This window comes from Bacillus sp. BB081 (genome assembly GCF_008368895.1).
Lineage (GTDB): Bacteria > Bacillota > Bacilli > Bacillales > Bacillaceae_G > Bacillus_A > Bacillus_A wiedmannii.
In genome coordinates this window covers 57672-115342 of sequence record NZ_QOZX01000016.1, presented here as the reverse complement: position 1 = coordinate 115342, position 57671 = coordinate 57672, and the positions used below count along the sequence as shown (strand labels likewise).

Annotated in this window: 57 protein-coding genes and 2 pseudogenes (2 of these 59 cut by a window edge); 12 read left to right on the top strand and 47 right to left on the bottom strand. The window is 37.2% G+C overall.

Features of this window, described 5'->3' with window-relative positions:
- Both DN394_RS08500 and clpP read left to right on the top strand, forming a co-directional pair.
- Positions 1–388: the final stretch of a DUF421 domain-containing protein gene (locus DN394_RS08500; RefSeq protein WP_046955590.1), read on the top strand. 482 nt of this gene lie to the left of the window's left edge; the window shows 388 of its 870 coding nt (coding positions 483–870); its start codon lies beyond the left edge, outside the window; its stop codon occupies positions 386–388.
- 240 nt (positions 389–628) lie between these two features.
- Positions 629–1210, top strand: a complete 582-nt coding sequence (gene clpP, locus DN394_RS08495; RefSeq protein WP_001049163.1) for an ATP-dependent Clp endopeptidase proteolytic subunit ClpP — start codon at positions 629–631, stop codon at positions 1208–1210.
- A gap of 283 nt (positions 1211–1493) precedes the next feature.
- On the opposite strand, the gene DN394_RS08485 is transcribed toward clpP, so the two are convergent.
- The 24 genes and pseudogenes from DN394_RS08485 to DN394_RS08370 form a co-directional block, all read right to left on the bottom strand.
- A complete protein-coding gene (locus DN394_RS08485) occupies positions 1494–1742 on the bottom strand; it encodes an HPr family phosphocarrier protein (RefSeq protein WP_000250305.1) in 249 nt (82 codons plus the stop codon).
- Between the two features lie 23 nt (positions 1743–1765).
- The gene (whiA, locus tag DN394_RS08480; protein WP_000006567.1) at positions 1766–2716 is read right to left on the bottom strand and encodes a DNA-binding protein WhiA; all 951 of its coding nucleotides are present in this window, start codon (positions 2714–2716) and stop codon (positions 1766–1768) included.
- Between the two features lie 89 nt (positions 2717–2805).
- Positions 2806–3759 carry a gluconeogenesis factor YvcK family protein gene (locus tag DN394_RS08475; RefSeq protein WP_060488060.1) on the bottom strand — a complete coding sequence of 318 codons (954 nt, stop codon included), beginning with the start codon at positions 3757–3759 and terminating at the stop codon, positions 2806–2808.
- A 3-nt stretch (positions 3760–3762) separates the two neighbouring features.
- A complete protein-coding gene (rapZ, locus tag DN394_RS08470; RefSeq protein ID WP_000138461.1) occupies positions 3763–4644 on the bottom strand; it encodes an RNase adapter RapZ in 882 nt (293 codons plus the stop codon).
- A 20-nt stretch (positions 4645–4664) separates the two neighbouring features.
- Positions 4665–5123: an NUDIX hydrolase gene (locus DN394_RS08465; protein ID WP_001190080.1), complete on the bottom strand. Its 459-nt coding sequence runs from the start codon at positions 5121–5123 to the stop codon at positions 4665–4667.
- Positions 5124–5351: 228 nt separating this feature from the next.
- Positions 5352–6158, bottom strand: a complete 807-nt coding sequence (locus DN394_RS08460) for a DUF368 domain-containing protein (protein ID WP_000455195.1) — start codon at positions 6156–6158, stop codon at positions 5352–5354.
- Positions 6159–6319: 161 nt separating this feature from the next.
- On the bottom strand, positions 6320–7276 hold the full coding sequence (gene trxB / locus DN394_RS08455) for a thioredoxin-disulfide reductase (protein WP_149293736.1): 957 nt from the start codon (positions 7274–7276) through the stop codon (positions 6320–6322).
- A gap of 85 nt (positions 7277–7361) precedes the next feature.
- A complete protein-coding gene (locus tag DN394_RS08450; RefSeq protein ID WP_149293735.1) occupies positions 7362–8873 on the bottom strand; it encodes a tetratricopeptide repeat protein in 1512 nt (503 codons plus the stop codon).
- 145 nt (positions 8874–9018) lie between these two features.
- A complete protein-coding gene (locus tag DN394_RS08445) occupies positions 9019–9525 on the bottom strand; it encodes an acyltransferase (protein ID WP_046955587.1) in 507 nt (168 codons plus the stop codon).
- A 75-nt stretch (positions 9526–9600) separates the two neighbouring features.
- A complete protein-coding gene (gene ppaX, locus DN394_RS08440) occupies positions 9601–10251 on the bottom strand; it encodes a pyrophosphatase PpaX (RefSeq protein WP_060488057.1) in 651 nt (216 codons plus the stop codon).
- Between the two features lie 67 nt (positions 10252–10318).
- Entirely contained in the window at positions 10319–11131 is an 813-nt protein-coding gene (gene lgt / locus DN394_RS08435) for a prolipoprotein diacylglyceryl transferase (protein ID WP_060488056.1), read from the bottom strand.
- A 24-nt stretch (positions 11132–11155) separates the two neighbouring features.
- On the bottom strand, positions 11156–12085 hold the full coding sequence (hprK, locus tag DN394_RS08430) for an HPr(Ser) kinase/phosphatase (protein WP_029440973.1): 930 nt from the start codon (positions 12083–12085) through the stop codon (positions 11156–11158).
- 156 nt (positions 12086–12241) lie between these two features.
- Positions 12242–12622: a phage holin family protein gene (locus DN394_RS08425; protein ID WP_001267307.1), complete on the bottom strand. Its 381-nt coding sequence runs from the start codon at positions 12620–12622 to the stop codon at positions 12242–12244.
- Positions 12623–12737: 115 nt separating this feature from the next.
- Positions 12738–13187: a DUF4275 family protein gene (locus tag DN394_RS08420; RefSeq protein ID WP_098109906.1), complete on the bottom strand. Its 450-nt coding sequence runs from the start codon at positions 13185–13187 to the stop codon at positions 12738–12740.
- Positions 13188–13246: 59 nt separating this feature from the next.
- The gene (uvrA, locus tag DN394_RS08415; protein WP_046960145.1) at positions 13247–16117 is read right to left on the bottom strand and encodes an excinuclease ABC subunit UvrA; all 2871 of its coding nucleotides are present in this window, start codon (positions 16115–16117) and stop codon (positions 13247–13249) included.
- A gap of 11 nt (positions 16118–16128) precedes the next feature.
- Complete coding sequence (gene uvrB, locus DN394_RS08410; RefSeq protein ID WP_046955584.1) at positions 16129–18105, bottom strand: excinuclease ABC subunit B; 1977 nt, start codon at positions 18103–18105, stop codon at positions 16129–16131.
- Positions 18106–18256: 151 nt separating this feature from the next.
- A pseudogene (locus DN394_RS08405) lies at positions 18257–18684 on the bottom strand (DUF4362 domain-containing protein).
- Positions 18685–18730: 46 nt separating this feature from the next.
- Positions 18731–19351, bottom strand: coding sequence for a hypothetical protein (locus tag DN394_RS08400; RefSeq protein WP_098091916.1), 621 nt, complete (start codon positions 19349–19351; stop codon positions 18731–18733).
- Positions 19348–20109: a MerR family transcriptional regulator gene (locus DN394_RS08395; protein ID WP_046960071.1), complete on the bottom strand. Its 762-nt coding sequence runs from the start codon at positions 20107–20109 to the stop codon at positions 19348–19350. Before DN394_RS08395 ends, DN394_RS08400 begins: the two co-directional genes overlap by 4 nt.
- A 100-nt stretch (positions 20110–20209) precedes the next feature.
- Positions 20210–20437 (bottom strand): hypothetical protein, encoded by a 228-nt coding sequence (locus DN394_RS08390; protein ID WP_046955580.1) that lies wholly within the window; start codon positions 20435–20437, stop codon positions 20210–20212.
- Positions 20438–20453: 16 nt separating this feature from the next.
- Positions 20454–20846, bottom strand: a complete 393-nt coding sequence (locus tag DN394_RS08385) for an ATPase (protein WP_097915616.1) — start codon at positions 20844–20846, stop codon at positions 20454–20456.
- Positions 20843–21064, bottom strand: a complete 222-nt coding sequence (locus DN394_RS08380; RefSeq protein WP_149293734.1) for a hypothetical protein — start codon at positions 21062–21064, stop codon at positions 20843–20845. The genes DN394_RS08385 and DN394_RS08380 overlap by 4 nt, the downstream gene beginning before the upstream one ends.
- Before the next feature lie 15 nt (positions 21065–21079).
- Positions 21080–21277 (bottom strand): helix-turn-helix transcriptional regulator, encoded by a 198-nt coding sequence (locus DN394_RS08375; protein WP_000538359.1) that lies wholly within the window; start codon positions 21275–21277, stop codon positions 21080–21082.
- 234 nt (positions 21278–21511) lie between these two features.
- Positions 21512–22534 (bottom strand): YeiH family protein, encoded by a 1023-nt coding sequence (locus DN394_RS08370; protein ID WP_149293733.1) that lies wholly within the window; start codon positions 22532–22534, stop codon positions 21512–21514.
- A 151-nt stretch (positions 22535–22685) separates the two neighbouring features.
- Between DN394_RS08370 and DN394_RS08365 the strand changes: the two genes are divergently transcribed.
- The 4 genes and pseudogenes from DN394_RS08365 to DN394_RS29355 all read left to right on the top strand — a co-directional run.
- A complete protein-coding gene (locus DN394_RS08365; protein ID WP_048563444.1) occupies positions 22686–23579 on the top strand; it encodes a LysR family transcriptional regulator in 894 nt (297 codons plus the stop codon).
- Positions 23580–23630: 51 nt separating this feature from the next.
- On the top strand, positions 23631–23999 hold the full coding sequence (locus DN394_RS08360; RefSeq protein ID WP_098704943.1) for a MerR family transcriptional regulator: 369 nt from the start codon (positions 23631–23633) through the stop codon (positions 23997–23999).
- A gap of 4 nt (positions 24000–24003) precedes the next feature.
- Positions 24004–24543: a flavodoxin family protein gene (locus DN394_RS08355; RefSeq protein ID WP_098704944.1), complete on the top strand. Its 540-nt coding sequence runs from the start codon at positions 24004–24006 to the stop codon at positions 24541–24543.
- Positions 24544–24559: 16 nt separating this feature from the next.
- Positions 24560–24637, top strand: a pseudogene (locus DN394_RS29355) (macrolide transporter); the annotation flags it as partial.
- Positions 24638–24751: 114 nt separating this feature from the next.
- Here DN394_RS29355 and DN394_RS08345 read toward each other — a convergent pair.
- The 16 genes from DN394_RS08345 to DN394_RS08270 form a co-directional block, all read right to left on the bottom strand.
- The gene (locus tag DN394_RS08345) at positions 24752–25063 is read right to left on the bottom strand and encodes a heavy metal-binding domain-containing protein (RefSeq protein ID WP_000637523.1); all 312 of its coding nucleotides are present in this window, start codon (positions 25061–25063) and stop codon (positions 24752–24754) included.
- Between the two features lie 65 nt (positions 25064–25128).
- Positions 25129–26844 (bottom strand): ABC transporter ATP-binding protein, encoded by a 1716-nt coding sequence (locus DN394_RS08340; RefSeq protein WP_098128029.1) that lies wholly within the window; start codon positions 26842–26844, stop codon positions 25129–25131.
- A 229-nt stretch (positions 26845–27073) separates the two neighbouring features.
- Positions 27074–28276, bottom strand: a complete 1203-nt coding sequence (locus tag DN394_RS08335; protein WP_097915606.1) for a PDZ domain-containing protein — start codon at positions 28274–28276, stop codon at positions 27074–27076.
- A gap of 89 nt (positions 28277–28365) precedes the next feature.
- Entirely contained in the window at positions 28366–29802 is a 1437-nt protein-coding gene (locus DN394_RS08330; RefSeq protein WP_434087823.1) for a S41 family peptidase, read from the bottom strand.
- A gap of 118 nt (positions 29803–29920) precedes the next feature.
- The gene (gene ftsX, locus DN394_RS08325; RefSeq protein ID WP_000645020.1) at positions 29921–30814 is read right to left on the bottom strand and encodes a permease-like cell division protein FtsX; all 894 of its coding nucleotides are present in this window, start codon (positions 30812–30814) and stop codon (positions 29921–29923) included.
- A complete protein-coding gene (ftsE, locus tag DN394_RS08320; protein ID WP_000594325.1) occupies positions 30804–31490 on the bottom strand; it encodes a cell division ATP-binding protein FtsE in 687 nt (228 codons plus the stop codon). Before ftsE ends, ftsX begins: the two co-directional genes overlap by 11 nt.
- 317 nt (positions 31491–31807) lie before the next feature.
- Entirely contained in the window at positions 31808–32131 is a 324-nt protein-coding gene (cccB, locus tag DN394_RS08315; protein ID WP_000727965.1) for a cytochrome c551, read from the bottom strand.
- A gap of 438 nt (positions 32132–32569) precedes the next feature.
- A protein-coding gene (gene prfB, locus DN394_RS08310) for a peptide chain release factor 2 (protein ID WP_096001656.1) occupies positions 32570–33668 on the bottom strand; the annotation gives its coding sequence in 2 pieces (ribosomal slippage) (positions 32570–33595 and positions 33597–33668; 1098 coding nt in all).
- 144 nt (positions 33669–33812) lie between these two features.
- On the bottom strand, positions 33813–36320 hold the full coding sequence (gene secA, locus DN394_RS08305) for a preprotein translocase subunit SecA (RefSeq protein WP_098084771.1): 2508 nt from the start codon (positions 36318–36320) through the stop codon (positions 33813–33815).
- A gap of 274 nt (positions 36321–36594) precedes the next feature.
- Positions 36595–37137: a ribosome hibernation-promoting factor, HPF/YfiA family gene (hpf, locus tag DN394_RS08300; protein WP_000671193.1), complete on the bottom strand. Its 543-nt coding sequence runs from the start codon at positions 37135–37137 to the stop codon at positions 36595–36597.
- Between the two features lie 322 nt (positions 37138–37459).
- Positions 37460–37657, bottom strand: coding sequence for a cold shock protein CspC (gene cspC / locus DN394_RS08295; RefSeq protein WP_001990088.1), 198 nt, complete (start codon positions 37655–37657; stop codon positions 37460–37462).
- 126 nt (positions 37658–37783) lie between these two features.
- On the bottom strand, positions 37784–38488 hold the full coding sequence (locus DN394_RS08290) for a ComF family protein (protein WP_098704946.1): 705 nt from the start codon (positions 38486–38488) through the stop codon (positions 37784–37786).
- Positions 38488–39837: an ATP-dependent helicase ComFA gene (gene comFA, locus DN394_RS08285; protein ID WP_098909950.1), complete on the bottom strand. Its 1350-nt coding sequence runs from the start codon at positions 39835–39837 to the stop codon at positions 38488–38490. The genes DN394_RS08290 and comFA overlap by 1 nt, the downstream gene beginning before the upstream one ends.
- Before the next feature lie 127 nt (positions 39838–39964).
- Positions 39965–41287: a C40 family peptidase gene (locus tag DN394_RS08280; RefSeq protein ID WP_000734336.1), complete on the bottom strand. Its 1323-nt coding sequence runs from the start codon at positions 41285–41287 to the stop codon at positions 39965–39967.
- A gap of 252 nt (positions 41288–41539) precedes the next feature.
- Positions 41540–41854: a winged helix-turn-helix transcriptional regulator gene (locus tag DN394_RS08275; protein ID WP_000400858.1), complete on the bottom strand. Its 315-nt coding sequence runs from the start codon at positions 41852–41854 to the stop codon at positions 41540–41542.
- Positions 41855–42026: 172 nt separating this feature from the next.
- On the bottom strand, positions 42027–42869 hold the full coding sequence (locus DN394_RS08270; RefSeq protein ID WP_000844776.1) for a DegV family protein: 843 nt from the start codon (positions 42867–42869) through the stop codon (positions 42027–42029).
- 239 nt (positions 42870–43108) lie between these two features.
- On the opposite strand from DN394_RS08270, the gene DN394_RS08265 reads away from it, so the two are divergent.
- Both DN394_RS08265 and DN394_RS08260 read left to right on the top strand, forming a co-directional pair.
- Positions 43109–43744, top strand: a complete 636-nt coding sequence (locus DN394_RS08265) for a YigZ family protein (RefSeq protein WP_000926678.1) — start codon at positions 43109–43111, stop codon at positions 43742–43744.
- A 74-nt stretch (positions 43745–43818) separates the two neighbouring features.
- Positions 43819–44952: an LCP family protein gene (locus DN394_RS08260; RefSeq protein WP_149293731.1), complete on the top strand. Its 1134-nt coding sequence runs from the start codon at positions 43819–43821 to the stop codon at positions 44950–44952.
- Positions 44953–44992: 40 nt separating this feature from the next.
- On the opposite strand, the gene wecB is transcribed toward DN394_RS08260, so the two are convergent.
- Entirely contained in the window at positions 44993–46108 is a 1116-nt protein-coding gene (wecB, locus tag DN394_RS08255; protein WP_098704950.1) for a non-hydrolyzing UDP-N-acetylglucosamine 2-epimerase, read from the bottom strand.
- Positions 46109–46182: 74 nt separating this feature from the next.
- Entirely contained in the window at positions 46183–47553 is a 1371-nt protein-coding gene (locus DN394_RS08250; RefSeq protein ID WP_098149526.1) for a UDP-glucose dehydrogenase family protein, read from the bottom strand.
- Between the two features lie 585 nt (positions 47554–48138).
- Here DN394_RS08250 and DN394_RS08245 point away from each other — a divergent pair.
- The 3 genes from DN394_RS08245 to DN394_RS08235 all read left to right on the top strand — a co-directional run bounded on the left by DN394_RS08245 (position 48139) and on the right by DN394_RS08235 (position 52930).
- Complete coding sequence (locus DN394_RS08245; RefSeq protein ID WP_000378302.1) at positions 48139–49212, top strand: glycosyltransferase family 4 protein; 1074 nt, start codon at positions 48139–48141, stop codon at positions 49210–49212.
- Positions 49213–49412: 200 nt separating this feature from the next.
- A complete protein-coding gene (locus DN394_RS08240; protein WP_098149527.1) occupies positions 49413–50150 on the top strand; it encodes a polysaccharide deacetylase family protein in 738 nt (245 codons plus the stop codon).
- A gap of 104 nt (positions 50151–50254) precedes the next feature.
- Complete coding sequence (locus tag DN394_RS08235; RefSeq protein ID WP_149293730.1) at positions 50255–52930, top strand: sigma-54-dependent transcriptional regulator; 2676 nt, start codon at positions 50255–50257, stop codon at positions 52928–52930.
- A 140-nt stretch (positions 52931–53070) separates the two neighbouring features.
- Here the strand turns inward: DN394_RS08235 and exsM are convergent, their stop codons facing one another.
- Positions 53071–53484 carry an exosporium regulatory protein ExsM gene (gene exsM / locus DN394_RS08230; RefSeq protein WP_000207035.1) on the bottom strand — a complete coding sequence of 138 codons (414 nt, stop codon included), beginning with the start codon at positions 53482–53484 and terminating at the stop codon, positions 53071–53073.
- A 189-nt stretch (positions 53485–53673) separates the two neighbouring features.
- On the opposite strand from exsM, the gene DN394_RS08225 reads away from it, so the two are divergent.
- Entirely contained in the window at positions 53674–54855 is a 1182-nt protein-coding gene (locus DN394_RS08225; RefSeq protein ID WP_098704952.1) for a chromate transporter, read from the top strand.
- 40 nt (positions 54856–54895) lie between these two features.
- Here the strand turns inward: DN394_RS08225 and chbG are convergent, their stop codons facing one another.
- The 4 genes from chbG to celB form a co-directional block, all read right to left on the bottom strand.
- Positions 54896–55600 (bottom strand): chitin disaccharide deacetylase, encoded by a 705-nt coding sequence (gene chbG, locus DN394_RS08220; RefSeq protein ID WP_097915583.1) that lies wholly within the window; start codon positions 55598–55600, stop codon positions 54896–54898.
- A gap of 48 nt (positions 55601–55648) precedes the next feature.
- Positions 55649–56974, bottom strand: coding sequence for a 6-phospho-beta-glucosidase (gene celF / locus DN394_RS08215; RefSeq protein ID WP_046960089.1), 1326 nt, complete (start codon positions 56972–56974; stop codon positions 55649–55651).
- 3 nt (positions 56975–56977) lie between these two features.
- On the bottom strand, positions 56978–57301 hold the full coding sequence (locus tag DN394_RS08210) for a PTS lactose/cellobiose transporter subunit IIA (protein ID WP_000989050.1): 324 nt from the start codon (positions 57299–57301) through the stop codon (positions 56978–56980).
- A 183-nt stretch (positions 57302–57484) separates the two neighbouring features.
- Positions 57485–57671 carry the 3' portion of a PTS cellobiose transporter subunit IIC gene (celB, locus tag DN394_RS08205; protein WP_001168850.1) on the bottom strand. Its footprint extends 1121 nt past the window's final position, so 187 of the gene's 1308 nt are visible here — the last part of the coding sequence; the start codon falls outside the window, past its right edge; the stop codon is at positions 57485–57487.

Below are 57671 nucleotides of genomic sequence, written 5' to 3'. Positions count from 1 at the left end.
AGACGTTGGCTTAAAAGTACCGAATGAAAAAGAACCACAAACTGTTATTATGGATGGCAATGTCTTAGATGAACCTCTATCCTCTAGTGGACATAACCGCGCTTGGTTACATTCTGAACTAGAAAAGCTCGGTGTTGTTATTGAAAATGTCTTTCTCGGTCAAGTGGATTCATACGGACAACTTACTATCGACATTTATAATGACAAACTACAAATGCCTTCTCCTCAAAACAAGCCTTTATTATTAGCATCTTTAAAAAAATGTCATGCTGATCTTGAACTATTTTCCCTAGAAACAAAGTCGAAATCAGCAAGCGAAATGTATAGTAAAAACGCGAAACACATCGAAAAGATTTTAAATAAAGTAACCTATCTTTTAAAAGAATAGATATCACAAGAACGCTTCAGTAAAAAGGCGTTCTTTTCTTTTTACTACAGATTTCATGACGTTTAAATTTATGTAATTCGGTTATGATGTTGAAGATACATAAGCAGGGAATTTCAAAAACATAGCGAATAATTCATGGTACAACTACATATTTTTTTGATTTAAAGTGGTTTCGTTTGACCTTTATTGACCATAATTGTATTATAAGACTAAGAAAGCTTTAGAAGGAGGAAATAACAGATGAATTTAATTCCTACAGTAATTGAACAAACAAATCGTGGAGAACGCGCTTACGATATTTACTCTCGACTATTAAAAGACCGCATCATTATGCTTGGTAGTGCAATTGATGACAACGTAGCTAACTCAATCGTTTCCCAGCTTTTATTCTTGGAATCTCAAGATCCAGAAAAAGATATTCACATCTACATCAATAGCCCTGGTGGTTCTATCACAGCAGGTATGGCAATTTACGATACAATGCAATTTATTAAACCACAAGTATCAACAATCTGTATCGGTATGGCTGCATCTATGGGTGCATTCTTACTTGCAGCAGGTGAAAAAGGAAAACGTTATGCACTTCCAAACAGTGAAGTAATGATTCACCAACCACTTGGCGGAGCACAAGGTCAAGCGACTGAAATCGAAATCGCTGCAAAACGTATCCTATTCTTACGTGAAAAACTAAACCAAATTCTTGCTGACCGCACAGGTCAACCACTTGAAGTACTACAACGCGACACAGACCGCGACAACTTCATGACAGCTGAAAGAGCTCTAGAATACGGCTTAATCGATAAGATCTTTACAAATCGTTAATACTTAAAAGCGGAAGCGCCCTCTTACAGGGCGCTTTTTTTATAATTAAACCTCCGCACGTGCATACCCCACCTAGTATACCCCTAAATATATCAACGATTTTTCAAATATATCGACCGTAACTCCAATTATATCGGCGATTATTTTAATATATCGACGATTCGACACAACTTATCGACTTACCGACAATCCTCGACAAGCATGCACCGCCTACATACCCGACCCCCAACAACAAACTACAAACAACAAAACAAAAAAGCTATCGCACATGCGCGATAGCTTCTTATTGTATATATGCAGCTAATGCTTCTAAAGCTTCTTCTGCATCTGAACCTTCTGTTGTAATTGTTATCATGCTACCAGTTCCAATTGCTAAGCTCATAATCCCCATTATGCTCTTTGCATTCACTGTCTTTCCATCTTTCTCGATGAAGATATCCGCATGAAAGCGATTGGCCTCTTGTACAAACAACGCAGCCGGACGTGCTTGTAAACCGTTTTTTAATGAAACCTTAACTCGTTTTTGAACCACAGCTCCATTTCCCCTTTAACCTCTTATTTTTTTGCTACCGCTTCCCCCGCGCGTAATTTCTCTGCAATCTCATCGATTTTACGCAAACGATGATTAATACCCGATTTACTAATTTTCCCCCCGGATACCATCTCGCCTAACTCTTTCAATGTTACATCTTGATAATCTCTTCGTAATTGTGCAATTTCTCGCAGTTTATCTGGTAATATATCAAGACCAACTGTCTCATCAATATAACGGATATTTTCAATCTGCCTTAGCGCTGCACCAATTGTTTTATTTAAATTGGCTGTTTCGCAGTTCACTAAACGATTTACTGAATTACGCATATCGCGAACGATTCGAATGTCTTCAAATCTTAAAAGTGCATTATGAGCGCCTATAATATTTAAAAACTCCGTAATTTTTTCTGCTTCTTTCAAATACGTAATGTACCCTTTTCTTCTTTCCAACGTCTTACTATTTAAATCAAATCCGTTCATCAATTCACATATAGCATCATTATGTTCCTTATATAACGAAAAGACCTCTAAATGATAAGATGATGTTTCTGGGTTATTTACTGAACCACCTGCTAAAAATGCACCACGTAAATACGATCGTTTACAACATTTCTTCTCAATCAATTCTTGTGATATATTTCGGATAAACGAAAAGTCGTCTCGAACAATATGAAGATCAGCTAATATTTCGCGAGACTTCTCAACAAGCCGCACAATATATACATTATTTTTCTTCAATCGCATTTTTTTACGAACAAGTAATTCTACCGTCACGTCATATCCTTTTTTCAAAAGCGTATAAATCCTTCTTGCGATTGCCGCATTCTCCGTTTGAATATCGATAGATAGACGACGGTTTGAAAAAGAAAGCGATCCGTTCATTCGAAGTAACGCTGATAATTCTGCTTTCTCACAGCATTCCTTCACCTCAAGATTCGTTAGCTCTTTCTTTGTTTCTGATGCAAATGACACAGTCAACACCTCCTTATACGATTACTTTGGAACAAAAATCTTGTCCTATATGAAATGATGAGCGTTACCTCAAACGAGGCAACGCACATCTACAACAGTGAATATAAAATAGAAGCTAGTTTTAATGTATCGTGCCTTACAACACGATCCTCATACTTCGCTAATTGATCTTGAATGACATCAATATTGCTCTCTGTAAAACGCTCTTCATCTACTACAACTGGTGCCGACATTTCTTCCTCATACAACTGACGTAATTCACAAGGAATATCACGGTTATTTACAATTGCAGTATCGATAAATGGTTTACCTAAATGATCATGTAACGCCTGCACATGGTCAAACGCAGTATATCCCATCGTTTCACCAGCTTGCGTCATAACATTACACACATATACCTTCTTCGCTTTTGCAGCAAGAACAGCGTCCCCGATTTTGTTAACAACTAAATTCGGTAATATACTCGTATACAAACTTCCTGGACCAAAAACAAGTAAATCAGCTCGTTTAATCTCAGCCAACGTTTCATGTAACGGCTCTACATCTTCTGGAGTTAAAAAGACGCGGTTAATCTTCTTCCCGGAATAAGGAATCTTTGATTCACCTGTTACAATTTCTCCATCTTCTAGTTCCGCATGAAGTACCGCACTTTGGTTCGCTGCCGGTAACACACGTCCTCTGACATTTAACACTTTACTCGTTTCCGTAATCGCATGGAAGAAGTCTCCTGTAATCGAGGTCATACCCGCTAATAATAAATTTCCTAACGCATGACCTTTCAGCCCGTCTCCCGTTGTGAAACGATGCTGAAATAAAGCTTCCACCAGCGGCTCTACATCTGATAACGCAACAAGTACGTTACGAATGTCACCTGGGGGTGGAATTTCGAGCTCATCACGTAATCTACCTGAACTGCCACCATCATCAGCGATTGTAACAACTGCTGTAATATCAACTGGATATTGTTTTAATCCTCTTAATAAAACAGAGAGTCCAGTACCGCCTCCCATGATAACAATTTTAGGTTTTCTCTCTTTTTTCATCCCTTAATGGCCCTTTCTCTTCTCCACATCACGATGAGATACATGAACGCTATACTCTGGTTTCAAATGTTTCCCAAGGTATTCTGTAAGCGTAACAGAACGATGCTGTCCACCTGTACATCCAATTGCAATTACAAGTTGACTCTTGCCTTCTCTTTTATAATGAGGCAGCATGAAAGTAATAAGATCCGTCAATTTTTCTAAAAACTTATGTGTCTCATTAAATTTCAGCACATACGATGAAACTTCTTCATCTAGTCCTGTTAATGGCTTCATATGTGGAATGTAATATGGATTTGGTAAAAAACGAACATCAAATACTAAATCTGCATCAATTGGAATACCGTACTTAAATCCAAATGACATAACATTTACACGAAATGCTTGCTCAGTTTCAGTTGAAAACAGATGAACAATTTTTTCACGTAATTCCTTCGGTTTTAAATCCGATGTATCCAGCACAATATTCGCTCGTGCCTTCATATCAGTTAATAAGCCACGCTCCATCTCGATTCCCTTTAACGGCAAACCAGTTGGTGCAAGTGGATGCGAACGTCTCGTTTCTTTATAACGAGTTACAAGCGTGCCATCTTTCGCATCTAAGAATAAAATATGAGGAATAATCCATGTACGTTCTGATAAATCATCAAGTGCTCCCCATAAATGTTCGAAAAACTCTCGGCCACGTAAATCAACGCCAAGTGCTACTTTATTCATTTTCCCTTTTGAATCCGCCATAAGTTCAATAAACTTCGGCAATAACATCGGTGGTAAATTATCTACACAGAAATATCCTAAATCTTCAAAACTTTGTAAAGCTACTGTCTTTCCAGCTCCAGACATTCCTGTAATAATTACCATTTTTATATCATTATTCTCTGTCATCGTATCCTCTCCTTGACGGTTTAACTCGGATCTAATCGATATGAAAGCAACTCAAAATCTGGGGTATATACAAATGTACCGTAGATTATGCCATTTCCTTTAATTAAATAATCAATAATGTGATAATCTCCTGGTGCCATTGCTAAATCATCAATTTTGTCAAATGTATGCCAACCAATGATGCCTTCTTCGCTCTCTAGTTTGTTTTCTCCTGCAAAATCTGTCGCTAAAAAGGAGAACATCATCCATTCAGAAACAACTTTATCACCTTCTTGGATGACAAAGGTGAAGACCCCTTTTAACGCTGGGTTCTTTAAATAAATACCTGTTTCTTCACGATACTCGCGAACAACGGAATCTCTTACTGTCTCACCACGCTCCATTTTCCCGCCTGGTGCAACCCACCAATTTCGGCGAGGTTTTTGGAGTAAGAGTACTTCATTATCTCTAATTAACACACAGTTTGTCACTCTTTGCATGTTTCTTCACCTCAGCTACTTGCAGTAAATTTCTCACTGCATACTCATTTCATTATACTATCAAAAACAGTTTGCTACAACGAAGGAGCCAGTCCTCTTTCGCTAAGCACATGCTACTCAACAATTTTAAAAAAGCTTTTTAGAACAAGCAATGTAAATGCCTAGACTTTCAATGAATAGCATGAAAAATCCCCTTAACGATTTTTATCGCCAAGGGGATTAAAGTCCTTATTTCTTACCGAAATAAGTAACAATCGCAAATCCTAAAATAAAGGTAATAATTGAACTTATAATTGAAAATCCTCCAGTTGGAATACCAGGGAACACAATTACAATCGAGCCGATAACAAGTCCAATAATTGCCGCAAATGTCATACTTTTATAACGATCTAACAAGAAACTAATTCCTTTACTACTTACAACAAATCCCGCCATAACACCGGCACCGATAACTACGATTAAAGGTAAGTTCAGTGTAGTTAAAGCATTAATTGCTGTCGGATACACACCAATAATTAATAAAATAAATGATCCGCTAATTCCAGGAAGCAACATAGCCATACTAGCCATCCATCCTGCGAAAAATAAACCAATTGCATTTAAAATTGTTAACGTCGTAATTGGATCTGCTGCCTTATCCGGTTTAAAGAAAGCTGTGATCGCAACAAGAATTGCTGCAACTATTAATAAAACAATGTGCTTACCTTTAAACGACGACTTTGCATCAGCTTCCCTCATTAACATCGGTAATATACTAATAATTAAACCGAGGAAGAAAAATTGAGTCGGTTCATAATGATTTGCAAGTAAATATTTAATAACGTGACTTAACGTTAAAAACGCTGCTGCCACACCAGCTGCAAGGGGAATTAAAAACCCTAAATGTTTTTTCCATTCGCGACTAAAGAACCCACTAATTGCCGCAAGCAATTGTTCATAAATCCCTAACACAACAGCGATTGTACCGCCGCTCACACCAGGAATTAAATCACTAACGCCCATACAAAATCCACGATATATATTACGCCATTCCATACTGAATAAATTCCTCATTTCTTATAGTGATTTTTCCGTAAAGTCCAGTATATCAATAAGAAAGCTTATAATCCTAATATTTTTTGACAAAACTTTGACATTTTCAAAAAAAAGAAGAAAGCCCCTATCGGTAGCTTTCTTTTCAAAAGGCATATTACCCCTTATTTTTCTGATACTGTTTTTAGTTCTTCTAATAATTCTTCTACGTAATGTTGTGCACTTTGTGCTGCGATACTACCATCACCTGTTGCAGTTACAATTTGACGTAGCATTTTTTCACGAACATCTCCAGCGGCGAAAATACCAGGAACTTTCGTTTCCATACGCTCATTTGTTTCAAGGTAACCATTTTCATTTGTAATACCTAGTTCAACAAATGGTTTTGATAGTGGTAACATACCGATATATATGAACACGCCATCAGTTTTGACTTCTTTCTCTTCTCCACTGTTTACGTCTACAAGTGTTACGCTTCCCACTTTACCATTTGCATCGTTAATTTCTTTTATAGTGTGATTCCAAATGAAATTAACTTTCTCGTTTTGGAAAGCACGATCTTGTAAAATTTTCTGTGCACGAAGAGTGTCACGACGGTGAACGATTGTTACCTTTGATGCGAAGCGTGTTAAGAACACACCCTCTTCAACAGCAGAATCTCCACCACCAATAACTACAAGTTCTTTTCCTTTAAAGAAAGCCCCATCACATACTGCACAATATGATACACCACGGCCGCCAAGTTCTGTTTCGCCTGGCACACCAATTTTTTTATACTCTGCACCGCTTGCAACGATAATTGCACGTGCTTTATATTCTTTTTTACCAGCAATAATTGTTTTGTATTCTTTACCATCGATGACTGCTTTCACATCACCGTATGCATATTCAGCACCAAATTTCTTCGCATGCTCGAACATTTTATTTGATAAGTCTGGTCCTAAAATAGACTCATAACCTGGGTAGTTCTCTACATCTTCTGTGTTTGCCATTTGGCCACCTGGGATACCACGCTCAAGCATTAATGTGCTTAAATTCGCACGAGATGTATATACTGCAGCTGTCATACCAGCTGGTCCTGCACCAATAATAATGACATCATAAATTTTTTCTTCTGACACACTATTCACTCCTATTCATTCCTACACAATTAAGTTACCCTCATTATACTGTTAGCATCATTTTTTTCCCAATGATTTGCTTACCCTATGTGTGCGTACGTTTAACAGCCTGCACATACTTTCGAACAGTCGCTACAGATACATTATATATATCCCCAAGCTCCGACTGTGTCATCTTATTTCCTTGTTCGCTGCGTACAATATATTCAACCGCAGCTGACCAGCCGTATACATTTGTAAAAACTGCCCCAGATGTATATAAACGTATGAACGTACAAAACCAAAATTGTAAACACTCTTCGATTAATTCATCATCTTTTTTCGTATAATTATATAAAGCATCCGCAATTTGCGCGCACTGTTCAAATTGCTGTAAATCAACTGGAATGCTCTTATGGCTATTAAGTAAAAAGAAATACTTTGCAAGTTGCGATACGATTGGAACACCGTTCTTCGCCTGCGTTACATCAAAGAAGAATCCCACCTTCTCTGGCGTTGACAATTCATTCATTAAATATAAAGCTAGCATTTGTTCCTCTAACGTCGCACTTTGTTGAAATGATTTTCGTAATTCTTCAAATAATACGTTTTGTCCTTCATCTGCTAAATTCAGCGCATTCCACGGTTCTTTTCCCTTTTTATCAGGGTGCAATTCTACAACATGCTGCCACATTTTTTCAGCTACTTGCTGATCTTTCACCATATAAGCAGAATATGCAAACCAATAATAAAAACTAACGTCTCCCTCATATCCTTGACGCTTTAATACTTTGAACCATTTATATGCAGGCTCAAAATGACCAATTGTTGCAAGTGTCGTTCCAAGTTTCAAACGATGCTCGAACGAAATCGGATATACTGAAACTAACTGCTCCGCTAACGCTTCTACTTGTTTATGCTCTCCAATTGAATATAGGAAAATAAGCGTATTACAAAGCGCATGTATATTACCAGGATTTTTCTCTAAAATCATTTCCGTTAACTTCAGAGCTTTATCTACATTACCAGATTGAAAATGTGCAATGGCTAAATTATTATGACCCGACCAAAATTCCGGATAATCTTTTGTAACAATTTCCAATGTAGCAATTGCTTCTTCCAATTGTCCGTTACGAATATAACGATTCGCTTCTTCTTGCATAACAATTAGATCATCTTCATCCTCAATCTCTTCCTCACCCATCGCTTCTTCTTCCATAATTTCAAGTAATTCTAATGTATCTTCTACAAATTCCTTCTCTTCTGCAACTTCTAAATAGCGATCCGCATACTTTTTCGCCTGCTGAAATAGCCCCATATATGCATAATTATTTGCAATAAAATAATAGCATTGTTCAAGTTCTGGATTAGATCTAACAAGCTTAAAGAAGATTTGATTCGACTCTTGATATTCACCAGCCTCAGATAATACTGTTGCTAATTGGCATAAAATAAACGGCTCCTTCTCACTTTGTGCCGCTCTTCGAAAATATTTAATTGCATCTTGCAATTTTTGCCCTTTGTAAGCTCTCATCCCTTTTTTATAAAAGAAGTCCGCTAATTGATTAAAAGAGATAACTTGTCCGTTCTCCTTATATATTCCTTGATTTTTCCCCATATATCCTCCAGTTTTTTGTTTTCTTCGTTCACACATTCTTCTATCTATAAGTATAAACGATTCCGTAAAAAACAAAACAGTATATTATACTCAATTATTTCCTTTTTATTCATTAAAAAAGAAGAGAAATGTTACATTTTTAGCATCAACCTTCTCTAGCATCCATTTCTTCTTTCGTATAAATAACACGCATTGGATTTCCACCCACGAAAGCGCCGCTTGGTACATCTCTATGAACAAGTGTGCCAGCTGAAATAATCGCGCCATCCCCAATTTCCACACCTGGTAATATAGTTGTATTTGCTCCAATCATCACTTCATTTCCTATGACGATCTCTCCAAGTCGATATTCGCGAATTAAATATTCATGTGCTAAAAGCGTTGTATTATAGCCGATAATCGAATTTTCTCCCACAGTTATCTTTTCTGGGAACATAATGTCCGGCATTACCATAAGCGCAAATGATGTTTTCTCTCCGACTTTCATCCGTAAAAACGTGCGGTACAACCAATTCTTGACGGATAAAAATGGCGTATAACGCGCAATTTGGATAATAATAAAGTTCTTCATCACCTTCCAAAAAGACACTGTTTTATACACATTCCATAATGAATTTTCTCCTGAAACAGGATAGCGCGTTGTCCGTCGCACTTAGCTCGCCCCTCTACTAAAAAGTGAAACTGTAAGTTAGTAGAGAAACACACCCCTACTAACTTACTTGGACCTTTATGAACGGTTCATATTAGACAAAATCGGTAGTAAATCACTCATTTTATCTAACATAAAGTCCGGCTTGTAAGCCTCTAAATACGCTCTACCTTTCAACGTCCATGAAACCGCAGCTGTTTTCGTGCCCGCATTTTGTCCGCCGACAATATCATGATGATTATCCCCAACCATCAATGCTTCTTCCGGTTTTGCATCCAATAACTCAAGCGCTTTTTGAAGTGGCTCTGGATGTGGTTTCACATGCTCTACATCATCAATTGTCACGACAATATCAAAAAATCCATCAAGCTTTGACAACTTTAATCCCATCTCAACGGTTTGTCTCGCTTTCGTTGTAACAATACCAACTTTATAGCCTTGCTTCTTCAACTCTTGAACTGTTTCATATACAGTTTCATATTCTTCCACTAATTCATCGTGATGATCATGGTTAAATTGACGATAACATGTAATCATCTCTTCAACCTTGTTTTCATCAATCTTGCTGAAAGTATCATGTAAAGAAGGGCCAATAAATGGCAATACATCTTCACGCTTATATTGACTTGGATAATATGTATGTAACGTATGTAAAAAAGAAGAAATAATAAGTTCGTTTGTATTAATTAAAGTTCCATCTAAATCAAATAACACTGTATTTATTCTCATTGCCTTAGTCCCTTCTCTTTCCTGAATATGAAAGAAGCAGCATCTTATAATAAGATGCTACTTTTCTCTAATTTTCCGAATATCTTTTATCAGCTTGCCCCATTTTTCGTCTCACAATAATGAAAATAATAGAAATAACAACAATTCCAATTGACATTACTTGCGCGATACGAAGTGGTCCTAACATTAAACTATCTGTACGTAAGCCTTCTACGAAGAAGCGCCCTATTGAATACCAAATTAAATATGTGAAGAATAATTCCCCGCGTCGTAAATTCACTTTTCGTAATGCAAGTAATAAAATGACACCTGCAAAATTCCATAATGATTCATATAAAAACGTTGGGTGATAGTACACACCCTCAATATACATTTGATTAATAATGAAATCCGGTAAATGAAGTCCTTCTAAAAACTGTCTCGTTACTTCATCACCATGCGCCTCTTGGTTCATAAAGTTTCCCCATCGACCAATTGCTTGTCCTAGTAAAATACTTGGCGCAGCAATATCAGCCAACTTCCAGAATGAAACCCCGCGCCGTTTCGCAAAAAGAATCCCTGTAATAACAGCCCCGATTAAACCACCATGAATCGCCAAGCCACCTTGACGAATATTAATAATTTGACTCGGGTTTTGCGCGTAATATTCCCATTCAAAAATAACATAGTACATTCTCGCAAATAGAATAGCGATCGGTACTGCAATTAATACAAGGTCAACAAATGTATCTTTTGGAATACCTAGTCTTTCTCCCTCGCGAGTTGCTAGCCAAAGACCTAATAGCACGCCTGTACCGATAATAATCCCATACCAATATACAGGAAACGGCCCAAGTTGGATCGCTACACGGTCAAGCTGTGGTACAGAACCTAACAGCATATGTATGACCTCCCTCTCCAAAGTTTACTCCTGATTTCCTAACTCAATCGCACTCATTAATCGTTCAGAGAACTGTTGTGCTGCATTGACTCCCATACGTTTTAAACGGAAATTCATCGCTGCTACTTCAATAATAACAGCCAAGTTTCGACCAGGACGAACTGGAAGTGTAATCTTCGTAAGCTCTGTATCAATAATCTTCATCTTCTCTTCATCAAGACCTAAGCGATCGTAATTTTTCTTTTGATCCCAAATTTCAAGATTAATAACAAGTGTAATACGCTTATAATTTCGCACTGCCCCTGCACCGAATAACGTCATAACGTTAATGATACCTAGACCACGAATTTCTAATAAATGCTCAATTAAATCTGGTGAGCTTCCTACTAATGTGTCTTCATCTTCTTGGCGAATTTCTACACTATCATCCGCAACAAGGCGGTGGCCACGCTTCACAAGTTCAAGAGCTGTCTCACTTTTACCAACACCACTTTGACCTGTAATTAAAACACCAACACCGTAAATATCTACTAACACACCGTGAACAGCAGTTGTTGGCGCTAACTTACCTTCTAAATAATTTGTTAAACGACTTGATAATCTCGTTGTCGTTTGAGAAGAACGTAATAAAGGCATGCCTGATTCACGTGATGCTTGTAATAACTCATCTGGTACATCTTGATTACGAGTTATAATAATACATGGCGTCTCCTCGGTACAAAGCGCTTTCATTCTCTCTTGTTTTTGCTCTGACGTTAACGTGTCAAAGAACGTAAGCTCTGTCTTTCCAAGAAGCTGTACGCGATCAGCTGGATAATATGTAAAAAATCCTGCCATTTCAATTCCAGGTCGTGATAAATCACTTGTATCAATCGGACGATGAATTCCTTCTTCACCACTGATTAACTCTAATTGAAATTGTTCAATTAAATCTTTTGTCCTTACTTTCGGCATATGTATAAACCTCCACTCCGCTGCGGGTTCAGTCTCATTTGATGTAAAATTCCATTCTACCGGATATTGTACCATTTTTTTCTGGAAACAAGAAATACGGTTTCTAATAAATAGAAAAAAACATTTCATATACATCATGAAATGTTTTTCTTTTTGTCATTTTCTCTTTTTTTCATATAGTGGCTCCACAATTGCCTTTTCAATAATCATATTAAAAATTGAAATACAAATTGCCGCAACAATCGCTACACCGAACCCTGATATATTAAATGCATCTCCTAATAATGAATCTGCTATTTTTAACGTAATCGCATTAATAACAATTAAGAAGAACCCGAAAGTTACAAGAGTAATCGGTAGCGTAATTAAAATTAAAAACGGTTTTACGAACACATTTAAAACAGCCAAAATAATACTCGCAATAATTGCAGTTTGTATATTTGCTACGTAAAACGCGTCTGGTGCAATCCCTTTTAAAAGTCCCGATACAGCAATTAACACAACGCTATTTACAAGAAGTGATACAATCCATCTCATTTCGTTACACATCCTTTTAAACATATATATTTCATCATACGCTAATAGACAATAAACGCAAGTATGATACGAACACTTATATCAACTTATTCTCCCGTTCATGCTTGTATACCTCCTAACATTTTCTCGCAAAATAAGGGCCATACCATCCATGTTCATGCGTTTTCACAAAGGTCCAAGTGAAATCTTTATCTCCAATATAGATATCGCCTTTATACATATCGTCCCTCTCACACAATATATCCTCCATATGTAATAAACTCGTATCTTTTATTAGCAGTACATTATCACAATGTTGATAGAATATATAGCAATCCTTTTTCACTTCATTATGAAACGCATTCTCCGCTTCTTCACCCTCTAAACACTTCTTTTTCTCATAACTAAATATGTGCCAAAGAAACCCACATGCATACTTATCACCATACAGAAAGATGTCTTCCTTTTCCTCATCACTTACATGATTTGCAAAGTTATCCTCCCAGCGCTTCCGAAAATAAACACCCCAACTTTGAAACTCTCTTACCTTCATGTTTTTCTTTCTTAAAACATCTGTAAACTCCATCTTCTCCCCCTATGAACGAAAAACCGAGTGTCATTTCCACTCGGTTTCCATTAATAAACTTATTGCGATAACTCTACTTCTTTTATTTTTTCTTTCATTCTCGCTTTATCACGAACTAAAATATCTTTTAAATACTTGCCTGTATACGAGCGTTCTTCTTTCACTACTTGCTCTGGCGTTCCTGAAGCAACGATTTGCCCACCTTTATCTCCGCCCTCTGGTCCAAGGTCAACGATATAATCAGCTGTTTTAATTACATCTAAATTATGTTCAATAACAAGAACTGTCTCGCCACTTTCAACAAGGCGTTGCAGCACTTCTAGAAGACGCGCGATATCATGGGCATGCAAACCAGTCGTTGGCTCATCTAAAATATATAACGTACGCCCAGTAGAACGACGGTGTAATTCAGAAGCTAATTTCACGCGCTGTGCTTCTCCTCCAGATAACGTAGTAGCTGGCTGCCCTAATTTCATATAACCAAGCCCTACATCTACAAGCGTTTGAAGTTTACGCTTAATTTTTGGGATATTAGCGAAGAACTCTACTCCATCTTCAATTGTCATCCCTAACACTTCAGAAATGTTCTTATCTTTATACTTCACTTCTAACGTTTCGCGGTTATAACGTTTACCATGACAAACTTCACATGGAACGTATACGTCTGGTAAGAAGTGCATTTCGATTTTAATAATTCCATCACCACGGCACGCTTCACAACGTCCACCTTTTACATTAAAGCTGAAACGTCCTTTTTGATATCCACGCACTTTCGCTTCATTCGTTTGTGCAAACACATCACGAATATCATCGAATACACCTGTATACGTCGCTGGATTAGAACGTGGTGTACGCCCGATTGGCGATTGATCGATATCGATTACTTTATCTAAATGCTCAAGACCTTTAATTTCTTTATGAGTACCTGGCTTCGCTTTCGCTTTATATAACTTTTGCGCTAATGATTTATATAGTACTTCATTAATCATCGTACTTTTACCGGAACCAGATACACCCGTTATCGCTACAAACGTACCAAGCGGGAATGACATCTTTGCATTCTTTAAGTTATTCTCTTTTGCACCGACAATTTCCACTTTACGTCCGTCACCTTTACGTCTTTCAAGTGGAACCGGAATAAACTCTTTACCGCTTAAATACTTCCCTGTTAGCGAATTCTCATCTTGCATCACTTCAGCTGGCGTCCCCGCTGATACAACTTGGCCACCGTGAATACCGGCACCAGGTCCGATATCAAGTAAATAATCAGCAGCCATCATCGTATCTTCATCATGTTCAACGACAATTAACGTATTTCCTAAATCGCGCATTTCTTGCAATGTGCGAATAAGACGATCATTATCGCGCTGATGCAAACCGATTGAAGGCTCATCAAGAATGTAAAGTACGCCAGTAAGACGAGAACCGATTTGTGTCGCTAAACGAATACGCTGCGCCTCACCACCTGATAAAGTTCCTGCAGCACGACTTAACGTTAAATAATCTAAACCGACGTTCACTAAGAATCCAACGCGCTCCTGGATTTCTCTTAAAATTAAATGAGCAATTGTTCGTTGTTTCTCCGTTAGCTCCACATTCGAGAAGAATTCCTGTACTTCTTGAACAGAATACTTCGTTACATCAGCAATCGTTTTATCACCAACGAAAACAGCTAAACTCTCAGGCTTTAAGCGTCCACCTTTACACTTCGGACAAGCTTGCTCTGCCATATACTTTTCCATTTGCTCACGGACATAATCAGAACTCGTTTCACGATAACGACGTTCGATATTTGGAATAACACCTTCAAATAAAATCTCATTTTCCTTTACTTGACCAAATTCATTTACATAGCGGAAATAAACTTTCTCTTCACCGCTTCCGTACAACACTTTATCAAATAAATCTTTCGGTATATCTTTCACAGGCATATCCATATCAACGCCGTAATGATTACATACAGATTGTAAAAGCTGTGGGTAATATTGTGAGCTTGTCGGCTCCCAAGGCGCAATCGCATGTTCATTTAATGATAAATCCCAATTCGGAATGACAAGTTCTAAATCCACCTCTAACTTTGAACCAAGTCCATCACAAGAAGGACACGCCCCGAATGGACTATTGAACGAGAACATGCGCGGCTCTAATTCTCCGATTGAAAAGCCACAATGCGGACAAGCATGATGTTCACTAAATAGAAGTTCCTCTTCTCCCATTACATCAATTAACACTCGGCCCCCGCCAAGCTTTAATGCACTTTCAAGTGAATCCGCAAGACGGCTTGCAATCCCTTCTTTTACAACAATACGGTCAATTACAACTTCAATAGAATGCTTCTTATTTTTATCTAACGCAATATCTTCAGATACATCAAGCATTTCACCATCAACACGTACACGAACATATCCTTGCTTCTTAATGTCTTCAAGCACTTTCACATGTGCACCTTTACGCCCAGAAACGATAGGAGCTAACACTTGTAATTTCGTACGTTCAGGATATTCAAGTACACGGTCTACCATCTGCTCTACTGTTTGTGATGTAATTTCAATACCATGATTCGGACAAATTGGCGTACCAATTCGCGCAAATAATAAACGTAAATAATCATAAATTTCCGTTACCGTTCCAACTGTTGAACGTGGATTACGACTCGTCGTTTTTTGATCGATTGAAATCGCTGGTGACAATCCTTCAATCGTATCTACATCCGGCTTATCCATTTGTCCTAAAAACTGACGCGCATACGCAGATAACGATTCTACGTATCTGCGCTGCCCTTCTGCATAAATCGTATCAAACGCTAATGATGATTTCCCTGAACCAGACAATCCCGTCACAACAACAAGCTGATTTCTCGGAATGGTTACATCAATATTTTTTAAGTTATGTGCTCTAGCACCTTTTACGACAATAAAATCCTTGCTTATGCTCACTCTGTTCACCCTTCCGCTTTTAATTCTAATAGTAAATCTCTTAATTCAGCTGCACGCTCGAAATCTAACGCTTTTGCTGCTTCTTTCATCTCTGCTTCCATCTTCGCAATTGTCTTTTCACGCTCTTTTTTCGTCATCTTCTTGGCTGGTACTGCTTCATATGTTTCCGGCTCTTCAGCAGCTGTCGTTGCACGGATAACATCACGCACGCCTTTTTGAATCGTTTTCGGCGTAATACCATGCTCTTTATTGTAAGCTTCTTGTATAGTACGACGGCGCTGCGTTTCTTCAATCGCAATTCCCATCGATCTCGTTATACGATCTGCATACATAATAACGCGGCCGTTTTCATTACGTGCTGCACGACCGATTGTTTGAATTAATGAACGCTCTGAACGCAAGAATCCTTCCTTATCAGCATCTAAAATAGCTACAAGTGATACTTCTGGAATATCTAATCCTTCTCGTAATAAGTTAATACCGACAAGTACGTCAAACTTACCAAGGCGAAGGTCACGGATAATTTCAATACGTTCTAACGTTTTAATTTCAGAGTGGAGATAGTTCACTTTAATTCCTACATCTTTTAAGTAGTCTGTTAAATCCTCTGACATTTTCTTCGTTAAAGTCGTAATTAATACACGTTCATTTTTGGCAATGCGATCTTGAATTTCTCCTAATAAATCATCAATTTGCCCTTCAATTGGTCGTATATCAATTGGTGGATCTAAAAGCCCTGTTGGACGAATAATTTGTTCTATTACCTCCGGTGCCTGCTCTAACTCGTACGGCCCTGGCGTTGCCGAAACGTAAATAACTTGATTCGTTTTCCCTTCAAACTCATCAAACGTAAGCGGTCTATTATCTAAAGCTGATGGCAAACGGAATCCATGATCCACAAGTACTTGCTTACGTGCTTGGTCCCCGTTATACATCGCTCTTACTTGTGGTACTGATACGTGTGACTCATCCATAACAATTAAGAAATCTTCCGGGAAATAGTCTATTAACGTATATGGCGTTGCCCCCGCCGGACGAAGTGTTAAATGACGGGAATAATTTTCAATCCCTGAACAAAAGCCCATCTCACGCATCATTTCTAAATCATAACGTGTACGTTGCTCTATACGCTGCGCTTCTAACAACTTGCCATTATCATTTAATTCCTTTAAACGCTCTTCTAATTCTTTTTCGATATTTTCAATAGCGACCTTCATTTTTTCCTCACGTGTAACGAAGTGAGATGCTGGGAAGATTGCTACATGATCACGTTCTGCTAATACTTCACCTGTTAACGCATTTACTTCGCGAATACGATCGATTTCATCGCCGAAAAATTCAATTCGAATACAATGCTCATCAAGTGATGCTGGGAAGATTTCAACTACATCTCCGCGCACACGGAATGTACCACGCTTAAAATCAATGTCATTACGTCCATACTGTACATCAACAAGTTCACGAAGCAATTGATTGCGGTCCTTTTCCATACCAACTCTAAGTGAAACAACTAACTCGCGGTATTCTTCTGGAGAACCTAAACCATATATACACGAAACACTCGCAACAATAATCACATCATCCCGTTCAAATAGTGCAGATGTTGCTGAGTGACGCAATTTATCGATTTCATCATTAATCTGCGCATCTTTTTCAATAAACGTATCTGTTTGCGGCACATACGCTTCTGGCTGATAATAATCGTAATAACTAACAAAATATTCAACTGCATTATTCGGAAAAAAATCTTTCAGCTCACTATATAACTGTCCTGCTAACGTTTTATTATGAGCCATGACAAGTGTTGGCTTCTGCACCTCTTTAATGACATTTGAAATCGTAAATGTCTTACCCGTTCCTGTCGCTCCAAGCAACACTTGCTTTTTCTTTCCACTATTAATTCCCTCTACAAGCTTCTCTATAGCTACCGGCTGATCACCTTGCGGGGAATACGCTGAGATAATTTCAAATTGATGTTCCAAACAAAACCGACCTCCTCGTAAAAAATCTGTATTCCCATTTTACCACGAATGCTCATAAAAAAACCAAGAAAACGAACAGATATTCGGTAAAACTTTCGACAATATATACATAGAAAAAGGAAGGAGCCAAAACTTCCTTCCTCTACTAACTCTATTTTTTAGGTACATATAATAAATCATATCCATTGCGCCCATTTTCATTCACACAGTCTATTAACCTATAAGCCGTTTGTAATTCACGCTGCTCTTTAACAATCCTTTTACAGCTATCTTCATCTATATCTGTATGATTACCAGCAAATCGATCTTGCCTATTATCTAATATATGAATTATATCTGTCCCACTATACTCTAACGTTTGAAAAACCGGATCACCTTCATGTGTATAATGTACAATTCTTATTTTATCAACTTCCCCTTGTTCCACATTCAAAACGAACTTTTCAAATTTATCTAGATTGGAAATTCCTGCTCTCTTTACAATGACATCATTTTTTTATCAATTGTAATGTTAGGTTGTGAGCATGCTACTAAACTAAAGAGAAATAAGCATATAAAACCTGTTTTTCCTATTGTTATCCTCCCCTATACAAACTATTGGTATACTAGAAAAAGCTACTTTCCTCTACGAAAGTAGCTTCTCTTTTCCTTTCTCTTTCTTCGGAAAGATCACATATGAAAATGAAATAACTGTATCCACTAAAAGTATAATCGCCCAAACTTGACTAACGCGACTAGCTGGTTCATTTAAAACAATCCCCGTCTCTAACCAATTATGCCATTGTTCAAACGGGACAAAACCGTACAGAAAGAAAAAGAAAATATGCACAACAACGAATAAAACAAGATGCAATATCCAATTTTTTATTTCCTGCTTCGCATAGGCCATACCTGTTAATTCTATATGTTCTTCAATAATAGGCGCTGGTTCATTCCGCCATTTCGCAACTAGCTTTTGCGCAAATATATCAAGCTTCTTCAAATCCTTTTTCCCGTAGAAAACTGCATACAATAAAATAATTACAGTAATGATTTGAAAATTAGAGAACTTCCCTGTTTGATAATAGTCCACTACCCCTAAAGTTAAAATAAACACTTCATTTACGAGGAGTACAATCCCCATAATAAAACTTGCCTTTTTCAAACGGAATCCGTAACGAAGTAAAAAGAAACCGATAGCCGATAACCAAAATACAATTTCTGCCCCAATTAAAAAGTACCAACGATATTCTGCAAGTATACTCATTTATCCCTCTCCTTTTCATCATATATACGAAAAGCTTCATCCATATATAATAAAAGTTCTTCTTCAATTGGATACATGCTCATTTTCTGTGAATCTTCCTTCGATTTTCTAACTTCCCATAACTTATCTAAAAACGCTTCATCACCATTGGCCATTTCTAAACACTTCTGCATTAATCTCTTCGTTGCCCCTTGTACCTCATCACTCGCGGCTTCTTTGCCGTTTTTCATAAAAGTACGTAATTGCTTTAATAAATCTACCCATTCTAAAACATTCGGATCTTCTTCACTCATATTTGGCAAGTTATGAAGCAATTTTTGTTCTTCCTTTGAAAATACTTCATTTTGAAATATTTCACGTATACGAGACGACTGTTTCGAAAGCTGAATGAGTTCAAACATAACTTTCCAATCAAGTTCTCCCTCCACATCTACCGAATAAACAACAGCTTGTAAAACACGCTCCATTCGATTAAATTTCTTTTGTTCTTCCTGTACAAACCGAAGTTGTTTCTCAAGAGAACCCTTTAAGTTAAGCTCACCTTTTACTAACATATTCGCAGCCTCTTTCAATGAAAAGCCCATTTCCTTTAAAAATAAAATTTGCTGCAGCCGTATTACGTCAGCTTCACTATATAAACGATGTCCACCTTCAGTCTTCCCGCTCGGCTTTAATAAATCTATTTGATCATAATAACGTAATGTACGTACTGTTATCCCTGTCTCTTTCGTCAATTGTTGTATTGAAATCACTACCATCACCTCTTCCCCTTCATTATAAAAGATGACGTTACGTAACTTTCAAGACTTTTGTAAAAAAAATACAAAAAGCTATTTATACTCTTTGTATAAACAGCTTTTACGGAAATAATCCCTTTTGTATAGCGCGCCCACAAAATAAAATAAGTGCTCCAACGACAACACTCGTTGCTGTTTTATGATAATGAGCTGAAACTAATAAATAATATGATAAACCTACAGTACCGAGCATAATACAAATGCTTGGCACTGGATAACGAGAGAAGTTCTGCATTCCCCAAAACAAAGCAAAAATAGCCGTAGCGACACATAACACCGGTAATCCCATCCCAGTTCCCCTTTTTCTATCTATTCCTTGTTGCTAACACACTCGTCGATGCCATACTTATTAATAAACCAAAAATAGCAATATATAATAACTCATTTACATGTATTGCTTGCCTATCTAAATACTTATTTACACAAAGATACATAATGAACAAGAACACGAAGCTCGTAATACTAATCGTAAAATATGACTTCATCTTGTTCACAACTCGCTCATCAATCGACGGTACTCCCTCTTCTTTCAAACGCTTCTGTTCTCTATATTCCGCAATACTATATAAAATGATTAGTGCTACATTCGATATAAAAATAGTTCCCCACGAAATGCTTAAAATCATTAAACTCACATTTAAAACAAGACCCGCTAAAAACAAACTTCCTATGAACCGTATAACATCTTGCTTACTCATACATGATCGACCTCTTTTTGATTTCTATATTTCCACTTCGGCCAATAATTCACAAGAAAATACACCCACTGCCCTAGTACAAATAAAACAAACGGCATACCAACATTTCCATCAACAATTAAATTATATAAACTCCATATCGCTAAACTAATCGTAAAAAATACCCCTACATATTTAAACGCTTTATCCGACTGAAATCTCTCAAACTCATCTTGCATTTTTCATTCCTCCCCTTACTCTAGCGTAAATATTTCCTCCACCTTCACCCCAAAATATTTGGCGATTTTTAGGGATAACTCTAGACTCGGGTTATAATGATGGTTTTCAATCGCCACAATCGTCTGCCGCGTCACCTGCATCGCCTTTGCCATTTCAACTTGCGTTATATGATGTTGCTTTCTTAACTCTTTTATTTTATTTTTCACACCCATAGGCTCCACCTTCGAAAGTAAAGATATCTTTACTTTAATTATAAATATTTTCCAGTTATAAGTAAAGATATCTTTACAAATTTTAGAAAAACATTTCACTGATCACCTTCTCTAACAAAGTACAAGCATAATTCAATTTATATCAGCTATTTTTTTAATATATCGACACCCGTAGCACTATAAACATAAAAAAAGCTGTCCAAAAATATCTTTTGGAACCGCTTCTTCGTCCTACTACATAAATCCTAATACATATACAAGAACGTATCCAAGAATAGAAAGGAAAACCGAGCCGATCAGCCCCGCCACGAATGCCTTACTTCCTAACTTACGGAACGTTTTAAACTCTACATTTAAACCAAGACCCGCCATCGCCATTGCAATAAACATGTAAGCAATGACAACAATGTATCCGGCAACAACTTCTGGTATAACCCCGAGCGAATGCACTGCACTCATCGCTAAAAATCCGAAGATGAACCACGGAATTGGAAGGTCACGCCACGATTTTTTTTCCTCGCTGCCTTCACTCTTACCAAACCATAATCCAATTAAAATCGCTACTGGCACAAGCATTGCAACGCGCGTTAATTTCACGATAACTGCGATGTCTACAGCCGTACTTCCTCCTGGCGCCGCAGCTGCTATGACATGAGCGATTTCGTGCAGCGTCGCACCTGAGAATACACCGTAACCGTACGGTGAGAAGCCAAGCACTGGGTATAATAGCGTATAAATAAGTGTAAATATTGTACCTAAAATTGCAATAATCGCTGCCCCAACTGCCGTTTCTTCATCCTTCGCTTTCACTTGCGGTGCAATTGCCACGACCGCAGCCGCGCCGCAAATTGCTGTTCCACACGCTGTTAAAATTCCGAGTTTCTTTTCTACCTTAAATACTTTCGTTAACCCATATACAACGAAAATCGTAAATGTAATAACAACGGCAGCGATGACCAATACTTTCGGCCCTGCCTTCGCAATATCAACAAGATTTAACCGCATTCCAAGTAAGATAATCCCAAAGCGAAGCAACTTCTTACTCGCAAAGTTCGTCCCGGCAATCGCATCATGAGGAACTCCAATTGCCGCACGCCAAACCATCCCAATTAGAATAGCAATCACTAATTGTCCCATAATATTTAAAAATGGAAGCTCTGCTAAATATTTCGCAGCAATTGCGATTAATAATGTAATCCCAATTCCTTGTGAAAATCCAAAGCCCTTCTTCTTTTGTATAACAAGTGTTTGTTCCACTTTGAACCACTCCAATAATCGTATTGGAACATGCATGTTCTTTCTACTTACATTATAAGAGAGTTTCTATAATAAGTTTAATATCAATATTGAATCTCTATCATTAGAAATACTTATGATAAGATGATAGAAAAAGAAAGGAGCCTATTATATGAACGTAGACATTTTAAAAATCTTTGTTACTGTCGTTGAACAGAAACACTTCTCCCGTGCAGCAGAATTATTAAACCTTTCACAGCCTGGCGTAAGTATGCACATACGCAACTTAGAAAACGAATTTGGCACTACTCTTATTCAGCGCTCCCCAAAGCACGTTCAAGTGACGGAAGCTGGAAACATATTATATATACACGCAAAGCAAATGCTCTCTCTTTACGAAGAAGCCAAACAAGAAATTAACGAACTACATAACGTTGTAACAGGAACTCTTCGCATCGGTGCTAGTTTTACAATTGGCGAATACTTACTTCCAAAAATACTGGCTAACTATGCGAATGAAAATCCACACGTCGAAGTTCATACCTTTATCTCAAATACAGAAGACGTTTTACAAAGCCTTCGCTCTAATCAAATCGATATCGGCTTAGTGGAAGGGCAAGTCGTATACGCCGACGTTGACGTTGAAACGTTTATGCAAGATGAAATGAAGCTCGTCGTCCCGCCAAATCATCCACTGCTTCGCACAAATGAAATAAATGAAAGCACACTCCAAGATCAAGTATGGGTATTAAGAGAAAGTGGTTCTGGTACACGCGCTTATAGTGACCGCTTTATTCATCAACACCATTTGAAAATGAAACGATTCTTTACATTTAGTAGTATCCAAAGCGTAAAGGAAGCAGTTAGTGCCGGGCTTGGCATCGCTATCCTTTCTGATTGGACTGTACGAAAAGAGCTACTGGCAAAAGAGCTATTCCACGTCGAAGTTCCGAATGAACAACTCATCCGTCCATTCTCCATCGTGCGCGGCAAATACTTCATCCTGTCTAAAGCTATTCAAGTGTTTTTAAATCATGTAGACTCTTTTGCGAAAAAACAGCATTGACCTTCACATTAGTGTGAAGGTTTACAATACATGTAAAAGGAGTGAAACACATTGCGAATTGGAGAGTTATCAAAAGAAACCGGGGTTAGCGAAAGATCACTAAGACATTATGAAGAAAAGGGATTACTCCCTTCTAAGCGCCTCGCAAATGGCTACCGTAACTTTGATGAAAGTGCCATCGAAAAAGTGGAGCTTATTCAAATGTACTTACAAATTGGCTTAAATTTAGAAGAGACGGCAAGGATGCTGCGCTGCCTCGAAATAGAGCCGCACCTGTACGAAAATCCTTGCAGCAGTATCCTTACGCTCTATGAAGATAAACTCAATGAAGTAACGAAGCAAATCTCATTACTTTCCAGCATTCAAACGAATTTGCAAAAACACGTTTCACTCCTAAAACAACCAAAAGAAAAGGGATGATTACATGTTTGTTATACATGGCAGTTCAAGACAAAACGGAAATACAGAAGCTTTAACACATATGGTGATTGATGGAATTGAAACAGAACAAATTTACTTGCGTGATCATATCGTCCACCCAATCATAGATCAGCGCCATGATGCAGAAGGATTCCAACCTGTAAATGATGACTATGAGCAGTTAATCGAGCGTATGTTAGAGCACGACACAATTATCTTTGCTACACCGCTATACTGGTATGGAATGAGCGGTCATATGAAAAACTTCGTCGATCGCTGGTCACAAAGCTTACGCGATACATCCCTTCATTTCAAAGAAAAAATGAAAGGTAAAAAAATGTACGTTGTCATCGTTGGCGGAGACAATCCAAAGCTGAAAGCATTACCGCTTATTGCTCAGTTTCAATATATCTTTGATTTTGTTGGTTCATCATTTGAAGGATATGTTATTGGGGATGCGAATGGATTGGATGAAATCAAAAATGATGCTGAAGCACTAGCAAAGGCACAATTGTATAATAATGAATTCAAAAATAGCAAATAGAAATAATTTTGACAAAAACGATGACATCACATCTCTCGAACAAGAATACGAAACATTATTAGTTCAAATCCGAAAATGTAAAGAAGCGCTCTAACGTCTTCCCTATATATCGACAAGGCCTTCCGCATTTCCCAAGAAATATTGGAACTTCGACATAGAATAGCATCAATCAAAGTAAAAAAGCCGTGCATCGGCACGGCTTTTTACTTTAAATACGGACAGCAGTCCCGCTCACTGCAACCATTAGCATTCCTTCGCGAACTACTTCGTAATCCACATCGATACCAACAATTGCATTCGCATTTTTTTGTCTTGCGAAAGTTTTCATCTCTTCCATTGCGATGTCGCGTGCTTCTTTTAATTTACTTTCATAAGCCCCTGCACGACCGCCGACAACGTCACGAACAGAGGCGAAAAGGTCACGAACGATATTCGCGCCCATAATCGCTTCTCCATTGACGATATCGATATACTCAATAATTTCTTTTCCTTGAATTGTAGACGTTGTTGTTACAATCATGCTTCATAGCCTCCCATATAAGATTTTCACTTACTTATGGTGCACTAATTCAGCAGAAATTATATTTACGAACTGAACTGAGCTTCGTATAAACGGCTATATCCTCCGCCTTGCTCAATTAGTTCCTCATGCGAACCTTGTTCTGCAATACCATCTTTATTTACAACGACGATACGATCTGCATTTTTAATCGTTGCAAGTCTATGAGCGATAACTAATGTTGTACGGCCGACAGATAGTTCAGCAAGTGATTTTTGAATCGCTAGTTCCGTCTCTGTATCTAATGCGGAAGTCGCTTCATCTAATATTAAAATTGGCGGATTTTTCAAGAACATACGAGCAATCGCTAGACGCTGCTTCTGTCCACCAGAAAGTTTCACACCACGCTCACCGATAACGGTATCTAAACCGTCTGGTTGTGAGTAAATTAAGTCTTCTAACTGCGCGCGTTTTACTGCCTGCCAAATTTCAGCTTCTGACGCCTTTAAATTTCCGTAAGCGATATTTTCACGAATCGTTCCTGAGAATAAGAACACATCTTGCTGTACAATTCCAATTTGCTTACGAAGTGAAGATAACGTCATATCTTTCGTATCAATCCCATCAATTTGAATCGATCCTGACGATTGTTCATAAAAACGTGGTAATAGGCTACATAACGTCGTTTTCCCAGCTCCTGATGGTCCAACGAACGCAACCGTTTCACCTGCATGTATTTTCAAACTAATATCATTTAAAATCGGTTCTTTGTTTTCATATCCGAATGTAACGTTGCTATATTGAATATCACCATGTACATGTTTAACTTCCATCGCGTCTTTAGAGTCTACAATATCTGGCTCTGTTTCAAGAAGCTCTACATACCTCTTAAAACCAGCGATCCCTTTCGGATAACTTTCAATAACCGCATTAATTTTTTCAATTGGGCGGAAGAAAATATTCGTTAATAGAACGAATCCGATAAATCCACCGTACGTTAATTCGCCTTGCAGAACAAACCATGTACCGCATATTAAGACGAAGAGCGTTACGAGACGCATGAGCATATAACTAATTGACGAATTTAACGCCATAATTTTATACGCCATTAATTTCGTTGTACGGAAACGAGCGTTGTTAACAGCAAATTGCTCTTTCTCAAACTTTTCATTTCCGAATGCTTGTACAACGCGGATACCACCAACGTTATTCTCAATACATGCATTAAAATCAGCGACGTCTGAGAATAAACGTCTAAACGTACCTGTCATTTTTTTATTGAAGTAAAGTGCCAACCATAATAGGAATGGAATAACGAAGAAAGTTAATAGCGCTAACTTCCAGTTGATCATCATCATAAATGAGAATGCCCCAACTAAAGTCATTACAGCAATAAATAAATCTTCTGGCCCGTGGTGAGCAATTTCCCCAATTTCCATTAAATCGTTCGTAAGACGTGAAATTAAATGACCTGTTTTATTATTGTCAAAAAATCTGAATGATAGCTTTTGAATGTGATCAAATAATTTCTGCCTCATATCCGTTTCAATGTTAACACCAAGCATATGTCCCCAATATGTAACGACATATTGTAAGCCTGCATTTAAAATATACACTGCAAGTAAACCGAAACAAGCCCATAAAATAAGCGTCCAGTTTTGTCCTGGCAATAACTTATCAATAAATTGATTTACGATAAGCGGGAAGCCAAGTTCTAGTAACCCCGCGACAACTGCGCAAGAAAAGTCGAGTATAAATAAACCTTTATACGGTTTATAGTAAGAAAAAAATTTACGTAGCATATCTTACCTCCATTTTCCAAAATTAAAAAGACTCCCTAAATGATAACCATTATCAAATAATTATTCAAGTTATCCGTCTATGAAACTAAAAAGAATGTTTGCGATAGTTGTCGTTTTTTTGCCGGAAAGTCGATATATTTGAATAATCACCGATATAAATTCCATTTACTACTAATCCCGCCCCCACAACCAAAAAGGGTATCACCACAAGGTGATACCCTTTCTTCTATTACATCGCTTCCGAATCCCACTCATGCTCCTGCTGAACAAACACAATTCCTAATTCGTGATGTCCTCCGGCGTATAATGCCGTTTGAGCAAGACGAAGCTCTCCATTTGTATCTAATACTTCTAACTTACAAAATGCTCCTGTCGTCTTCGTTTGAAGCGCATCATAAAACTCCTCAGCGCTTCCTGGAATGACTCCATTTACTTTCGTAATTACTTCTCCAGGCAGTAAATTCAGCTCTGCCCCAATTGTATTCGGGATTGTATCTAATACAACAAGTCCATCATTACGTGCAGCGAAGTACGCTGGTCTTGTTTCATCCGCAATTTTTTCTTGCATGGAAATCGTGAAACGTCCAAGCATTGCAACTCCCATCGCAATAATGGCAAGTACGTGCCACCAATAACTTGCGACTCCTAAAACAAGCACAAGTCCTGCTAATCCGTACACACGTCTTCCTGTAAATAATAAAGCTTCCGTTGGCTCATAACTTCTAATCTTTCTCATAAATCCAATTAAAAATGGAACGAGGAATAGAGAATAAGTATCTGAACCGATTGAAACGACAGGCCACCATGAAATAAACTGCGTTACTGCATCACCTGGTACAAGAATAAAAATAGGCACAACCCATAAACGCTTTGATTCGTGTAAACCAATCTTTAGCCCACGCTTACCCTTCCTAATCTTCGGCGTAGAATATCCTACTGCATTTTTAGAAATCAACAAGCCCTCTACAACAAGCATGACGCCTAGTAGAATAGCAAGAGATACAATCGTACTCTCTTCCCCTTCTCCAAGCTGTAAGAAGGAAACTGGTAGCTTAGAAGATACTAGAACGCATACAATTGCGATACTAAATGTATAAGCTGCTGATAAATATCGATACATAGCAGTTAATCCAAATAATAACGTCCAAAGTAAGATGACCCATAAGCTCGCTTTAGAAACGACAAGGCCAAGTCCAATTGTAATAATAGATACGATTAATCCGTATCCAACTCCCGCAAATAGAGATGTTCGTAGTTCAAACCAAATATCATAAACTTTAAAGGAAAAATCCTTTCGTTCTCGTAACATACGTAAGTATCCAACGAAGATACTACTTATTAAAAATACATAGACAGCAGGGTGTAAGAAAAAACGTCCAACTGCCCGCATTATTTCAAAAATCCATGCCTCCACGAACCCATTCACCACCATTTATATCATTCTTTCTTTTTATATTATCATAACTGGACAAACGTTTGTTTAACACAAAAAAATACAGGCAGCAAACTGCCTGTATTTTTTTATTTCGCTATTAATTTTAATGCGGACTGTAATTGTAGATCATTTTCTCCAGAACGGATTTTTTCAATAATTTTAGTTTGAATCGCCTCAGCTGTCTTTTTATCCAGCTGCCCTGTCGCTTCCATCTCATTCGCATTTTGGAATGCTTTCAGCGCTGATTCTGTCTCTTTACTAAAGTATCCATCTTCACGCCCCGGTACATATCCTAAACTCTTAAGCATTTCTTGCGCGTGTTTTACTTGCACATCATTTGAATTGTATGAAAGTGTTTTTTCAATTTGAATTGGTGTCGCATGATAATAATCCGGTTGCTTCACTTCTATTGTTGGCGCGATTCCTTTTTTATGAATCCAGTTTCCATCCGGTGTTAACCATTTAAACATCGTTAATTTAATGTTGCTGCCATCTTTAAATGGAACGGCTTGCTGAACAGTACCTTTACCAAACGTTTTTTCACCAATTAAATCGTATCCTTCTCCCTCTTTTAGCGCACCCGCTAAAATCTCTGAAGCAGAAGCACTTCCGTTATCAATTAATACTGAAATTGGATATGGCTTTTTCTCTTTCAGTTCCGTAGAGAATTTCTTTTTCTCACCATTTCGTTGCTCTACTTGTAGCATCGGCTTTTTATCCGTCATAATTTCCCCTAGTATCTCTTCTACACTATTTAAGTAGCCACCAGGATTACCACGCACATCAATAACTAAGCCTTTTATATTTTTCTTCTCTAACTCTTTTAACTGATCCTTAAATTCTTTCGCCGTATTTTCAGCAAAAGAAGTGATTTGCATATAACCGATATCTTTTCCACTCTCTTGTTTCACAGAACTAAACACTGTGAAGATTGGAATTTTTTCACGCTTAATTTTAAATACAATCGGATCAGCTACTCCTGCACGCTTAATTTCAATCGCGACAGTCGTTCCTTTTTTACCACGAATCTTTAATACTGCTTCTTCACGTGATAAATCTTTCACACTATTTCCATCTACAGATAAAATTTGGTCATTCGGTTTAATTCCAATCTTTTCTGCCGGTGAGCCTTTAATTGGAGATACGATAATAAGCTTACCGTCCGTTTTGTTCACCTCAGCCCCGATCCCCTCTAGCTCAGGATCAAGTGATTCACTAAACTGTTTAGCCGTTTCTTTATCCATATACGTGGAATAAGGGTCCTTCAGCGTAGACAACATGCCTTGTATTGCACCTTCGACTAACTTGTCATCCTTCACGTCTTCCACATAACGTGAATCAATTAGTGCATACGCCTCATTAATTTTTGCCAAATTCCCTTGCGCGGTGCTAGCGTTTCCACTCGAAATTGTTTGCGTTACTTCTGCTGGGTTAACCCCAAATAAAGACATACCTGCAAACATTCCGCCAGCACCAATTAAAAATGCAACAACCATTCCAATAATTGCAACTCTACGTTTCAATGCGGAATTCCCCTTTCCAAAACACACAGGTGGTGTAGCAAAAGGCATCACACAGTGTGTGATGCCTTTACCTATTTCTACTATATGATAAGCTTGTACGAATTATGTTTGCAACTTTTTATACTTTTAAGAAGCGACGAATTGACATTACACTTCCCCACATACCGATTAAAGCCCCGATTAACACTAGTAAACCAGCTAATTGGAATACGAAAGGACTGTATGGTAGAAGTTCGAAAATTGTTCCGCCAAGTTTTTCGTTAAACACACTTTGTAGTGAATTATACGTAACTAGAATTAAGCCAATTGGAATAATTGATCCTAATACTCCTAGGAATAATCCCTCTAATAAGAACGGCCAACGAATAAACCAGTTTGTCGCACCTACCAGTTTCATAATTTCGATTTCTGTACTACGAGCATAAATTGTAATTTTAATTGTATTAGAGATTAAGAACATTGCTGTGAATAAAAGACCTGCAATTAACGCAATCCCGATATTACGTCCTGTTTTTACAGTATCAAATAATTTTTCAACTTGACCTTTACCGTATTGAACATTACTTACAAACTGCATTTTCTCAATCTTTTTCGCGATTGTCGCTGTATCTGTTGGTTCTTTTGCTTTTACAATGAATACGTTTTTAAGTGGGTTATCTTGTTCAAATAACTCAAACGTTTTTCCGCTATCACCTAAGCTTTTAATTAAGCGTTTTAGCTCTTCTTCTTTAGAAGAATATTTAATAGATTCTACTTTCGCAATCTTACTCATATCATCTTCTAATTTCTTTTGATCAGCTTCTTTTGCTGCTGGATCAATGTGTACACGAATTTCTACATCTTGCTCTACTTTCGTCGCAAAATGGTTCATATTCATAATCGCTGTTAAAAAGACACCTACAAGTAATAATGTAACTGTTACTGCACTAACAGAAGCAAATGTCATCCATCCGTTACGTGATAGATTCTTTACACCTTCTCGCAAATGTCGACTAAGGGTCTTAGCCTTCATATCCGTATCCTCCCTCAATCTCATCTCGAACAATTTTTCCGCCTTCAATCGCGATTACACGATGACGAATTGTATTTACGATATCTGAGTTATGTGTCGCCATAACAATCGTTGTACCACGCTCGTTAATACGCGTAAAAATCTTCATAATATCAAGAGCTGTTTCAATATCTAAGTTACCTGTTGGCTCATCGGCAATTACAACCTTTGGTCTATTAACAATTGCTCTCGCAATCGCAACACGTTGCTGCTCTCCGCCCGAAAGTTCACTTGGTAGTGCGTCTGCACGATCCTCAAGACCTACAAGACCTAAAACTTCTGTTACACGCTCACGAATGGCTTCTTTTTCTTCTTCAATTACTTCTAAGGCAAACGCAACATTCTCATATACCGTTAACTTAGGTAGTAATTTAAAATCTTGGAAAATTACGCCTAATTGACGACGGAAATATGGAACATCTCTTTCTGCTAATGTTTCAATAACAAGTCCATTTACATTAATTGATCCTGTAGATGGCTTCTCTTCACGATACATCATTTTAATAAATGTAGATTTCCCGGCTCCACTCGGTCCAACTACGTATACAAACTCACCTTGTTTAATGTTAACTGTGAGACCAGCAATGGCTTTCATACCATTCGGGTACTCCTTATAAACATTCGTCATTTTTATCATTATTTATCACCCAATACTTAATGATTTTTTTCGAAATACTTTTCTGTACATCTGAAAATAAAAGATAACCTTTTATTCTCGCTTAACCACTCTTGTTGAAGGTAGTCTACTTACAATCTTTTTATAAGCAATACTACTATGTAATATATTTCAGCAAAATTCTACAAACCTCATTGTAACATCAAACGGTTTCCAGTTCGGATACATTTTTGTTACAGTTATGTTACACCTCGAAAAAAGGAAACGAGTCGTCATAGTTCTTACCCAAAATCATTTTGGGATAAGATTATATAACCAACCCGTCCAGTTTACCTTTTTTATTTATGTTCAGCTAACCACTCAGCTACTTTTTTCGCATCCTCACCTTGAATGATTCCTGGTGACATGGAACCGCGACCTTTTTCAATAATCTTTTCAATCTCTGCTGCATCATATTTCTGTCCCACTTTTCGTAAATCCGGTCCAGTTGCTCCCGATAAATCTTTCGCGTGACAGCCTATACAACTTTTTTGGTAAATTTGCTCTGCGCTATCTGTGCTTGCAGATTGTTTCGAAGGCTTACTCTCTTCTTTATTTCCACATGCTCCTAAAGCAAAAACGACTGATGTTCCTAACGCAATAGCCAACAATTTCTTTTTCACTTCTATCGCTCCCCATTGTTGATATTCTTTTCATTCCTAACACACTCATTTTCATTATAAGCATTATCTTTATATAGAAAAACTAAGGTATATTTCATATTTTTCCAAAATACAGTAAAAACCCTGATAATATAAAGCTTTCATAAGTTGTTTCAATTCTGTGAACAACATAAAAACTTCTATAAAGAATTCTTGTTGAACAGAAAATCAGAAAAGTTCTGTTCAAGTCTTACTCTATTACCACTCTGTTTTACTATTCTCTACTTTTTACAATACAATATACAACATTGTATGCTACATATAATCTCATCAAAAAGAGAAGTTGTCGTTTCCAACTTCTCTTCCTCTTTACTTCATCTATAGAAATAAAATCAAATTCTTTATATCCTCGATTATCCTCAGCATACGCCGACAACTTTGTTGGCTTTTTTTCGCTTATTAGATGCGAGAACGTAAGTAAGCATCAATAAATGGATCAATTTCTCCATCCATAACCGCTTGTACGTTACCAACCTCTGTATTTGTACGGTGGTCTTTCACAAGAGAATACGGGTGGAATACGTAAGAACGAATTTGGCTACCCCATCCGATTTCTTTTTGTTCACCGCGAATTTCATCTAACTCCGCTTGTTGCTCTTCTAATTTCTTTTGGTATAATTTCGCTTTTAACATTTTCATCGCGTGCTCACGGTTTTTAATTTGTGAACGCTCCGACTGACATGTTACAACTGTGTTTGTTGGTGTATGTGTAATACGAACTGCTGAGTCTGTCGTATTAATATGCTGTCCACCTGCACCACTTGCACGGTACGTATCAACTTTTAAGTCTTCTGAACGTATTTCGATTTCAACTTCATCATTGAACTCAGGTACGACTTCACAAGATACGAACGATGTATGACGACGGCCTGAAGAATCAAATGGCGAAATACGTACAAGACGATGTACACCTTTCTCTGCCTTTAAATAACCGTAAGCGTTATGACCTTTAATTAATAAAGTAACACTCTTAATACCAGCTTCATCACCTGGTAAGTAGTCAACCGTTTCTACTTTAAACCCACGTTTTTCAGCCCAACGTGTGTACATACGTAATAACATAGAACCCCAGTCTTGTGACTCTGTTCCACCAGCACCTGGGTGTAATTCTAAAATAGCGTTATTTTTATCATAAGGATCGCTTAGTAGTAACTGAAGCTCATACTCATTCATTTCTTGAATTAAGCCTTTCACTTCAGATTCAAGTTCCTCATGTAAATCTTCATCATACTCTTCTTTTAAAAGCTCATGCGTGATTTCTAAATTTTCGAAGGTCTCATCTAACTGACGGAACTTTCCAACCATCTCTTTCAGTGCATTAGCTTCGTTAATTACAGCTTGTGCACCTTGTTGGTCATCCCAAAATCCTGCACCCATCATTGTCTCTTCTAACTCTGCAATTTGCTTCTCCTTAGTAGGAAGGTCAAAGAGACCCCCTAAAAGCCGCTAATCTCTTAGCCATTTTCTCTAATTCTTGTCTAATTTCTACTAATTCCATTTCCTTCACCTCTATGTAATTGCTGTTACTTTCTTATGAGAACAAGGGAAACTCTCTCCACTTATGACGGAGAGAGTTTAAACTTTCTTAATTATACATTTTTGATGTAAAATTTTGCAAAGCAATCTGGGCTACCGCCCTGTATTACTTCCCGATACCACAGCAGTTTTTATATTTTTTGCCGCTACCACATTTACATAAATCGTTGCGGCCTACTTGGTCACCTTTTACAACCGGTTTTTTCTTCGCCTCTTCGCCATCACTAGATGGATGAACAGCTTCACCTTGAACAACTTCTTGACGCTCTAAGTTTTGTTCAATTTCAGCTTTCATAATGTAACGAGAGATTTCCTCTTCAATAGAAGCAATCATTGACTCGAACATTGCGAATCCTTCCATTTGATACTCACGAAGTGGATCAATTTGACCGTAAGCACGTAAATGAATACCTTCACGAAGGTGATCCATCGCATCAATATGCTCTGTCCATTTCGTATCTACTACACGGAATACAACAACTTTTTCAAACTCACGCATTTGCTCTTCTGGCAGAAGCTTTTCTTTGTCGTTGTAACGCTCTATTAATTTCGTGATAATTGGCTCGCTCATTTCCTCTGGAGCAAGACGACGTAACTCTTCTTCTTTTATATCGCCTTCTTGCAGAAGGTTTGTATTTAAGTAGTCAACAAGACCTTTAATGTTCCAATCTTCTTCAATTTCCTCTTGTGTATGAAGCGCAACAGCACGTTCTACTGTAGATTTCATCATACCTTCAATAATACTGCGTAAGTTCTCAGAATCCATTACTTCTTGACGCTGTTTGTAAATAACTTCACGTTGCTGACGAAGTACATCATCGTACTGCAGTAACTGCTTACGTGCATCATAGTTATTTCCTTCTACACGTTTTTGTGCAGATTCTACCGCACGAGAAACCATTTTACTTTCAATCGGCTGTGAATCATCCATACCAAGACGATCCATCATCGCTTTCATATTGTCAGAACCGAAGCGGCGCATTAGTTCATCTTCCATAGACAAGTAGAACTGCGTTACACCAGGGTCCCCTTGACGACCAGCACGACCACGTAACTGATTATCAATACGACGGCTTTCGTGACGCTCTGTACCGATAACTGCTAGACCAACGTTTCTAATATCGTCTCCAAGCTTAATATCCGTACCACGACCAGCCATATTGGTCGCAATCGTTACAGCACCTTTCATACCAGCTTCTGCAATGATATCTGCTTCTCGCGCATGGTTTTTCGCATTTAAAATGTTATGGCGTACACCTTTACGTGTTAACATTTTTGAAATAAGCTCTGACGTTTCAATTGCAACTGTACCAACAAGAATAGGTTGCCCTTGTTTATGACGATTTACAATATCCTCAACAACTGCATTGAATTTGCCTTCCATTGATTTGAAGATTAAATCAGCACGGTCATCACGAATAATATCTTTGTTCGTTGGAATTACGATAACATTCATATTGTAAATACTACGGAATTCTTCTTCTTCCGTTTTCGCTGTACCAGTCATACCAGATAACTTTTCATACATACGGAAATAGTTCTGGAACGTAATTGTTGCGAGTGTCATACTTTCATTTTGAATTTCTACGCCTTCTTTTGCTTCAATAGCTTGGTGCAAACCTTCGCTATAACGACGACCTTTCATAAGACGACCAGTGAATTGGTCTACAATTACGATTTCGCCTTCTTGTACAACATAATCTGTATCAAGATGCATAACAACGTGTGCACGAAGCGCCTGATTAATATGGTGAAGAAGTGCGACATGTTTTAAATCGAATAAGTTTTCAATATGGAAAGCTTTCTCTGCTTTCGTAATACCATCTTCAGTTAACATTACATTTTTCGTTTTCACATCAAATGAATACTCTTTTTCATTTTCTAATGTACGAACGAATGCATTTGCAAACATGTATAGCTCTGTTGATTTTTGAGCTTGTCCCGAAATAATAAGCGGCGTACGTGCTTCATCGACTAAAATAGAATCGACTTCATCGATAATAGCAAAATGAAGTGGACGCTGAACGCACTGTTCTCTATATAAAACCATGTTGTCACGTAAGTAATCGAACCCAAGCTCATTATTTGTGCTATACGTAATATCAGCAGCATAAGCCTCTTGTTTCTCTTCGCGTGACATGCTGTTTAAGTTAATTCCTACTGTTAAGCCTAGGAACTCATGAAGTTGTCCCATTTCGCTCGCATCACGTTGTGCTAAGTATTCATTGACTGTAACAACGTGAACACCTTTTCCTGTTAAAGCATTTAAATATACAGGTAATGTAGATGTTAATGTTTTACCTTCACCCGTTTTCATCTCAGAGATATTCCCTTCATGTAAGGCAATACCACCCATTAACTGCACGCCATACGGACGCATTCCAAGAACACGAGTCGCAGCTTCGCGAACAACTGCAAAAGCTTCTGGAAGTAGATCATCTACTGTCTCACCTTTTGTTAGACGTTCTTTAAATTCAAGCGTCTTTCCTTTTAATTGCTCATCTGTTAGTGGCTTAATAGATGATTCTAATGCATCAATTTGCTCAACTGTCTTCTGCATACGTTTAATTTGGCGTTGATTTACATCAAAAACCTTTTTTAAAATACCGATCATAGGAAATACGCTCCTCTTTTTTATTAAAATAAAACTTCCGATTGTTTTTTCTTTTTCTATTACAATCGGTCGTTATAAAAATCAAATGTATGTTATGCCAATTTTTCTCCTAATTAAAAAAACTAAAATGTATATACCTAATGATAATTGTAACACTTGTCTTATAACTATGACAACAATCGGCCGAATGTCTCGTTCTAAATTAAGAAAACTTTTTAAAAAAATCTATTTTCAGCAAAAAAAGCGCAGCCATTTCGGCTGCGCTTTTGAATTATTATTTAGTTTCGATTAAACCATATTTCCCATCTTTACGGCCATATACAACATTAGTTTCATTTGTATCAGCATTTGTGAAGACGAAGAAATTATGCCCTAGCATATCCATTTGTAGGATCGCTTCTTCAACGTCCATCGGTTTTAAATCAAATCGTTTTGTACGTACAAGTTCTAATTCATCCTCTTCTACCGCATCCAGAACAGCTACTGCTTCTGGAAGGATAAAGTTCGTTTTCACAGAACCTTTCTCACGTAACTTACGATTTACCTTTGTTTTATGTTTACGAATTTGTCGCTCAAGTTTATCAACTACTAAATCGATAGCAGCGTACATATCGCTATTAGTTTCTTCTGCACGAAGTAATAAATCAGTAAATGGAATTGTTACCTCGACACGTTGCTTGTCAGAGTATACTTTTAAATTAACTTTAATCTCTGGGAATGTATCAAAATAACGCTCTAACTTACTTAGTTTTTTCTCTACATATTCCTTTAATGCTGGAGTTACTTCAATATTTTCACCACGAATGTTGAATTTCATAGATGAATTCCTCCTTTCAAGCCTATGTACTATAATTTCGACATTGGCTTAAAAACTCCTTCTAACTTTTTTAAAAAAATTAGTGGAATTGCGATTTTTTTATCGTTTTTTGTTGAAATGAAAAGATGCATCGTTTCTATCTTTATTTTATCCTATTAACATCGTGAATAACGAATATAACTGTGGACAATTCGTTACAGAAAAGAAACAACTTTTTGACAACTTGATTCATAACAAAAACCTCTTGCAAAAAACAAGAGGTTCTACTACATATATATAACGTTGCCACAAACGCAGCTTTCTCTACCCAAAAACAATATTCCTACAGTTTTACAACATTAGCTGCTTGTGGCCCACGTGCTCCATCTACAATGTCAAACTCAACTTGTTGCCCTTCTTCTAATGACTTATATCCATCTTGTTGAATAGCAGAAAAATGAACAAACACATCATCACCATCTTCACGCTCAATAAACCCAAATCCCTTTTCTGCATTGAACCATTTCACTCTTCCTTGCATGTTCATTCCATTCCCTTCACTCTAAAAATCAGGGCATTCGCCCCATACTTTGACTATAACGAATGACAACTTACGAAGTCAAAGAAGACTTATCGTCTTTTTATTATCCCTTTCGACAGTTACAGATCAACTTCTACAAAGCGTCAAACTAGAAACTTCCCTTGCTCCTCTATCGTATAAAAGACTTCCAATTTGTCTAACTGTAATTCCTGTCGTATATACATCATCAACGAGTAAAATATGTTGATCATGAAACATATCTTCTTCCTGAAAATAAAAAGGATTACTTCCCGAAAGCCTTTCTTTACGTGTCTTCTTACTTTGCTTTTCTGTTTCCCTTCTTCTTAATGAGGGATAAGAAATTTTGACAGGTAAACATGCTGCTAATAACTCTGCCTGATTAAAACCACGTTCATATTCCCGTTCCCTACTAAGCGGAACAGCAATAACACTTGAAACGCTCGTAAAATGCTTTTGAAATAACTCTCGAAAGGATCGATAAAAAATATGAACTAACTCCGCATCTCCCCGAAACTTAAACTGTGCTAATATTTCTTTCATCTCATCATCGTACACGTGCAAAGAACGATTTTTAAAAGGACGATACTTCTCCTCTTTTATCCACCTTATGCAATCCACACAAATATCATTTTCTTTATATTCGGAAGTCAAGTCCTCTAAAGGTCGCCCACACTCCATGCAAATCTCTCCTATAATATAGGAAAGTTTCCGCTCACACCTATCACATATATATTTTTTGTGAGACTTTACAAAGAAGGTGTACCAACTAACTGTTTCCAACATATACTCATCGCAAAGTAGACAATGCATTAATCGATTAATCCTTGTTCTTTCGCCTTTTTGTTCATACTTTGAATATGCCTTTTCGCGCGTACCATCGCCTCTGTCTTACCGCAATGAAAATAAACGACCTCGCCATAAGGTTCTTCAAAACTACGACCTGCTCGGCCTGCAATTTGTACGAGCGCACTTTCTGAAAAGATTTCTTCTTCCGCCCCTAACACCGCAACTTGTAAATTCTTCACAGTTACTCCTCTCTCTAAAATTGTCGTTGTAACTAATAACGGAATTTCTCCCTTTCTGAAAGCTGCTACTTTTTCTTTTCTCATCGGATCTTCTGCATGTACACCATCGATTCTAGGATCCAACGTTTTCAATATCAGGCTCAATTCTTCTATATATCGCACATGAGGAACAAATAAAAAAATGGGATACTTTTTGCTTACGTACATTTCTAACCATTGTAGTAAAAATCGAGGGATTTTTTTCTGATGGAGGCTTTTCTTCCAATTTCCGCACCAGCAAAATAGAGGAACTGGTAACGGATGACGATGGTATCGTCCAGAGACAATGATACCTTTTTGTTTCCCGCTTCTGAAATTACGCTTCCACTTTTCATCTGGAGTTGCAGTTAAATAAATACGCGCCGCTTTCTCTTTCATCGCTTGTTGCACTGCATACTTTAACATATGATCCGCATAATATGGGAAGGCATCTATCTCATCTACAACCATGACATGAAACGCTCTATAGTAACGTAACAGTTGATGAGTCGTTGCAACGACTAACGCTGCATCTTTTTCTCGGTCTACACTCCCTCCGTATAAAGCAGCTACATTTATATGTGGAAACACTTCTTGTAATCTCGGTGCTAATTCCAGTACAACATCTGTTCTTGGTGTTGCGATACAAACTCTTTCTCCTTTTTGAAGTGCCTCTGCAATACCGTAAAATAGCATTTCAGTTTTTCCAGCCCCGCACACAGCCCAAATAAAATAAGAGTCTTTCTTCTTAATAGCTTCTATAACACCTTGCGCCGCCAACTCCTGACCAGTAGACAAAGTCCCGTTCCACTGTAACGAATTTAAACCTTTTTCTCCTTTTCTTTCAGCGATCCCACGAACGAGTACAGCACATTCACTTACCCTCCCCATCGTTATACACTTCCGGCAATACGTACATACTCTACTACACCTTTTACATAAAAATGACGCAAATAGTCGCTGCTCTATATTTCCGCAGCGCTGACACATATATTTAGAAGCTTTCTTTTTTACACCTTGTACACATACGACCTCTCTCTTCTTTTTCAAATCTTGTAATGTATCCCGTAAATCTGAAGAGAGTTCCTCTAATAGTAACTGTTTCCCTGCTAACATCAGCAACCACCTCCAGCACTACTATAAACCTTTCTCATAATCTCGTAAAAACTCAAAAAAGCCGATAACCTACTTATAAAATAGTAAGCTATCGACTTTATACACGTTTTTTTATTAAATTATAATCCTATAATCTTCCGTAACCTAAGAAATGTTTTTGGTTGTAACTACTGCTTAAGCTAGCGTAAGCAATCCCTTTATCACCAGCATGAATCATTTGGCCATTACCAACGTAAATACCGATGTGAGATGGACCTGGTTTATAAGTACCTTGGAAGAATACTAAATCTCCAGGTTGTGGGCTACTTACTCTAGAAACTGAATTCCAGTAACCTGCAACGTCTTGACGCCCTACACCATAGATGTAAGAAATGAATCCACTACAGTCAAAACCACCGTTTGATGGAGATGCACTTCCCCAAACATATGGTAAGCCTAAGTAGTTTCGTGCTTTAGCAATTACGCCAGTATCCGGAGTTGGAGCTGGTGCCGGGTTTTGCTCTGGTTTTTTCGTTTCTTGCTTAGGTGCTTCTTTTTTAGGTTCTTCCTTTTTAGGCTCTTCTTTTTGAGCTTGTCCACCATTGTTTGCTGGTGCTGCAGGTGCAACTTGCTCTGCTGGTGCTTGTGCTGGCTGAGCTTGCGCATCTTTAGCAGCTTGTTCTGCTTGTTTTTGAGCAGCAGCTTCTTGTGCCGCTTTCTCTTGTGCTTCTTGTTCAGCAATACGTTGTAATTGTAATGCTTGTTTTTCAAGATCTTTCAATTGACTTTCCGTACTTGTCATTGAAGTTACAACTGTATCCATTTTACCACTTAAATCGTTTACTGCTGTTGCTTTTTTCGCTTTTTCAGCGTCAAGTTCTTTCTTAGCAGTTTCAATTTGAGCCTGTGCTTCTTTTAATTCTTTTTGCTTTGTTTTTACCGTTTCAACATCTTTTTTCACGTTCGCTTGATCTTCTTGTTGTGTTTTCATGATATCTTCGTCAGACTCAAGAATTTTAGAAACAGAAGTTAAACGATCAACTAAATCTGCAACGTTTTTAGAGTTTACAAGAACTTCTGTTACAACGTTCGTGTTTGGTTGCTCTTGAAGTGCAACTAAACGTTTTCTTAATAACTCTTCACGTTTTGCAATTTTCGTTTGTAGTTCTGCAATATCTTTATTTTTATTTTCGATTAATTGCTCAGTATCCGCAACTTTTTTCGTTGTTTCATCAAGTTTTGAAGCATTCTCTTGAACAGATTTATCCAAACCTTGAATTGTTTTGTTTAAGTCATTCATTTGCTTTTGTAATACATCACGTTCTTGTTGTTGTTTATGTAAAGTGTCATTTTGTGTATTAATTTGTGATTTCACGTCAGAAATTTTATCTTCTGCAAATACATTTGGTGTTAGTCCTGAAAACATTAACCCTGCAACTAATGCGCAAGATGCCATTTTTAGCTTTTTCATTTTATTTTTTACACCGCTTTCTTTTGTCTTTTTTCCGTATATAACCTATAAAATTTATACCATATTTCGGGATTTTTTTTGCTAATGTTACGCTATTGTAAAACAAATGTAATATTATATGTAACTCTATCGCAAAATATGCATATTTTTGTATATATGTGTAGAATTTTAAAAGCTTTTTATAAGCAAAGAAAAAACGCAAGGTTTCCCTTACGTTTTGTTAAATACACTAATACGAATGAAATCAAAACGTTATTTCATCCATTTCTCAGCCCAATTTTGGACTTCATCCATAACACTTTCTAATGCTTTCCCTTTTTCAGTTAAGCCGTACTCGATTCGAACTGGTACTTCTGGATAAACATTACGAACTACAATGCCTTCACTTTCCAATTCCTTTAAACGCTCTGATAACATACGATCGCTCATATTCGGTATAATATCTGCGATTTCTCTAAAACGTTTTGACTCTTCAAGCAAAGATTTAATAATTAAGCCAGTCCATTTTTTACTAAGCAAAGTAAAAGCTGACTCAAACTTTGGACATAAACAAGAATTATGCTCCATATGTTTCACCTCTCTTCTATTATAATATAGTTTCTTGTAAAAAGTAAGTTATAAAACTTTCCTCATTATTTTATTTTACGTACATTTTATCATTTCCAAATATTAACTTGTCAACTACACGTAAAATATCCGTAAAAAAACCCTCTTCAAAAAGAGAGCTTTTTATATCTTATTACTTCGTATACCATCCAAGTCCTAGTGCACCTTCACCTAAATGCGTACCAATTACAGCACCGAAATAACCTGTGCGGATTGTAACATGAGGATATTTTGCTTCTAATTCTGCCTTCCATTCATTCGCTTCCTCTTCACGTTGTGCATGAATGATAACTGCTTCCATAGGTACACCTTGACTTGCTTGCTCATCAAAAATTTCAACAATTCGTTTTAACGCTTTTTTACGTGTACGAATCTTTTCAAATGGAATAATGATTTTATCTCTAAAATATAAAACGGGCTTCACTTGTAACAAACTACCAATGAAAGCTTGTGCACTATTTAATCGTCCTCCACGTTGTAAATGATGTAAATCATCCACTACAAAATAAGCGTCCATCGTTTGCTTCATTTCATCAAAACGGGCAACGATCTCTTTCGGATCTTTTCCTTCGCTTGCTAATTTTGCCCCTTCACGTACATAGAATCCTTGTACTTCACAACTAATTTCAGAGTCGTACGTATATACATCAATACCCTCTACCATTTGCCCGGCTGTCGTTGCCGTTTGATATGTACCACTAATCCCACTTGAAAGATGAATGCTAATAACCGCATCATAATCCTTAGATAGTTCTTCAAATAACTCAACAAACTTTCCGATTGCTGGCTGAGAAGTTTTCGGAAGTTCTTCTTGCTCACGTACTTTTACATAGAAATCATCTACTGAAATTTCAGCTTCTTCTTGATAAGATTCCGTTCCAAACACAACGTTTAATGGAATCATATATATATTGAGTTCATCACGAATATGCTTCGGTATATATGCTGTACTATCAGTAACAATAGCTGTTTTCATTTGCGTACCTGCCTTATAAAAAAGTTTTTATTCCCTAAGTTTACACGAAAACTAAAAATGGTGCATCCATACATGAAAATGCCAATTTGAAATAACACTTACCATCTCGACAAATTACAACAAAAAGGTGAAATACTCACCAAAAATTTCAACTTATTTATAAAAAATGTTTGAATATAAAAACGCTCGCTTTTAAAATGTAAAGTACTAGTCATTTTGGTAGATAGGGGCGTATACGAGTGTTATTACAATATTTAACAATCAAAGACTACGGTGAGCACGAAATTGTCATTCAAAAATCAAGATTTATTTGTTACGTTAGCAGAGCTACAACCGAAGCAGAAGCTCAAGAATTTATACAAAAAATAAAAAAACAAAATTGGAATGCCACACATAATTGTTCTGCGTATTTGATTGGCGAACAAGATCAAATCCAAAAAGCAAATGATGATGGAGAACCTAGCGGCACAGCTGGCGTACCTATGTTAGAGGTACTAAAAAAACGCGGTTTAAAAGATACCGTCGTTGTCGTTACACGTTATTTTGGTGGCATCAAACTTGGCGCAGGTGGATTAATTCGCGCATATGGAAAATGTACAAGCGAAGGCATTAATCATGTCGGTGTTGTTCAGCGAAAACTAATGCGTGTTATGCAGACCGAAATTGATTACACATTACTTGGCAAAATTGAAAATGAATTACGTAATTCGAAATATGCCATTAAAGATATACATTATCTCGAAAATGTCACATTTGATACGTATGTAGAAGAAGACGGAAAACAAGCATTCACAGATTGGATGATTGAGTTAACAAATGGGAAATGTACAATTACAGAAGGAGATATGTTGTACTTAGAACAAGATGTTATCTAAGAATAACTACATCCTCACCTTTAAAGATTAATGTAGTAAATTACTTTCCTACAAATGAACTAAGGAGATTATATATGGAAGAACGTTATTATCATCTCCAAAATAGCAGAATAAAAAAGAAACGAAGAAGAAAGTTTTTCTACTTCCTTATTTTCGTATTTTTATTTGGTAGTGTAGGACTTTATATATTAAATTCCTACTCTTCTCTCATGGGGATGTATAGTGGTTTTACTCGTCAAAAATCGGACTTGAGAACCGAAGATGTAAAAATTACAAAGGAGCCTTTTACACTCCTCATTATGGGTATAGAAGATTATGCAACGGACGGTCAAAACGGTCGTACAGATTCATTAATGTTTGCGACCATCAATCCTAAAACTAAAAAGATTTCGCTTATGAGTATCCCTCGTGATAGTCGCGTTCCAATTGTTGGTAAGAACAAAGAGGACAAAATTAACGCTGCGCACGCTTACGGCGGAGAAGAAATGGCAATCAAAACTGTCGAAGGTTTTCTAAAAGTTCCTGTAGACCATTATATTAAAATTGATTTCCAAGGCTTTAAAGGAATTGTTGATGCTGTTGGCGGTGTTACTGTTGATGTCCCATTCGATTTTTGGGAGCGTTCAGACGTGGATTACTACAAAAAAATCGAATTTAAGCAAGGACAACAAGACTTAAATGGGGAAGAAGCACTCGCATACGTACGTATGCGAAAGCAGGATCCAAACGGCGATTATGGTCGGGCCGCTAGACAAAGACAATTACTAGCCGCTGTTGCTCAAAAACTAAATTCAGCCTCTACCGTATTTAAAATTAAAGATTTAACAGCAGTCGTTGGAAAATATATAAAAACTGACATTCCTATTTCTGAAGGACTTGCACTTTACAATAAACTATCTGGGTTTGATCCTTCTACAATACAAACGTTCAAGCTTGAAGGAGAAGACAAAAAAATAGGTGGTATTTATTACTTCCTTCCAGATCCAATCGGTGTAGAGACAGTACGTAACGAAATTAAAAAAGAATTAGGAGAAACAGCAAACACTCAAGAAAATCCAACTACAAAAACCGAATCAAACCCTTCTTCAAATTCTAACTCTGATGAAAAGGCAAAGAAAGAAACGAATCAGAATCAGAACAAAACACCAACTGAACCACCTCCTTCTACGAATGCTCATGCAGAGTGGATTATGAGAAATCAGCAATAACAAAAAGAGCCAAATCGCATATGATTTGGCTCTTTTTTATTTACTTATTAAAGTGTTGTAAAATCGCTTCTACAATGCGCTCTGATGCACGACCATCACCGTAAGGATTAGATGCTTTTGACATCTTATCATGAGCTGCTTTATCTGATAACAACTCATCAGCAAGACTAAAGATTGTCTCTTCGTCTGTTCCTGCTAATTTCAATGTACCTGCTTCAATACCTTCTGGGCGCTCTGTTGTATCACGAAGAACAAGAACCGGTACACCAAGTGACGGCGCTTCTTCTTGTACACCACCAGAATCAGTTAACATTAAGTATGAACGAGCTGCAACATTGTGGAAATCAATTACATCTAGCGGCTCAATTAAATGAATGCGGCTATGATCGCCTAAAATATCATTCGCTGTTTCACGAACAACTGGGTTCATATGAACCGGATACACAACTTGTACGTCTTCATGCTTATCAACAAGACGTTTAATTGCACGGAACATATTACGCATTGGCTCTCCTAAGTTTTCACGGCGGTGAGCTGTCATAAGTACAAGACGATCGTTTCCAAGTTTCTCTAGTACAGGATGACTATATGTTTCTTTTACAGTCGTTTTTAGTGCGTCAATCGCTGTATTTCCTGTTATGAAAATGCGTGACTCATCTTTATTTTCTTTCTGTAAGTTCGTTGCTGATTTTGTTGTAGGTGAGAAATGAAGATCTGCCATGACGCCTGTTAATTGGCGATTCATCTCTTCTGGGTATGGAGAATATTTATCCCATGTACGAAGTCCTGCTTCAACATGACCTACTGGAATTTGATTGTAGAAAGCAGCTAAACTTGCAATAAATGTTGTCGTTGTATCACCATGTACAAGTACAATATCCGGCTTTGCTTCTTTCATTACTTTATCCAAACCTTCTAAACCACGCGTTGTAATATCAATTAAAGTTTGGCGGTCTTTCATAATATTCAAATCGAAATCTGGCGTAATTCCAAAGATACTTAATACTTGGTCTAACATTTGACGATGTTGCGCTGTTACAGTCACAATCGACTCAATTTTTTCTGAATGTTTTTGCAACTCTAACACAAGAGGTGCCATTTTAATTGCTTCTGGACGTGTCCCGAAAATTGTCATTACTTTTAAACGTTCAGTCATTTCATTGCCTCTTTTCTTTCACTAGTTACAACTTCTATTATGACATATAAGAATATACATAAATACATGCCTTTTTAACGAATAACGGAAAAGTCCCTCTTACAAATACTTTCTCTTCCAACCGAATAATAATCTATCTCTTGCTTCTTGACATCCTCAATAGTATAACAATTTCTTCCATCTAATAAAATAGGCTCTCTCATAAGTTGTGCGTACTTTTCTAACGGATAAGCTCGGATAGCCTCCCATTCTGTCATGATAAAAGCCGCACTCGCTCCTCTAATCGATTCATCTATACATTCGCTATATTGTATAGTCTCTCCGAAGATATTTTTCATATTTGGAATCGCTTTTGGGTCATATAGAACTACATCCGCACCTATATGAATTAATTCTTGTATCATAATAAGGGACGGTGCGTCTCTTATATCATCAGTATTCGGTTTAAATGCCGCTCCCAGCACCGCAATCCGCTTCTTGTTCATATTTAATACTTTCTTCGCTTTCTCAATCAATAACAACTGTTGTCTATTATTCACTTCAATGACTGCTTTTAACAAGCGAAAATCATGAGAAACATTCCCTGCAATTTGCACAAGCGCTTTCGTATCTTTCGGAAAACACGAACCCCCATAACCAATGCCCGCATTTAAAAAAGACGCCCCAATTCTCTTATCCATTCCCATCCCTTGTGCAACGTCTAATACATTGGCTCCTACCTTCTCACATATATTTGAAATTTCATTGATAAAACTAATTTTTGTCGCTAAAAAAGCATTCGATGCATATTTAATCATCTCTGCACTTTTTATATTTGTAACATACGTTTTTAAGCGTAATTCACTATACAAATTCTCCACTTTTCGTGCCGCTTCCTCATTATCTGCTCCAATTACAATACGATCTCCCTGAAAAAAATCGTAAATCCCTGAACCTTCCCGTAAAAATTCCGGATTCGATACGATATGTAATTCATATCTATTTTGTAATTTCTCCTCAATCCATCCCCTCATAACATCATTTGTACCTACAGGAACCGTACTTTTCGTAACGACAATAATGTCATTCGTCGCATATGTTCCAATATCGTCACAAGCACTTCGAATATATGTTAAATCCGCTGTCCCATCTAATAAAGACGGCGTTCCAACTGCAATAAATATAAATTCTGCATCGTAAAATGCTTTTACTCTACTTGTTGTAAAAGTTAAACAATCATTCTCACATGCATCATTTATTAATTCATATAAACCCGCTTCATAAATAGGCAGATCTCCTTGCTTTATCCGTTCAATTTTCTCATCATTTATATCAAAACATGTGACTGAATGGCCTAACATTGCCAGTCCTACTCCTGTAATTAATCCAACGTATCCGGTACCTATTATCGTAATTTTCATTTCCTTTTCGCACAGGAATATACAATAGAAAATATACGAATACATAGAATTCTCCCTGTGCTTCCCCCTCTCACATTAAAAATGAGAAAACTCTTTTACTTCTTTATTATATGAATTACTTTTTCCATTCTTTTTTAAGTTTTTGTAAAATTACATGTAAGAATATAAAATGAAACTTTATTCAGTAAGGGGCATCCGTCATCGACTAATTATTAGTTAAACCAATCAGGCTTTTACAGGAATTAAGATCCCCACCTAACTTCTTTTCTCCAACTGAATTTTGAGGTGCGAGCCTTACTGCCCGTTCATGCGGATAAATTCCCACATTTTAACACGAAACTTACTCATTTCTACGTGTAACACTTATAATACTGAAATAAAAGTATTCACTATCGAAGAAAAAGAGAAAATGTCATATTCCAAAGCCCAATACGATTAACCTTCTCAAATGATTCAACATTCTGTATACAATTGTCATATATTCTATCCGCTTCCATTTACCACACAAAGAAAAAAAGATTGAATTCTAATCTTTTTGTGATACCATATGTTATGAGCCTGTAAATAATCATCGAAATTTTCAGAAAAAACATCTAAAAATTATGTTTAAATATAAAAGGTGGGGTATTAATGGACTCACAGGTGATTTATGCCATTTTGGCATCCTTTATCACTGTACTCGGCGTTACTCCTTTCGTTATTAAATTAGCATTTAAGATAGGAGCAACAGATAAACCAAACGCGCGTAAAGTACACCAAAAAATCATGCCCCGTCTTGGCGGATTAGCAATTTTTATCGGTGTAGCTGTAGGTTTTGTTGTTGGTGGGTTATACGAACAAAGAATGTTATCAATAAGCTTAGGCGCTATCATCATCATTATCATTGGGATTTTAGATGATATGTATGAATTATCAGCAAAAGTAAAATTTGGTGGCCAGCTATTAGTTGCTATATTAATTGTAAAAAGTGGATTATTAGTACAGGTACTATATATACCAATTATCGGGGATACTGAACTTGGATGGCTCGCATATCCAATTACAGTTTTTTGGATTGTAGGCATTACAAATGCCATCAACTTAATTGATGGTTTAGATGGATTATCCGCTGGAATTTCATCAATCGTTCTAGCAACATTGGCTTACATGGCCCTCACCAGCCCTATGGGTACTGGTGCAGTTATTATCTTGCCATTAGCACTTATCGCACTTGCAAGTACGCTTGGATTTTTATTCTATAATTTCCATCCAGCAAAGATTTTCATGGGAGATACCGGCGCCCTATTTTTAGGTTATTGTATTTCCATCCTATCTTTATTGGGATTATACAAAAGTGTAACGCTATTTAGTTTCCTTGTTCCAATTATCATTTTAGGTGTACCTATATTTGATACAACTTTTGCGATTATTCGTCGTATTGTAAATAAAAAACCAATTTCAGCACCAGATAAATCTCATTTACATCACCGTCTCCTAGCAATGGGATTCTCTCATCGTACGACGGTGCTCATCATTTATGCATTTGGTATTTTTTTTAGTGTAAATGCTATTTTTTTCACTAAAGCGACGCTATGGATATCAATGATTCTTCTGTTTGCTTTAATTTTCTTTACTGAAATAGTCGCTGAAGTAATCGGTCTTGTACACGACCGTTACAAACCACTTATTTCCTTTTATAAAAAAGTGAAAAAACGCGAAGACTAATTGTAGTATAGCCTTTACAATTATGAAATATTCAAATAGCATCCTCTTTCTTATAAGAGGATGCTATTTTTTATTCATCATTTTATATTTCCAAAATATAGATTGTTTGAGAGCTCCACTATTGGAGAAAGATATACATAATAAGAAAAGGATTATATTTTCTTTTTTACATCTTGATTGTCAAACTGAGGGTGAATGTTATGATCAAGCGAGTATTTCAATACGTTATTTTATTTTTAACAATTACTATGTACGCGTCATCTCATGCAGGAGCAACTACAATGACCCCTGCTGAACATCATCCAAATACTGAAACTACCTCTCCTATCCAAAAAATCGCGTACTTAACATTTGATGACGGACCAAACAAATATACTACGCAAATTTTAAACATCTTAAAGGAAAAGAACGGAAAAGCAACTTTCTTTGTTATTGGTGGAAAAGTACCACATTATAAAAAAACAATGCAACGATTAATTAAAGAGGGGCATTATATCGGACTTCACAGTATGTCACACGATGTAAAACGCCTTTACACTGGTGATCCATCCGCTTTAATTACAGAAATGGAACAAACACAAAATATTGTTCAGCAAGTTACAAAATTAAATTCACATCTCGTTCGTGTCCCGTATGGTAGCATGCCTTACTTAAAAAAGAATTACCGTGATGCACTTGTATCCGCCCAGTATAAAATGTGGGATTGGACAATCGATACATATGACTGGAAAAGCTATGACAATCCTTCTGCTATACTAGAAAGAGTACGTAATCAGAGCGACGAACAAGTCGAAGTGATTTTAATGCATGATTCAAGTGTGACCGTACAAATACTGCCTAAAGTAATTGATTACTTACAGTCACAAGGATACAAACTTCTTCCCTATAATCCATCTTCTCACCTCGAAGTGAACTTTTGGAAAGACACAAGATTGTAACAGCTTTAGTGCCTATTTGCTAAAGCTGTTTTATTTTTCTCTTCCCACCCTTCCCATTTTTGTGTAAAATTTTAAATAGTGATGAAGTTTCGAGGTGAATAGAAATGAAACGAATAGATCTCATTTTTAACGCAATACAAGAAGGCAATTATATAGAAGGTGTAACCGCATTAGAACTCGCTACCCTGTTGCAACTAGATCGTGCCAATGTAAGTAGCGACTTAAACAAACTTGTAAAAGATAAACGTTTATTAAAAACAAATACGCGTCCTGTTCGTTTTTATATAGAAACGAACGCTTCATTGGAAACGCATTCAAAGGAAATGACTTCATTAGATACCTTTGCAATTGAAAATACAAGCCTTAAAATCGCAATCGAAAAAGCGAAAGCTTCTATTCTCTATCCTCCAAACGGTATGCATACTTTACTGCTAGGAGAAACAGGGGCCGGAAAATCTATGTTCGCTTCTTTAATGCACGAATATGCAATTGAAGTTGAACAGCTTCCTAAAAATGCACCATTTATCGTCTTTAACTGTGCCGATTACGCAAATAATCCACAGCTACTACTCGGGCAGTTATTTGGGATTAAAAAAGGGGCTTATACAGGGGCAAGTGATCAAAAAGGGTTAATTGAAAAAGCACATGAAGGGATCCTTTTCTTAGATGAAGTACATCGCCTTCCTCCAGAGGGGCAAGAAATGCTTTTCACCTTTATTGACCGCGGGGTATACCGCCGCCTTGGAGAAACAGAAAACGAGCGTAAAGCACAAGTATTAATCATTACTGCAACAACAGAAGAACCAAATTCATTTTTATTAAAAACATTTACAAGACGTATACCAATGACTGTTACGCTGCCACCACTTCGTGAGCGTACACATAAAGAACGATTTGCTTTACTGCAACTATTTTTCACAAATGAAGCAATCCGTCTGCGAAAAGAAATTCACGTTAGTCCGAATGCAATGCGCGCTTTCGTCTTTTACAATTGTCCCAATAACATCGGGCAATTAAAAACGGATGTACAAATTGCCTGTGCGAAAGCCTATTCTGACCTTGTGACAAAGAAACGTGACTCTGTCTATGTTTCAAGTACAGATTTACCTTGGTATATGAAAGAAGGGTTATTCATTGAAAGAAAGAGCCGTCATCTATACCAAATACCAAATGAAACATTTGTATTTACAGGTGATGAAGGTTGGAGTAATCATAAAATTGAGAATGAAAAACGGTCTTCTATTTACGATTATATTGATTATAAATACGAAGAACTTCAAGCTCGCGGTATTGAAGAAGACGAATTAGAATTACTAATAGAAAATGATATTCAAAGCTTTTTCGTACAATATTTTAACCAAATTTCTAAAAAAACAAGTCATGAAAATGTTTTTAAAATTGTGGATCGTAATATCGTTTCCGTATGTGAAAGAATTGCGGAACTTGCTGAAAAGCATTTATCTAAGACGTTTGATGAAAAAGTATTTCTCGCTTTAAGCTTACATGTACAGACAACTCTACAACGTTTGCAAGCTGGGAAACAAATTCATCACCCACAATTAAATCAAATTCGTACGAAATATAAAAACGCTTTTTCCGTAGCTATGCAATGCATTCAACTACTGGAGGATGAATTACAAATAACAATGCCTATTGATGAAGCAGGCTTTTTAACAATGTTCTTCGTTGTTGATCCAATTCCTGCCTCACAAACAGAAGTAAAAGTATTAATATTAGCGCACGGCAACGGCATCGCAACAGAAATGGCAAACGTCGCAAACGAATTGCTCGGCATTGAGGAAGTAACCGGTATCGATATGCCGTTACATGAATCGCCGAAAGATTTCTTAGAGCGTGTGAAAGTGTATATGAAAACACTCCAAAATGTAAATGGACTTCTATTACTCGTTGATATGGGCTCGCTCGCTTATATTGGTGATATATTAGAAACTGAGTTCAAAATTCCGGTACGTGTTCTTTCCATGACAAGCACTCCACATGCACTAGAAGCAGCTCGAAAAGCTCAACTTGGCTACTCGTTAGATGCATTATATGAAACAGTGAAGAACTTAACACCGTTTTACTTAAACGTACAAGAAGAAAAGAAAAAGCCACTATCACCAATGAAGTCTGTTATTTTAACAGCTTGTTTAACTGGGGAAGGCAGTGCTTTAGCTATTCAAAAAATGTTAGAGAACTATTTGCGATTTGACAAAGACTTAATTGAAATTATTCCGATTAGTATCGTCCATGAAAAAGATTTAACGAAAATGATTGAGAACATAAAAAAAGAGCGGAATATCATTTGTATCGTCACAAATTTCGATGTGCAGGTGCCATGCTTAACATATCATTTCCAAGACATTGTAAACTACACAGCGATTCAGCCAATTCAAGAATTAATTACGTATGAAGAAACATATGCAAAAATGGCTGATATTCTGGAACAACAAATGCAGCGGAACGACGGAGCATTACTTATTAAAACAATTCGTTACGCATTAAATACAATTCAAGAATTAATTTCCTTACAGCTAACTCCTGACAGCTTAATGGGTGTGATTCTGCATATGAGCTGTATGGTTGACCGTCTTCAAAAAGGAGAAAGCCTCCTCCCTCATCCAGATAAAGAGAAACGAAGACAAGATGAGTACTGGATGTATATGAAAGTGAAAAAAGCATTGCAACCAATTGAAAATACATTTGAAATACAAATACCTGATGATGAAGTGTTTTATATCATGGACTTCTTCATTAAAAATCAGCCTGTAAAAAATTAATCGAAGCAGTTTTTTAAATATATCGACCGTAACGCGAATTATATTAGCGATTTTCACAATATATCGATTTACCGACAATAACCGCTAAAATTTGCACCTTATAGAAAAAAGGCTGTTCCAAAATATGGACAGCCTTTTTTCTACTTCTTTACTTTTCTGATTCTCCCCCTGATTTCGCCCTTCTTATTCGACTTCGTATAAACATTTACATATACATTCGCCTGAATGATTTCTTGAAGTAGGCTATCAAACGCTCTTCCCTGTAAAGGACCTTCAAAATCTTCCACATTGACTACACCGGTCACGACTCCTTCATTTACACTAATCCCTTGCTTTATTGGACCAAACAAATTTAAAACCACTGGACCAATTTGATCCGCTTTTCCTAAATGAATTTGGCATGATGTAACTTTTTCGATGTTTTTCAATATGATCCGATATTGTAATTTCTTTAAATCATCACTAAATATAAACTCTGTTACACCATAAGCTTCTGTATTTACAGGAGGTATTTCCCTCTTCCCTGTTAACCTCGCAAAGAAATGTGTTGTCATACGGGCATTCTCCTCATATAAATTTCCCAGCACTACTTCTACTACTTTATGGTTTATACATAATCATTTATGACTTTTTCAAGTTTTAATTACGAAGAAAAGATTCACACAATCTTTACATTAGAATCGTTCCTTTTTCTTTACTACCTCTTGTATAATGCACGTAGAAAAGCATTCTAGGAGGTAGTTTTGAAAAATAACAAATACACTTTCCACACATTATTAGAGATTTTTCTCGTCTCATTTAAATTAGGACTTACTTCATTTGGTGGTCCTGTCGCCCATCTTGGCTATTTCCACCACGAATACATACAAAAAAGAAAATGGATGGATGAACGAAGCTATGGAGATTTAGTAGCACTATGTCAATTCCTTCCTGGTCCTGCTAGCAGTCAAGTCGGTATGGGGGTTGGATTATTAAGAGGCGGGGTATTAGGAGCTATTATTTCATGGATTGGATTCACTTTACCGTCTGTGCTTGTTTTAGTTTTCTTCGCCTCATTCCTTAATCAATTCGACCTTGGAAGTGCTGGCTGGATTCATGGACTAAAACTTGTAGCCGTCGCCATTGTTGCTCATGCCATATGGGGAATGGCGCAAAAATTAACGCCAGACCGAAATCGTGCGACGATTGCTATTGTAACTGCCGCAATCGCCTTATTATGGCCAAGTAGCTGGACACCAGTCATTCTCATTATAGTATCTGGCTTTATCGGCTGGTTTTTATATCGCAACCAACCAATTAGTCAATCTCAACATATAAAAGTACCTATTTCAAAAACGATAGCAGTTTCTTGTCTCATCTTATTCTTCGGACTATTACTGTTGCTACCAATATTAAGACCGTTCTCATATTACATCGCTTTATTTGATAGTTTCTATCGCTCTGGCGCACTTGTATTTGGAGGTGGACACGTCGTGCTACCCCTTCTTGAAGGTGAGTTCGTACAAAACGGAATGATGACGAAAGAACAGTTCCTAGCTGGATACGGATTAACACAAGCCGTACCAGGTCCACTATTTACATTCGCTTCTTATATAGGAGCTGTGTTAAACGGGACGCTTGGGGCAATACTCGCAACAATTGCGATCTTTCTTCCTGCTTTCTTGCTCGTTATTGGTGTTTTACCATTTTGGGACAGTGTGAGAAAAATCTCTTACATACAAGGTGCACTACTTGGAGTCAATGCAGCTGTTGTCGGTATTTTATTAGCGGCTTTTTATGATCCAATTTGGACAAGCACAATTATGAACGCTGTAGATTTTGTTTTTGCGTCTCTTCTATTTTGCTTGCTCGCTTTTTGGAAAACACCACCTTGGGTTATCGTTATACTCGGAGCTTTTGGTGGATATATCCTATCGATTTTGTAAATACAAAAAACGACGGCATTATGTAGCCATCGTTTTTCTATTAAAACTTCACAAGTTCTATTCCTTCAGGCAACTCGCTCTCTGTTAAAATGCGCAACTCTTTCACACGATCCATTACGTAAGAAGAACGCTTCACAAGCTCTGGATCAATATAAGCTGGATGAACCATAATTTCTACCGTTTGTTCATCTTGTACTCTTTCTTTTAACTTCACAAAGTAATCTTCCGTCACACCATCCGCGTAAAAGTCACTGTAAAACACATCAGAAAACGGGCGTACTGCTCGCTCTTCCTCACAACGACGAATTGGAACATTATATGTAGCCGCCAATCTCTCAAGAACATCATGCAAAATCGGTAATCCATGCACGTGATGATGACTATCTAAATGAGTTGGTTTTAATCCGTAAGATAGGAATTTCTCAATTTGAGCAGTCCATTCTCTCTCAACTTCTTTTGCATTTACCTTCCCTTCCCATACGACGCTTTGTTTATGAAACAATCCATCGCTATTTACAAGTGATGGTACGTCTCCAAGAAGAGGTTCCCCTGCCGTTAATACGAGATGTACGCCTACTCCGAGTGTGTTATATTCTTTTGCTAAGCGTACCGCATGCTCTGTTCCTGGCATATTCATCATCATCGTCGTTGAATTTACAAGTCCATTTATATGTCCATCAATAATACCGTAATTTGTACCTTCTGTAAGACCGAAATCATCTGCGTTTACAATTAACTTAATCATCGTAATACCTCCTAATAGAATAAAAAAAGCGGGCTAAATAGCGCCGCTTTATTTCTCTACCTTTTTGAAGAACTGCGGAAGATATTCTTTATGTGCTTCCAACATTTCATCTAAAATTTGTTTTGCAACTTTATCTGATGGTACAAGTGGATTAATTGTCATAGCAAGCAGCGCTTTATGATAATCTCCTGTAACAGCAGCTTCAATTGTTGTGCGCTCAAATGATTTAATTTGTTGTACTAAACCGCGAACTGGTACGGGAAGATCTCCGACCGCAATTGGTTTTGGACCTTCTTTCGTAATAATACAGTTCACTTCAACAGCAGAATCATGTGGTAAGCTTGCAATTGTTCCGTTGTTTCGTGTATTAACAGGCTGGATATCACCTTTATTATTGTAAATAGACGTAATTAAGCTACATGCTGCGTCACTATAATAAGCACCGCCACGTTTTTCTAATTGTGGTGGTTTAATATCTAAGTTCGGGTCTTTATATAGCTCGAATAAATCATCTTCTAACTGTTTCACTACCTCTGCACGTGTACCTTTTTCAATTGAAGCTTCTTTCTCTTCTTCTAGCATTTCACGTGTTTTGTAGTAGTAACGATGGTATGGACATGGAATTGCACGAAGGCCACGAATAAAGTCTGGTTCCCAGTTAAGCGCTGCGATATTTTCCATCGTAATTTGCTTTTCTGGATCTGTTACAAGCTCTAACACACGATCCATTACACTTACGCCATCTAAATATACGTCTAGTCCGTATACCATATGGTTTAAACCTGCGAAGTCAACATGTACACGACTTGCATCTACTTCAAGTAACTTTGCAAGACCCATACGGATTCCGATTGGAACGTTACATAGACCAACTACTCTTTGAATATTTGTATAACGAAGAACAGCTTCTGTTACCATACCAGCTGGGTTTGCAAAGTTAATTAACCATGCATTCGGACAAAGCTCCTCCATATCCTTACAAATATCTAAAATAACAGGAATCGTTCTCAGCGCTTTGAATAAACCACCAGGACCATTCGTTTCCTGACCGATTACATCATATTTTAATGGGATTGCTTCATCTTTTGCACGTGCTTCTAATAAACCAACACGAAGCTGCGTCGTTACGAAATCAGCATCCTTTAATGCCTCGCGGCGATCAAGCGTTAAATGTACCTCGATTGGTAAACCAGATTTTTTTACCATACGTTTCGCTAAGTTACCAACGATTTCTAACTTTTCTTTTCCTGCCTCAATATCTACTAACCAAATTTCACGAACAGGAAGCTCATCATAACGCTTAATAAATCCTTCAATTAACTCTGGTGTATAACTAGATCCACCGCCGATTGTAGCAATTTTAATTCCAGTCATGCTTTATTCCCCTTTCGCTTCTAACTTTTTATAAAGGTCAATAAATTCTGCTGCTAATTCTTTTACTGTAATCGCATTCATTAAATGATCTTGTGCGTGAATTAAAAGAACACTAATCTCTGTTTTTTCTCCTCTTGCTTCTGATTGTATGAGCTCTGTTTGGAAATGATGCGCTTCATTAATCGCTTCTTTCGCCTTTACCATCGCTTCATCAGCCTCTGCCATTTTCCCCTGTTTAGCAAATTGAAGTGCCTCCATCGCAAAGCTTCGTGCATTACCACTATTTAAAATTAATTGGAATGGAATTTGTTCTGCTGTAGTCATCATAATTACCGCCCTCTCTATTATGGTTCAACCGATTTAAATACCCCTTCAGTTTGAACATTTCTATTAAATTATTATTTTATGAATGATAGTTTGGTGTTCTTGAAGATGGGTCTCATCTTTCTGAACATGATATAAAAGTTAGTTGTTCTGACGAGCTATAAAAACTCGTCAGAACAATACTTTTTAAAGTGATACTGAATTGTCGCTTCCTTTTGTTTCAGCTTTTGCAGCTTGTACATACGTACGGTCACACATTAATACGAATGGATAGTAAATTACTACTGCAATCGCAAAGTTTACTACTTGTAATGCTGCACCAGCGATGCTTCCGCCTGCTACAAGATAACCACTAAAGATTGGTGGCATTGTC

Coding starts and splice junctions, on each gene's coding strand:
- DN394_RS08280 (WP_000734336.1), bottom strand. CDS start 41,287: ATGAAAAAGCTAAAAATGGCATCTTGCGCATTAGTTGCAGGGTTAATG.
- DN394_RS08375 (WP_000538359.1), bottom strand. CDS start 21,277: ATGGGTGTGAAAAATAAAATAAAAGAGTTAAGAAAGCAACATCATATA.
- DN394_RS08250 (WP_098149526.1), bottom strand. CDS start 47,553: ATGTATTCGTATATTTTCTATTGTATATTCCTGTGCGAAAAGGAAATG.
- ftsE (WP_000594325.1), bottom strand. CDS start 31,490: ATGATAAAAATGACGAATGTTTATAAGGAGTACCCGAATGGTATGAAA.
- DN394_RS08475 (WP_060488060.1), bottom strand. CDS start 3,759: ATGAAAAAAGAGAGAAAACCTAAAATTGTTATCATGGGAGGCGGTACT.
- DN394_RS08395 (WP_046960071.1), bottom strand. CDS start 20,109: ATGGTAGTGATTTCAATACAACAATTGACGAAAGAGACAGGGATAACA.
- celF (WP_046960089.1), bottom strand. CDS start 56,974: ATGACTGGAATTAAAATTGCTACAATCGGCGGTGGATCTAGTTATACA.
- hprK (WP_029440973.1), bottom strand. CDS start 12,085: ATGCCGAAAGTAAGGACAAAAGATTTAATTGAACAATTTCAATTAGAG.
- DN394_RS08365 (WP_048563444.1), top strand. CDS start 22,686: ATGAACGTAGACATTTTAAAAATCTTTGTTACTGTCGTTGAACAGAAA.
- chbG (WP_097915583.1), bottom strand. CDS start 55,600: ATGATTAAGTTAATTGTAAACGCAGATGATTTCGGTCTTACAGAAGGT.
- DN394_RS08425 (WP_001267307.1), bottom strand. CDS start 12,622: ATGAGATGGATTGTATCACTTCTTGTAAATAGCGTTGTGTTAATTGCT.
- secA (WP_098084771.1), bottom strand. CDS start 36,320: ATGATCGGTATTTTAAAAAAGGTTTTTGATGTAAATCAACGCCAAATT.
- comFA (WP_098909950.1), bottom strand. CDS start 39,837: ATGTTAGCAGGGAAACAGTTACTATTAGAGGAACTCTCTTCAGATTTA.
- DN394_RS08235 (WP_149293730.1), top strand. CDS start 50,255: ATGAAACGAATAGATCTCATTTTTAACGCAATACAAGAAGGCAATTAT.
- ftsX (WP_000645020.1), bottom strand. CDS start 30,814: ATGAAGGCTAAGACCCTTAGTCGACATTTGCGAGAAGGTGTAAAGAAT.
- DN394_RS08345 (WP_000637523.1), bottom strand. CDS start 25,063: ATGATTGTAACAACAACGTCTACAATTCAAGGAAAAGAAATTATTGAG.
- clpP (WP_001049163.1), top strand. CDS start 629: ATGAATTTAATTCCTACAGTAATTGAACAAACAAATCGTGGAGAACGC.
- DN394_RS08380 (WP_149293734.1), bottom strand. CDS start 21,064: ATGCAAGATGAGTTTGAGAGATTTCAGTCGGATAAAGCGTTTAAATAT.
- DN394_RS08390 (WP_046955580.1), bottom strand. CDS start 20,437: ATGGGATTACCGGTGTTATGTGTCGCTACGGCTATTTTTGCTTTGTTT.
- cspC (WP_001990088.1), bottom strand. CDS start 37,657: ATGCAAGGAAGAGTGAAATGGTTCAATGCAGAAAAGGGATTTGGGTTT.
- rapZ (WP_000138461.1), bottom strand. CDS start 4,644: ATGACAGAGAATAATGATATAAAAATGGTAATTATTACAGGAATGTCT.
- DN394_RS08385 (WP_097915616.1), bottom strand. CDS start 20,846: ATGAGTAAGCAAGATGTTATACGGTTCATAGGAAGTTTGTTTTTAGCG.
- exsM (WP_000207035.1), bottom strand. CDS start 53,484: ATGACAACACATTTCTTTGCGAGGTTAACAGGGAAGAGGGAAATACCT.
- DN394_RS08340 (WP_098128029.1), bottom strand. CDS start 26,844: ATGCTACGTAAATTTTTTTCTTACTATAAACCGTATAAAGGTTTATTT.
- DN394_RS08270 (WP_000844776.1), bottom strand. CDS start 42,869: ATGAAAACAGCTATTGTTACTGATAGTACAGCATATATACCGAAGCAT.
- DN394_RS08260 (WP_149293731.1), top strand. CDS start 43,819: ATGGAAGAACGTTATTATCATCTCCAAAATAGCAGAATAAAAAAGAAA.
- DN394_RS08355 (WP_098704944.1), top strand. CDS start 24,004: ATGTTTGTTATACATGGCAGTTCAAGACAAAACGGAAATACAGAAGCT.
- DN394_RS08450 (WP_149293735.1), bottom strand. CDS start 8,873: ATGGGGAAAAATCAAGGAATATATAAGGAGAACGGACAAGTTATCTCT.
- lgt (WP_060488056.1), bottom strand. CDS start 11,131: ATGCTGTTAGGTTCTGTACCACAGCTTGACCGTGTAGCGATCCAACTT.
- ppaX (WP_060488057.1), bottom strand. CDS start 10,251: ATGAGAATAAATACAGTGTTATTTGATTTAGATGGAACTTTAATTAAT.
- DN394_RS08275 (WP_000400858.1), bottom strand. CDS start 41,854: ATGGAGCATAATTCTTGTTTATGTCCAAAGTTTGAGTCAGCTTTTACT.
- DN394_RS08240 (WP_098149527.1), top strand. CDS start 49,413: ATGATCAAGCGAGTATTTCAATACGTTATTTTATTTTTAACAATTACT.
- DN394_RS08290 (WP_098704946.1), bottom strand. CDS start 38,488: ATGCATTGTCTACTTTGCGATGAGTATATGTTGGAAACAGTTAGTTGG.
- hpf (WP_000671193.1), bottom strand. CDS start 37,137: ATGAAATTCAACATTCGTGGTGAAAATATTGAAGTAACTCCAGCATTA.
- DN394_RS08335 (WP_097915606.1), bottom strand. CDS start 28,276: ATGGTGGTGAATGGGTTCGTGGAGGCATGGATTTTTGAAATAATGCGG.
- DN394_RS08460 (WP_000455195.1), bottom strand. CDS start 6,158: ATGGAATGGCGTAATATATATCGTGGATTTTGTATGGGCGTTAGTGAT.
- DN394_RS08245 (WP_000378302.1), top strand. CDS start 48,139: ATGGACTCACAGGTGATTTATGCCATTTTGGCATCCTTTATCACTGTA.
- DN394_RS08400 (WP_098091916.1), bottom strand. CDS start 19,351: ATGAGTATACTTGCAGAATATCGTTGGTACTTTTTAATTGGGGCAGAA.
- DN394_RS08465 (WP_001190080.1), bottom strand. CDS start 5,123: ATGCAAAGAGTGACAAACTGTGTGTTAATTAGAGATAATGAAGTACTC.
- DN394_RS08210 (WP_000989050.1), bottom strand. CDS start 57,301: ATGATGACTACAGCAGAACAAATTCCATTCCAATTAATTTTAAATAGT.
- DN394_RS08420 (WP_098109906.1), bottom strand. CDS start 13,187: ATGGAGTTTACAGATGTTTTAAGAAAGAAAAACATGAAGGTAAGAGAG.
- wecB (WP_098704950.1), bottom strand. CDS start 46,108: ATGACTGAACGTTTAAAAGTAATGACAATTTTCGGGACACGTCCAGAA.